Below are 57,671 nucleotides of genomic sequence, written 5' to 3'. Positions count from 1 at the left end.
CGGTATGTGCGGGAGATCGGCGATCCCGACGGGCGCGACCACGCCCTCGTATTCGAGGCGCGGATCGGCGACAAGCGCATCACCGGATGCGACTTCCTGCACTCCGGCGAAGACGGCAGGATCGATGAGTTCATGGTCATGGTGCGTCCGCTGTCAGGCGTCGAGGCGTTCGCCCGTGCCATGGGCGCCGAGTTCGACCGCATCGCCCGCGAGGCCGGCGCTCAGGAAGGGGCCGGGCAATGAGCCGCTACACGTTCGCGCGGGTCACGGTGTGAATACGAGCTTCGTGTACTCGTGGCCGAGTAGGGCCTCGATCGCGTCGGCGAAGGACACGACGCGGGTCGTCACCGGTGCGGGGTCGAAGCGTCCGGAAGCGAGGAGTTCGAGCAGTCGGGGCGCGTCCCGGCGAGCGTGGATACGCCCGGTGACGAACGTCGAGTTCATGGTGTACATCGACAGCAGCGGAAACGCCGGTCGCACGGCGGGATCGAAGTAGATCGACGTCGAGGTGCAGACGCCGTCTCGGCCCATCGATTCCAGGGCGAGCGTCAAACCCCTTGCCTCATTGGATGAATCGACGGTGATCGGGAACCGGCTGTCGAGTCGGTCCGGGATGTGGTCGAGCGTTTCGACGCCGTACGACTCCGCGATCCCGCGTCGCCGCACATCGTGGTCGATGTACAACACCCGTTCGCTGCGCAGGGCTTTCGCCTGTGCCGCGGCGTACAACCCGATCGATCCGGGGCCCGCGCCGCCCACGACGAGTACCGGCGCTCCGGGACGCTCGGCGAGATACGGCCCCACGGCGCGGAATCCGTCGGTGAGGTTGTCGGAGGCCCCGGCCGCGGTCTCGCTCGCCAGCCCGGCCGGCACCGGGATCAACATCGCATCGGCATACGGCACGTGAATCAGATCCGCGAGGAACCCGCCCCACCGAGTGCCCTGTGCCCCGAACCCGAATCCGTACGTCGACATCAGCGGCACCGTCAGGCAATTGCCCGTCCTCCCCGCCAGGCAGGCGGCGCAGACCCCGCAGTTGATCTGGAACGGCACCACCACGCGGTCACCCGGCGTGACACCGCGCACGCCGTCCCCCACCTCGACGACCTCGGCGACACACTCGTGCCCCAGCACGAACGGCGGCTGGAACGGCGAGCCGCCGAGCACGATCACGTCGTCGAGATCGCACGTCGCCACCGCCAGCGGCCGGACGATCGCCTCGCCGTCGCTCGCCAGCACGGGGTCGGCGACCTCGCGCCACTCCAGCCGATCCGGCCCCAGGAAGGTCACTGCGCGCATGACGAGACCATACCGTTCTGTATCCGTCTGTCGACGGATTGTGTCCGGGCTTTTGCCGCCGCCGGGACCCGTTGTGCGACAAGATGACAGATTCGGCGTGAAAGTGAACAACAGCTGAAATGACTTCTCGGGAGGGGGCCCGGTCGCGCAGGATAACGTCGGGAGATACGGAATCTTGACGGGGCGGCGCAGTGAACAATCTGATCGGCGGTCTCAATACCTTCGCGGCGGTCGTTGCGATCCTGACGTTCATCTGGCAATTCGCGGTCATCGGGCGTAAGAGCATCGGCTATCGGACGCAGATGGACACGCCGGTCACCGGCGAGGCGCCCACGATCATGAGCGCCTCGGGCGCCTCACCGGCCGCGATCCCGCTGGGTGAGCAGTTTCCCGATCTGAAGGTGCTCGCTCAGCTGGTCCCGAAGCCGGAGCCGGGGGAGACGGCGCTGGAGCTAGAGGACATCTCGATCGTGCTGATGCGTATCGAGAACAGCGGTATCACCTCGATAGACGAGGGTGACTACGCGACGCCCCAGAACCAGAAAGCCGGTCTGCACCTGCGATTTCCGGGACGCCGGGTGATCGGCATGGCGGTCACCGAGGTCAGCTCGGCGGGTGTGAAGGACAGCCTGGAATCCGATTCGGGCCTGGGGCCCGGCGAGGCGACCGAGCAGAACGGCGCCATCGGCATCATCGACCTGCCCAAGGTCAAGATGAACCGATCCGATCACTACAAGGTGCTGGCAGTGCTGGCGCGGGCCGGTTCGCGGGACTGGCCCTATGTCCGCAGGCGGGATCCGGTGCCGCGGTGGCTGCGCTGGGTGCCCGGCATCGACTGGTTGTACGCCCGCCTGCAACGTCCGCTGGGCGAGTCCGGGCCGTACTACCCGCCCGAGCTGAGCGGCGCGCTGCTGCGCGGCACCGTGCGCCATACCTACAGCCGCTCCCCGTCGCGGGCCGCGATCATCATGATCACGGCCCTGGTGGTACTGGCGCTCGGCGAGTTCTATGTGCTGTCCAACCAGAACATTCCCCGATTGGACTGCGAGGCAGGGCATCTCGCGGTAGTGGGGTCCACGGCATTCGGCCCGGTGGTGTCAGACGCGGCATCGTCGTACATGAAACTGTGCCCGGGAGCGAACATCTCGGCCGGATTCACCAGCACGCAGCAGGGGCTGCAAACGCTCAACGACGAGGGTGAGCGGGGCGGCGAGCGGCCGGTGTCGGACACGCTGGCGCTGGCCGACGGCGATCAGCTCTCCCGCGGACTGCCGGAGTTGGTCGCCCGCCCGATCGCGCTGGGATTGTTCGCGGTCGTGGTGAACGACAAGGCCGGCGTCGCCAATCTGGACACCGACCAGATACGGGATCTGTTCTCCGGGAAGATCACCAACTGGAATCAGATCGGCGGACACGATCTGACCGTCCATCTCGTCGGGCGTAATTCCGACTCCGGCAGCCGGGCCACGTTCGAGCAGCGCTTCCTGCCGGCAACCGGTGAGCGACAGGATAATTCGCACGACTGCCGGACCTCGGAGCGAGCGGGCGACACCAGCACCACACTGTGCCTGCGCGCGTCCACCGCGGACCTGCTCGACGAGGTGGCCGGTATCGACGGTGCGGTCGGCTATGCCGAACTGGGCATGTCTCTCGCCCGTACCGGCCTGACGGCCGTCAACATCGACAATTTCCCGCCGTCCACCGATATCGCCGTGCACCAAGGCTATCCGTTCTGGCAGACCGAATTCGCCTACACCTTCAAGGATCCGGGCGCCGACTCGCTGGCCGCCGGATTCCTGCGTTATCTCACCAACCAGACCGGCGCCGACATCATCCGCTCGCACCGCGACCTGCCCTGTTCCGCGCTGCCGAACCCCGTGCTGTGCCAGCCCGCGCGCTAGACGGTACGGATCAGGGTGCGGTGAGGGCGTTGTTGACGGCGGTGCCGAAGGCCAGGTCGTCCGAGGAGGCGAGTTTGGTGTAGGTGCCGCCGGTCTGTTTGGCGACGGTCTGCAAGGCGGTGGCGCCCTGGTTCCCCAGGACGATGACGTTGATGCGGACGGGGTGGGCCGGGTCGGTGGCGGCGGTGATGTTGGTGAGCAGCTGGTTACCGGCGCCGGCGGAGCTGTCGCCGGGGCCCGCGGTGATCAGCAGCACGGAATTGGTTCGGGCCGTGGCGAATCCGTTCACCGCGCTCTTGTAGGCGGCCTCCAGGGCCGGATAGGTGCTGTCGGAGCTGAAATTGGTGGGTGAGATATTGCCGAGGGCGCTGGAGAGTTCCGCGCGGTGCGCCTGGGACAGCGGCGCGGTCTTGGACACGATGTGATACGGGTCGCCGCCGAGCAGATTCTCGGAGCAGGTCCAGACGCCGACGCCGAAGCCCGGGGGCATGGTGTCCAGCGTGGAGCTGATCGCGCCGACCGCGTTGGTCAGTCGCGTCGTCGAGCCGTCGCTGGTGCCCATCGCCCCGGAGGTGTCGATCAGCACCGTCGACTGCACCCCGAGCACCGGATTGGCGAGTACCGAATGCACCTGTTCGAGAACGGTTTTGGCCGGGATCTGCACGGGCTGCGGCGGCGCGGCGCTGAAACCGGCGGCGGTGAACAGCTGCTGTTGCGCGGGGGTGCGCAGAAAGTCGGCGAACATGCCCGCCACGGTCTGCTGGGTCTGGTCGACCCACGTGCCGCTCAGCAGCGCGGCCGGATGGTCGGCGACCGGATTGGATCCGGTGGGCGCGTATTCGGCCAGTCCGCCCTTGGCGCCCAGTTGCTGCTCGGTGACGGCCACCGCGTGGATGGGCGCGCTCGCGGCGCCGGAGGTCGACGCGAGGGTGGTCAGTGCGGTGGTGGTGTCGGTGGCTTTCGGCGCGTTCTGCGCCAGCGTCGAGATCGCCGAGACGACCTGTCCGGAGTGTGCGGACTGATCGGTGAGCGGGTCGGAGCCGGAGACCGCCGAGCCGACCGCGGCGGCCGCGGCGAGGGTGTCGTCGCCGGTGGGCATGGCCATGCGCAGGCTGCCCCAGCTGCCCAGTCCGAGCTTGCTCAGCGAACCCTGTTGCAGGGTAGGCAGATCCGACCAGCCGACCTTGGCCGTCTGGAGCGCTTGGCGCAGCTGGGTGGGTACGGCCAGCACGATCGGGGTGACCGCGATCGGCATAGGGGTGCCCTGGATCACCCCGGGCACCCGCATCGCCTGGACCGAGCGCGAGGAATCGGGAATCCACAGCGCGGGCGGCGGCCCCAGGCGGGTGTCCCAGCTCTTCGCGGTGAACCCGGCGACCATCGCCGTCGAGGGCTGTACTGTCACCGCGATACTCACGCAGTGGTCGAGCACATGCTGTTTGGTGGCGTTGAAGCGATCGGCGGCCGCGCGTACCTCGGTGGCGACATCGGGATCGACGGTGACCGGCACGCTCGCCGGGCCCTCGACGCATTCGGCGGCGGCGGTACGGCTCTGCGCGGCCGAATGCCTGCCCAACCAGAACCAGCCGCCGACGGCCACTATGAGTAACAGCACGGCGACCACGGTGAAGATCAATCCCTTGCTGACGCCCCGTGAACCGCCATTGCCTCGATGTGTACCCACGACGGACAGTGTATGAGTACGCGATATCGGCCGCGCTTCGTCACCTGATCATTCGCGGTGCGAGACATCGGCCCAGGTCGCGGCGCTTCCATCCCGGCGGACCCCGCAGGCCGCCGGGACGGAAGCCGATTCAGTCTCGGATCAGCTTGCCGCGGTCGTACTCGTGGCCGCCCCAGACACCGGACTGGCCGGTGCGTGCCGCGAACTCGCCACACTGACGCCGGATGGGACACCCGGCGCAGATGCCGCGCGCGTAGTCGAAGTCCTGGGACGGGTACGGGAACCAGGCATCGTGATTCGCGTCACCACGGCAGGCGGCGGCCTGCCAGTCCTGGGCGTCCGAGAGCGGAAACAGATCCATCAGGGTCTGCTCCGCCACGGGAGTCTTCAGTGCGTTGGTCATATCGGATCCTTCCTTTCTCGGATCGTCAGGGTGCGGGGGTCAGGTCCTTCCAGACCCTCCGCTGGGCTCGGGCCATATCGGTGGGGGCCTTGGGCTCCCAGAGCAGCCGCATACCGGCCTCCTCGGGCGTGCGGTCCGCCTTGCGGGTGTTGCACGGCGCGCACGCGGCGATCAGGTTGGCCCAGGTGTTGGGTCCGCCCCGGCTGCGCGGGCGGATGTGGTCCACGGTGCGCGCCCAGCCGGCGCAGTATCCGCACCGGTTGTCGTCGCGCCGCAGCACGGCGGCGAGCGTGGCGCGGGACTCGTCGTGCACCAGCACGCGGTGCTCGAGGTACACGTACCGCAGCAGCCGAATCGTTTCGGGCAGTGCGATTTCCAGGTGCTTCGAGCGGATCGGGAAGTGCGGTTCACGCGCGGCGACGGTCTCCGCGGCGCCGGTGATGAGCAGCACCACGGCCCGTTCGGCGTCGATCTCGGTCAGCGCCTCGTAGGAGGCGTTGAGGACCAGCACGTCGGTGCGTATCCAGTTGTCGGAGTTGGGGGCAGCGTGGCGGAATGGCATGGGCGTCACCATGTTTTTCGTGAGGCGGGTCTGAGATAGGAAGCGGAGGAGGGAATCGGGCCGGGTTGCGGTGGTCGGGTGTGAACCGACGTCAGGCGAGCAACTCGACCTGTCCTGGTGACGCGAGGCGACCGGTCGCCGGACTCGCGTGCTCGCCGGACAGTCGCCGTGCGCCGCGGCAAAGCCGTTGTGATGTCGACATCGGTCACCTCCTTCCGGTACTCGCAGAACATCCGCCCGCGCCGAAACGCGGACGGTTACTTCATCGTTTTCATGGTGACACACCGTTACCGCGGTTGTCGGCTTATTTTTCGGCCATAGCGGGCGACGGATGTGCCAGGAGATGCAGCGTTGCCACGGGCGAATATATTCCCGGATATTTTCGGGACAAATCGGTTACAAGTGGAAAACCATGCGGATTCCCAGGCGTGGGGGCCTATACGATCGAACATACATACTCGCAATGGTGGCTCGGGGTTGGAGCTGGTGCCGCCATTGCGTCGTCGGTCCGTGGATTGGGGTGGCCCGTGTGGGCTCGGTGTGCTGTCGTCCTGGCTGTAATAGTTTCTTGCGGATCGCTGGCCGCCGCCGCGCAGGCGCAGCCGCCGAATCCGCCTCCGCCGAATCTCCCGGCGCTACCGTCGATCCCGTTGCCGCATGGTGTGGACGTGCCGGATCTGCAGCAGTGGATCGACGCCGTGGTACCGCGCCCGGCGCTGCCGGAATCGCAGGCCGCCGCGTCGTCCACGGCCGGCCACGCGGCGACAGATCCGGTGGCACTGCGTGATGCGGTGCTGCCCAGCCCTATCGGCGATCCGATGTTCGATCTGCGGCCGCCGAATCTGGCACAGCTCTCGCCCGGTGACATCGTCACCACGCGGGATATCACCGCGACGGCCGCCCCCCTGCTGACCGTGCCGGTGCAGCGGGTGGTGCAGTTCAAATACCGCACCACCGGAGCACACGGCGAGCCGTCCTACACCTCCGCCGCGCTGGTGCTGCCCGCCACGCCGTGGACGGGCACGGGCGAGCGGCCGATCCTGGTGAACAATCTGGCCATCGACGGGCTCGGCCGCCAGTGCAATCCGGGATATACGCTGTCGCACGGTCTTCAGCCCACGACGAATTCCGCGGATTATTTCCCGCCGCTGACCCAGCTGGCGACGCTGCGCGGCTACGCGGTGCTGATTCCGGACCACGAGGGTCCCGATATGGCCTATGCCGAGCCGTATGTGGCCGGTCATGCGGTGCTGGACTCGATTCGCGCCGTGCGCAAGCTGATGCCGGATCAGTTCGCCGCGAGCCGATTCGCGATGACCGGATATTCCGGCGGTGCGATCGCCACGCGCGCGGCGGCGGTGCTGATGAGTTCGTACGCACCGGAATTGGCGCCCTCGGCCCTCGGCGCGGCCATGGGCGGCGTGCCGGCCGACTACCAGATGCTCGCCAGGACGATGAACGCCAACCTGGCCAGCGGCGTGTTCATGGCCGCGATCTTCGGGATCGGCCGCGAACATCCCGAAATCCTGTCCAGCATGAACAATCTCGCGCTCCAGGTGGCGACCTCGTCGCTGCGCAACTCGTGCATGAACATCACCTCCCTGCCGGGTGTGGCCCAGCCGCCGCTGGATCTGGTCGCGAACGTCGTCGATCCGCTGCGCAGCCCGGCGGCACAGCGGGTGTTCCGTGAAACGGATATGTCCGGCCTGAAATCCGCTGTGCCGGTGATGATCTACAACGGCGCCCAGGATTTCTGGATCCCGGCCGCCGGTGCGCGGGAGCTGTACCGGCAGCAGTGCGCGATGGGCGTGCGGGGTATCTACCGGGACGAACTCGGCGAGCACTTCCTGGCCGGGGATACCGGCTGGCCGGATCTGGTCTACTGGCTCGACCAACGGTTGCAAGGGGTGCCCGCGCCCACCGAGTGCTGATGGCCGCGTTATCCGAGTGCTGACCTCGCCCCGTCATCCCGGCGTGCCGCGACTGGAGCAGCATCGTCAGCACGTCTCGCGCTCGCTCAGGCCGGGATCGGTTGCGGCACGGTCGATCAAGTCGGTCTCCACCACCGCGCGGTCGCATTCGATCGCCACCCGCAGTGAGGCGGTCGTCATCGACACCATGGCCCAGTCGCGCAGGGTTGCAACGGTCCTGGCTCGAGGACTTCGACCGCTGACTCGACGACAACAGTGGCCCGTACTTCGGCGACGGCCTGCCCGGCTGCGATGTGTCGCAGTGGCGGGCTCGGTCACGAGGGCGGCTACCGGCTGCTGGGCGGGTTCCGCGACCCTATCGGCTACTGGCGGAAATATTTGTCGGAATTCGACGAGCGGCGACTGAGTGAGACGGCGACGCTGCGCGTCTCACCACTCGTATTCGAAGGGCTGCCACGGTATTTCGAGCCCGCCCTCGTCGGGGCGGTTCAGGACTCGGCGGGGGAGCCCGATGCCGAGGGCTGGCGTGAGATCGCCCTGCCGATAGGGTCCGCGGAGTGGTCGTTACCGGAGATCCTGAGACTGGGATCGGGTGCGGAAGTGATGGGCCCCAAGGAGCTTCGCGATCGTATCGCCGGGCATACGGCCGAGATGGCGAGTAGATACCGGCGTTGATGCGCAGGTGTTGCGGGTTGTTCGAACGGGTAGTCGAACACGCGGGTGAAGGTCCCGGTAGCGAGCACATTACGGTTGTGGATACCGCAGGCTAACTGCTGGTGGGTGGTCTGCTGAACGGCGGATGAATTGCTCGTCCTCCGGTGGTAGGGGGGTGGCGGGAGGTCGAGACTGCAAGAGTGAGCGTAGAACTCATCGTCCTAGTCATAGTTATCGTCACCGCCCTGGGGTTCGATTTCACCAACGGCTTCCACGACACCGCGAACGCGATGGCAACATCCATCGCCACAGGGGCTCTGGGCCCCCGCACCGCCGTGGCCATGTCGGGTGTGCTGAACCTGGTGGGCGCATTCCTGTCGGTGCAGGTCGCCAAGACCGTCTCCGGAGGTTTGCTCAATATCAACAATGTGCACCACATGGCGTTACTACAGATCGTGTTCGCCGGCCTGATCGGCGCCATCGTCTGGAACCTGCTCACGTGGCTCTTCGGCATCCCGTCGAGCTCTACGCACGCGCTGTTCGGTGGTCTGATCGGCGCCGCGATGGCCGCACTCGGGGCCAGCGGGGTGATCTGGACCGGCAATCAGAGCACCGGTCTGATCAACAAGATCATCGTTCCCGCCCTGCTGTCGCCCTTCGTCGCGGCGATCGTCGCCGGTCTGGGCACCTATGTGATCTATCGGCTGAACCGCGCATCCGATGAAACGAAGATGCGCAAGGCCTTCCGGATCGGTCAGATCGGTTCGGCCGCCCTGGTCTCGCTGGCGCACGGCACCAACGACGCGCAGAAGACGATGGGCGTGATCTTCATGGCCCTCGTCGCGTACGGCACGTACAACAACCACGACGACATCCCGCTGTGGGTCAAGCTCTGCTGTGCGCTCGCCATCGCCCTGGGCACCTACCTCGGTGGCTGGCGAATCATCCGCACCCTGGGCAAGGGGCTGGTGGAGATCGACGCGCCGCAGGGCTTCGCCGCCGAGACGTCCTCGGCCGCGATCATTCTGACCTCGGCGCAGTTCGGGCTCCCGCTGTCGACCACACACGTCGCGACGGGCTCGATCCTGGGCACGGGCCTGGGCAAGCCGGGCGGGGAGGTGCGCTGGGGAGTGTTCGGCCGCATGTGCACCGCGTGGCTGATCACCCTGCCGGCGGCCGCGATCGTGGGCGCGATCTGCTGGGGGATCACCGATCTGGCCGGCGGCTTCCCGGGCGTGCTGATCGACCTGGTGATCCTGATCGCGCTGTCGAGCTACATCTACCTGCGCTCGCGCAAGAACACGATCGACACCAGCAATGTCAACGAGGAATGGGAGGACGGGCTCACCCCGCCGTCCGAACTCGATGAGAAGACCAGCGCGGCGGTCTGAGGAGCATAAGCATGCATACATTCGATGCCATTGTGAAATCGCTCGGCGAGGTCGTGCTGATTTCGGTGATCCTCGGGGCGGGCCTGCCCCTGATCTACGCGATCGGGGTACGGTTCTGGTCGATGGAGACGGCGACCGTGTCGGCGGATGGGACCGCCACGGCCGGCGGGCGCAATCCGATCGCGCAGGCGGTCGCTTACTTGTGCTTCGCGATCGTCATCCTGGCGGTGGTCGTCGGAATCCTGTACATCGCCAAGGATTTCATCAGCCACTCGTTCGACATCCAGTTGTTCGGCGCCAAGAAGAGCTAGGCGCCGCGAATCGGTGAACAGCGCTCCCGGACGTGATGAACGTCCGGGAGCGTTCGCGTGTAATTTCGTGGATGTCCGATTCACTCGGCTTGCGCATAATCCGTTGGCGCACAACGATGACAGCAAGGTTGCCGTGCGGCCCTCGGCCGCGCCATAGCGCTCCGGTACGCATCGGCGCCCCTTCCGTGTCGACCGACAGAACTGGTAAACGATGGCTTTATCCGAGGTACTGACCAAGATCGTCGAGTGGTTGCGGGAGGGATACCCGCACGGCGTGCCCGAGCACGACTACATCCCCCTGCTGGCGCTGCTGACCCGCCGTCTCGGCCACGGCGAAGTGATTCAGGTGATCGAGTCGCTCATCGAACACGGCGCCCTCCCCGCGGACCGCGTCGACGTCGGCGTGGCCATCACCAAGCTCACGCACGAGATGCCGCTGGAATCCGACATGGAGCGCGTCCGTAGGCATCTGGTCGCCAATGGGTGGCCGATCGATGACGACTGGGCGCAGAAGTAGGTCCAGCGCTTTTCGAGGGCCCTCGAAGGTGAATCCCCGTCGACCGCGACCGGGGATTCGGCATTCGTGCCGGAGAGGGATCAGCCCGATCCCTGCGCGTCCGCGGCCGAGCGTGCCCTGCGCGGAGGCATCGGCGGGCCGAGCACTCCCGTGGCGAGGTGTGAGCCGCGGCGGAGTCGGCCCGCGCCCAGGCCATCAGCTTGTGTTGGATCCGCGATATGCGGGCGCTCAGTGCTCGACCGGCTCCGATGTGCCGGCAACGGCCCTGAGTCGGTCGGCCCTCGCCGGGCAGGGCAGGCCGGTGAGCATATTCGTTGTGGCGCCGGTGATGACGGAGTCGAGTCGATTGCGGGTGTCGACCAGTTCGGTGATCTGGGTGTCGATGCGGTCCCGGTGTTCCGACAGCCGGTGGAGGAGTTCGGGTGTGGCATTGCCGTCGACGATGCACGGCGTGAGGTCGACGATCGCCTTGCTGGACAGACCGGCGGCGTAGAGCTGCTGGATCAGCAGGACATGATCGACCGTGCTGTCCGGGTAATGCCGCTGACCGCTGGGGCTGCGTTCCGGAGTGAGCAGGTGTTGCTCTTCGTAGTACCGCAGCGCGCGGACGCTGACACCCGTCCTGGCGGCGACCTCCCCGATGCGCATCGTGCCTCCCCGTGTGAAGCGGGTCACTAAACCTTGCCTCTGACGTCAACGTCAGATTCTAGCCTGATTGTACAGGCCCCTCCGGCACTTCCCGCCGGAGGCGAAGGAAGGAGCAAGGCATGTCCGATAGCGGTCAGACAGTGCGGCGAATCGTCGGCGTCGAGGAATACGCCCGGACGCCAGAACCGCGTAAGCCCACGCCCACCCCCGTCGTCTCGGTCAAGCCGGTCGTGCTGCCGGCGCCGCAGCGCGGTGCGGACCTGCGTATCCGTGTGTCCGCACCGGTGACCGGGGGTGATCTGCCGATCATCCTGTTCGCACACGGCTTCGGATCGTCGCTGGACGGCTATGGTCCCCTGGCCGATTACTGGGCTGCCCACGGCTTCGTGGTCATTCAGCCGACCCATCTGGACTCCAGGACACTGGGCCTGCCCGCAGACGATCCCCGCAAGCCCCGGATGTGGCGATACCGCGTCGAGGATATGAAGCGCGTCCTGGACGACCTCGACGTGCTGGAAGCGGCCGTCCCCGGTCTGTCCGGCCGCCTGGATCGCAGCCGCATCGCCGCGGCCGGACACTCCTTCGGCGGCCAGACGGCGGGCGTCCTGCTGGGCCTGCGCGTCACCGATCCGGAAATCGGCGAGGCAGAGGACCTCTCCGACGCCAGGATCACGGCGGGCGTACTGCTCGCCACCGCGGGCACGGGCGGTGACGATCTGACCCCCTTCGCGGCCGAAAACCTCCCCTGGCTGCGAAACCCGGACTTCGCGCCCATGACCACCCCGGCTCTCGTGGTCGCGGGGGATCACGACGACCTTCCGCTGACGGTCCGGGGAGCGGACTGGACGATCGACCCTTACACCCTGAGTTCGGGCGACAAAAGCCTGCTCACCCTGTTCGGCGCGGAACACTTCCTGGGCGGCGTCTCCGGCTACGAAGCCGCCGAGACCACCGACGAGAACCCTGCCCACGTCAGCCTGGTCCAGCAGGTCACGTTGGCCTACCTTCGTCACGCGCTCGGCATCGACAGTTCCGGCTGGATCGAGGCGCAGAGGATCCTGTCCGACACGCTTCACCCCCTGGGACGACTGCAATCCAAGATGGACGTCTCCACCTCAGCGGCGTTGCGGCACTGACCAAATCGGCCAGGTGCGCGGTGCCGGGCCGGCACCGGAGAACCGGCTTCCAGCTACATTTTGCGGCCCGAATTATCCGAAAGCGGCGTCCCGAGCCGCCAAAATGTAGCGATAGGCCGGGTGCTATTCCCGCAATGGTGTGCGGTCGGCCGGCAGAGCACGGTTCAGTGCGAGGGCCGTGCGCTGACACCCGGTGGGTCGTGGGTGCGGTGGCGGGTCGGCATCGGAGAACCGGCCTCCCGCTGCATTTTCCGGGTCGAATTGTCGGGAACCAGAGTTTCGAGGCGGAAAAATGCAGCGGGAGGCCGGGTCGTCGCGTGGAGTCGGCTTGCGGCTTGCGGCTCGCGGATCGGTGTGGTGGCCGTGCGCTGATGGCTGGCGGGTCGCGGGGTGCGGGAGAACCGGCCTCCGGCTGCATTCTTCGGGCGGAATCCTCGGGAACCAGAGTTTCGAGGCGGGAAAATGCAGCGATAGGCCGGGTTGTCCTGCATCGCTTACGTATCAGTTCAGTCAGCGTCGACCGCTGTGCCGTCCGACGGCAGCGCACCGGTGAGGCGACAACTGTCGCCCAGCAGCGTCCGGATGTGGTCCCGGCCCGCAGGTCCAAGCCGTGCTGTGTGGCGTGATCAGAGGACGAGATGGGCGTCGAGTGTTTATCATCGAGCCCCGGGGTACCCTCGCGTCCGACCGTCGAGTGGTCGCGCACCTAGCGGCCGACGGCTGTCCGATCGAAGACGATTCGGCTGAAAAGTATTCGCCCCCAGTCCTTTCCGAGGCTGCACGCGGCACCACCGGTCAAATACGACGAGTCCCCGGGGCGCTCGCGACCGGGGGACTCGTCGTATGCGGCATGCCGGCTCAGCCCTTGGCGGCCAACGCCTTCGCCTCGCGGCGGCGGCGGTGCAGGATGGGTTCGGTGTAGCCGTTGGGCTGTGCCGTGCCCTCGAGGATCAGCTCCTTGGCGGCCTGGAAAGCGACGCTGGAGGCGAAATCCGGGGCCATGGGGCGGTAACTCGCGTCGCCGGCGTTCTGGCGGTCGACGACCGGGGCCATGCGCTCGAGGCTGGCGACGACCTGGTCGGCGCTGATGATGCCGTGGCGCAGCCAGTTCGCCATCAGCTGGCTCGAGATGCGCAGGGTGGCACGGTCTTCCATGAGGGCGACGTCATTGATGTCGGGGACCTTGGAACAGCCGACGCCCTGGTCGATCCAGCGGACCACGTAGCCCAGGATGGACTGGGAGTTGTTGTCCAACTCGTTGGCGATCTCCTCTGCCGACCAGGTCGTGGTGGGCGACAGGGGGATCTCGAGGATCTGGTCGACCGTCGCGCGCTTGCCGCCACGGGCGATCTCGGCCTGCCGCTTGAACACGTCCACCAGGTGATAGTGGGTGGCGTGCAGGGTCGCGGCGGTGGGGGAGGGCACCCAGGCGGTGGTGGCGCCGGCGCGCGGGTGGCCGATCTTCTGCTCGAGCATGTCGTGCATGAGGTCCGGCATGGCCCACATGCCCTTGCCGATCTGCGCCTTGTGCGGCAGGGCGGTGGCCAGGCCGGTGTCGACGTTCCAGTCCTCGTAGGAGGCGATCCACTGCTGGGACTTCATATCGGCCTTGCGGACCATCGGCCCGGCCTCCATGGAGGTGTGGATCTCGTCGCCGGTGCGGTCCAGGAAGCCGGTGTTGATGAACACCACGCGGTCGCGGGCGGCGTCGATGCACGCCTTGAGATTGACCGTGGTGCGGCGCTCCTCGTCCATGATGCCGACCTTGAGTGTGTTGACCGGCAGGCCCAGCACGCCCTCGACCCGGGCGAACAGGTCGTTGGCGAAGGCGACCTCGTCGGGGCCGTGCATCTTCGGCTTCACGATGTACACCGAACCGGTGCGCGAGTTGGAGACCCTGGCGTCGCCGCGCAGGCTGTGCACCGCGGTCAGCGAGGTGAACAGGGCGTCCAGGATGCCCTCGGGCACCTCGTTACCCTGCGCGTCCAGGATCGCGTCGCTGGTCATCAGATGGCCGACGTTGCGCACGAACAGCAGCGAACGGCCGTGCAGCACAACGTCGTTACCGTTGAGACCGGTGTAGACCCGGTCCGGGTTCATGGTGCGGGTGAAGGTCTTGCCGCCCTTGCTGACCTCCTCGGCCAGATCGCCCTTCATCAGGCCCAGCCAGTTGCGGTAGCCCAGAACCTTGTCCTCGGCGTCGACCGCGGCCACCGAATCCTCGAAGTCCATGATCGTGGTGACGGCGGACTCCAGCACGACATCCTTCACGCCCGCGGTGTCGGTGCTGCCGATCGGCGAGGACGGGTCGATCTGGATGTCGATGTGCAGGCCGTTGTGCCGCAGCAGCACAGACGATGGCGCGGCTGGATCTCCCAAGTAGCCGGCCAGCGCGGAGGCGTCGGCCAGGCCGATGTCGGTGCCGTCCTCGAGGGTGACCTCCAGCTCGCCGTCGACGATCTTGTAGGCCTTCGACCCGACGTGCGAGCCGGTGATCAGCGGCACCGCGTCGTCCAGGAAGTTGCGGGCCCATTCGATGACCTTGTCGCCGCGGACCCGGTTGTAGCTCGTGCCCTTCTCCGCGCCGCCGGTCTCCGGGATGGCGTCGGTGCCGTACAGCGCGTCGTACAGCGAGCCCCAGCGGGCGTTGGCGGCGTTGATCGCGAACCGGGCGTTCATCACCGGCACCACCAGCTGCGGTCCGGCGGTGGTGGCGATCTCGTCGTCCACGCCCGCGGTGCCGATGGCGAAGTCGGCGGGCTCGGGGCGCAGGTAGCCGATCTCGGTGAGGAACCGCTTATAGGCGGCCTTGTCGTAGCCGGTGCCCGGATTTTCGGCGTGCCAGGCGTCGAGCTTTCCCTGGATCTCGTCGCGTTCGGCCAGCAGGGCGCGGTTACGCGGGGCGAGCTCGTCGATGATCGCCTCGGCACCGGACCAGAACGCGGCGGAATCTACGCCGGTGCCGGGGAGCGCCTCGTTCTGCACGAACTCGTGGAGAATGCGCGCGACCTGAAGCCCGCCGACCTGGATCCGCTCTGTCATCTACTGCCTCATTTCGAGAAGCCGGATAAAGTACGGATGTCATGTTACTCGGCGGTACGACGGGCCGTTCGGAGGTCCCGGGCCGTCGGTTGTGTCGCTGGTGTGATGTGTGTGCTCGCTGCGGGCCCGCCCGAAGGCTCTTCTGCGGCCCCGGGGGCCGCGCGTCGCTGTGGGCCGCTCGCAGAGTGGAGTCGACTCGGTCTGCTTACGCGAGTGGTGTGGAGTGGTGCGTGCTGCCGGTCAGGCGATCGAGCATGCTCCGGCCGCGGATGGCGTTTGCCGACGGATGTTTGTTCGTCCTGCTCGCCGGGCGCGGCGTGGTGTTGGTTCGGTCTGCTTGCGGCAGTGGCGCGGCGTGGTGTTGGTTCGGTCCGCTTACGGCAGTGGCGCGGCGCCGAGCTGGCTCAGCAAGGCGAGGATCAGCCCGATATCCTCGCTCTGTTCGGTGATCATCGCCCTGGCCTCCTGCTTTACCGCGCCGGAGGTGATTTGCTGGTCCGCGGCCCGGGCCATGGCGATGCCGCCCAGGTGATGGCGGTACATCAGTTGCAGGAACAGCACCGACGCGGCTTGACCGCGGGCCGCGGCGAGGCCGTCCAGTTCGGCCTGGGAAGCCATACCGGGCATGGTGGTCGCCGACGGAACCATGGTCATGGAACCCTCTGGTGAGGTCGCGGGTGCGCCGTGCATCCAGGCCATCGGATGCTCGGTCATGGGGGAAGCATCCGCCAGGCGCAACCAGCCCAGCATGACGCCGATCTCCATGCGCTGGGACTGATCGATCTGCTGAGCCAGCCGCAGCACCATCGGGTCGGCCCCGGGGTCCAAGCGCTGCACCATGATCAGCGCCTGCTGGTGATGGGCCGTCATATCCTGGGCGAAGCCGATCTCGGTGTCGGTGAGAATCGGTGCGGCGGTGTGCTGTTCGGGCAATATCACCGGCCGCAGCGCGGCGCCGATCACCAGCAGGATCAGCGCCGAGGCGGCATAGGCGGCCAGGCGGTACCAGCGGCCCATCTACGAGCCCACGATCGAATGCTGGTTCGTCGGTGGGGAATACACCTGGTTGCGCAGTTGCAGGACCATGAATCCGTCGTCGCTGCAGGTGGTCCACAGCTGGCTGCCGTGCCACTCGGGCGGGGAGAAACACCAGTCGGTGGACAGATCGCCGAGCGCGAGCATTCCCGAGCGCGGCGAGATCGCCTTGGCCGGATCGAATTTCCCGTTCAGGATGGCCCGCGCCATCGAGAAGCCCTCCAGCGCGGGTGGTCCGATCAGCGAGGCCATCGCGTGCGGGGAGTTCCACCGCTGCAGGTTCTGCCCGGTTCGCGCGGGTGGGTTGAAGTACGCGATCTCGCGGGCGTGGAACGGATCTCGCACGTCGAACACCCGGATGCCGGAGGATTCCCAGCCGCACGCCAGGGCCGTCGGATTATCCGGGCGGTCCGCCGCGCAGTAGTGCGGGTCGTAGGAGAACACCGAGCCGCCCATCGAGGAGGCCAGCTGGCTGTCCAGGTGGCCGGGCAGATCGATCTGCAGCTTGATCTTGTTCACGACCCTCGGGTTGTGCTCGTCGGAGATGTCGATGAGCTTCACCCCGCCCGCGCCGGCCTCGTCGACGGTGAACAGATACGGTTTGCCGCCGTAGGTGACCGGAATGCTGTGCTGCGTGGCCCAGCCGTCGGTCCAGAACACGCGGCCGATGTGATAGACCTGCGGATTCGGATCGCGGCGCTGGACGGCGCTGATGTCGAGCACGGTGAATCCGGCCAGTGCCGACAGGTACATCCGGTTACCGTCCGGGCTGATACCGAAGCCGTGCGACTCGATTCCGGTCAGGCCCTGCCAGATCACGTGCGGGTTGGCCGGATCGGTGAGGTCGATGGCGCTGACGAAGCCGGGCGCGATCCCCGAGGCCCAATAGGTCCGGCCGTCGGGGGAGAAGCCGCCCTCGTGCGTCGTGATCGGCAGCGGCATCCGCAGATCGGTCCCCGGGCCCGGATTCAGCAGCCGCGGGTGCGCGCAGTCGGAGATGTCGTAGACCGACATGTAGCCGGCGCCCTCGAGGAACGGAACCCCGGTGCCCACCAGCAGCTTTCGCGCCCTGTTGACCTTCAGGCTCTCCCAGGTCCCGGCCATCATGGCCGGTGCGGTGAGCGTCGCGGACAACACCGGATGCGCCGGATCGGCGACGTCGAGCACCTGGACGCCCTGCGCCTGGCCCAGCAGGTCGCCCGGGAAGAAGGTTCCGGTATACGAGCAATGGTCGTAGGTGGTGGAGGTGATGCCTCCCCCGCGCCCCGCGTATCCGCCGACCATCGACATATTGCAGCTGTAACCCTGTGCGCTGCGGCCGTTGTCGCGTTCGGCCGCCGGAACATCGCCCTGCAGACCGGTTTCCGGCATAGATCCGGCTCCGCAGTCCGCCCGCGGCACGGATGCCGTCCCCACATCCAGGAATTCCTGCACCTGACCGGCGAGGTCGGACTGCGGATCGGCCGCCGCCCCACCCAACGGCAGCAGCGCCGCCCCGAGCAGTGCGGCCATCACGACCAGCACCGGCTTCGATCGGCGGATCCTCATCGACCATGCCATCGCGGTACCCAACTCCCGAGCAGATAATGCCGTCGACGCGCGGGACGCCGTCCCTAGTTGCACCGACAGTGCAGAACGGTAACTCACCTGACTCACCAGTAGGGTTGATTCGAGCGAAACAGTTTCCTGCCTCTGGACCACACTTCACACCGAATCCAGCTGTATTCATGTCGGAATGACTAGCAACTTGGGCGACCGGAAGACAGTGGGTGGTGCCCGACCAAAACATGGTTAGATCCCCGACCAAAATGTGGTTAGAGTGTCGACTATTCTATGGTTAGATTTCCGGCCAAAGTGCTGCTTCAATGATATGGGACCACAGAGGAGAGGAAGATAACAGGGTGGACCGAGGCGATGACGGCCTGATCACACGGCATCTGCAGGATGTCCTCGCTGAACTTCTCCGCGAAGAACCAGTGGTCATCCTCACCGGCGCCAGAACCGTCGGAAAGAGCACCTTCCTGTCCGCGTGTGCCGCGCTGAAAGAGGTGACTGTCCTGGACCTCGACGACCTGGAAACCAGACGAGCTGTCGCGGCAGATCCCGGACTGTTCGTCGCTGCGGATCGCCCCACCCCGGTCTGCATCGACGAGTTCCAGCATGTGCCGCTGCTACTCGACGCAATCAAATCCGAACTCAACCGCGATCTACGGGCGGGGCGGTACTTGCTGACCGGGTCCACGAGATACAACTCTCTCCCCAGTGCCAGCCAATCACTGACCGGCCGAGCACATGTCGTGACGATGTGGCCGCTGTCCCAAGGTGAGTTGTCGCGTCACCGCGAAGGGGCGCTGGACGCGCTGACCAGCGACCCGTCCAGTCTGGTTACCGGCGAGCCGTCGGCGGCCACTCGCGCCGACTACGAGCGGGTTGTGCTGGCCGGAGGATTCCCGCTCGCCCTGGCGCGTGAGCCGGGCAGATCTCGTGACCGCTGGTTCAGTGATTTCGTCACGATGGTCGTGGAACGGGACGTGCTGGAAATCCGAAAGATTCGACAACGTCAGGTCTTACCGCAGGTGCTACGACGCTTGGCGGGACAGACGGGGCAAGTTGTGAATGCCGCCAACGTTGCCGACGCGGTCGGGCTCGATGCCACCACGGTCAGGGAATACCTCGGACTTCTCGAGGCGGTCTTCATGATCCATCGGCTCGAGCCCTTCACCCGCGCGGTAGCCTCCCGAACCGTTCGGAGCGCGAAAGTACACCTCGTTGACACCGGCCTCGCCGCCCACCTCACCGGCTTGACTCAGCAAAAGCTGTCTGCGCGGATGCCCGCGACGCTGACCCAGTTCGGTCACCTCGTCGAGACATTCGTCGTCAACGAGCTGATGAAACAAGCGGGATGGGCACAACAGCAGGTCAGCTTCTCGCACTTCCGGACGAAGGACCAGCAAGAGGTCGATCTTGTGATCGAGACCCCCGCCGGGGCTGTTACCGCGATCGAAGTCAAGGCGGCGAACACGGTCTCTGACAACGATTTCGCCGGAATGCGTCTCTTGCGGGACAAGCTTGGTGACGGGTTTACCGGGGGCGTAGTCGTCAACCTCGGCCAGCGCTCGTACACCTACGAAGATCGCCTGCACGTGATACCGATGGACCGATTGTGGACACCGATCGGTAGCTCGGCGCGGCAGGGCTGATTGTCTGCTGTTCGGACGGCAGCCATGGACTAGTGGCCGCGAAGCCCAGAGACACATCGAGCCGCCGTGTCGACAAGGGGGAGTGATGCTTTCCGGTGATGGGTGGTGGGTGCGGCGATAGCATGGGGCCGCCAACCTGATACGCGTTGTTGGGAACTCTGATGAGCAGTACGGTGATCGACTTGGCCGATGTGCTTATTGCGCATGTTGCGGCATTGTGGAATTGGGCCTCCACGGGGTCGTCGGGGTTTCCGCCGTTGTAGGGGCCGTTCGTTGCTTGTGCGCCCGTCGGGATGATCCCCGGCGGGCGCATCCGTATTCGGGGGTGTTGTTGGCCCGCAACCTGTTTGGTGAGGTCAAAGGCGGGTCTGGCCGAGCGGCTCGAGCGCGCGCGGAATCGGACGCGCTGTCCCTGGTGAATTCGGCGGGGCTGGTCCGCCGGACCTCGTGCCGATCCTCGCCGAACCGCTGGCCTCGGGCGCGTTCCCGGCCCTGGCCGATCGGATCCGAAATATCCGGCTTTCGGCGACAACTGTTCACATCGTTCGCGCGCCTATTGCCGCTCGTTCACCGAGGTAAAGTTGTCCGGACAACTTTGCCGGGAAAGGTAGCTACCTGTGAATGGCGTGCGATATTTGGAAACGGCCGAGGTGCTGGCCGGTGAGTTGGCGGGGTTGCCGTCCGGCACGAAGATCGCCAGTGAGAACGAGATCGCGGAGCGGTTCGGGGTGAGCCGGGCCGCTGCCCGGGCCGCGGTGCAGGAGCTGGAGCGGCGGCTGCTGGTCCGGCGGGTTCGGGGGTCCGGCACCTACGTCAGCTGGCGCATGGACTACGTCTTGTCACCCGATCGGACGCCGTCCTGGCACCAGACCGTCCGGGATGCCGGCGGTGAGCCTCGCTCGGTCGTGCGGGAGTTGCGGACCGTGCCGCTGCCGCGGGAACTGGCCGCGCGGCTCGAGCGCGAGCCGGGCGAACCGGCGCACTTCCTGGTTCGGCAGTACTTCGTGGATGGGCTGGTGGTCTCCTGGACCAACGAGTGGATTCCGCTGGACGTGCTGGCCGAGCTCGAGGTCGCGGCGCGAACGGTGGAGTCTCTCGACGAGATCCTGCGCCAGCTGGCTCGGGTGCTGCCCACCCGCGCGTGGTGCCGGGTCGGTATCGCGGTGCCGGACGCGGCCCTGAGCGAGGCGCTGGATATCGAGGGCACCCGTCCGGTGTACCTGGTGGAGAGCATGAGCCGGGACGGTGAGGGCGGGCGTCCGGTCATGTGCAGCAAGACCTGGACGCGTACCGACTCCGTGAGCATCGTCGTCGAGATGGGCGACGGAAAGCATCCCGGCGCTGACGTGTCGTGACCGTGTGCCGAGGCCATGAGCGCACAGTCGATCGCGCCAGGCCCCTCGCCATGGCGCGAAGATCTACCGAGAACGGAGGACGGATGTCAGAAAATACTGTCCCGGAACAGATTCCGCTGTCCCGGGAGCGCCGCACCGAATTGCTGGCCTACGCCGAGCCCGCGGAACTGATCGAACTGGCTGATACGTGCCTGAGTATCGATCCGGATCCGGTGGTGATCGTCGCCCCGGAGCTGGGCACTATCACCGCGCAGGTGCGTGAACCCATTGTGGGACAACGATTCCTGCTGGGCGATGTGCTCGTCTGCCGGGCCGAGGTGGAATGGTCCGGATATCGCGGGTGGGCGATGCGGACCGACGAGGATCGTCCCGCGGTGCTGGCGGCGGCCATCCTGGATGCCGCCGCTCAGTCCGACGCGACTCGTGCCGAGCAGGTCGACGCGCTCTGCGTGCGGGTCGCCGAGCGCATCCGCGACGACGAGGCGGCCGAATGGGCCGAGCTGGAACCGACCATTGTTCGTTTCGAGGAGCTGCGGTGAGCGGACCGAAGCAATCAGCACAGGGCACTGTACGCATGACGGTGCCGAACGTGAGCGAGGTGGAGTCGTGAGTACGACGGAAGTGTCGGACGAGCGCACGGCCCTCGCGGAGCTGTCGCCGTCGTTGAGCCAGAAGGTATTTCGCGGTCTTCTCGACGCGATGGCCCGGCCCGGAGAGATCGGCCGCATACCGGTCTCCGGATCGACGCCCGCCGCGCTGCTGCCGGTACTGGCCCTGGCCGATCTGATGACACCGGTGCACGTGATTTCCGGCGATTCCCGGTGGGCCGCAATGGTATCCACCGCGACCGGCGCGCCGATCGCCGAGCTATCGGTGGCCAGGCTGGTCGCGGCGCTGGACCGGCCGCACCCGGACGAACTGCGCGCACTGAGCCCCGCGAGCGCCGCCGAGCCGCAGGCGGCGGCTCAGATCTTCGTCGCGGTCTCCGAACTGACCGACGACGGCCCGCTGCGGCTGTCGGGTCCGGGCGTGCCCGGGTCCCGGGCGCTGGGCGTCATCGGCCTGCCGGACGAATTCTGGTCCGTGCGTGACGAATTGATCGAGTTTCCGGCGGGAATCGACGTCGTGCTGCTGACGGCGGACGGACGGCTGGCCGGAATTCCGCGCAGCACCGTGATCGAGGAGTACTGATGGGATATTCGGGAGTGCGCGGCGGCATGGAGGCGATCCTGGCCGCCGAGCGACTGGTACACGGTAAGCGCGATCACGCGCGGTCGCCGTGGGTTTCGGGCGCGCAGATCATCCAGCGGTTCCGCATGGCCGTCGACCGGATCCTGGGCGAGGCGGGGTTGTACGCGGAAGCTCTCGCGGCCGATGCGTTTCGGCAGGCCGAGGGCGATACGCTGGAGGCCGCGCATCTGGTGCGGGCCTATCGTTCCGGGCTGCCGCGGTTCGCGATCACCGAGCCGATCGATCCGGACGAGATGACAGCACTGCGCCGGATCGTGCCCGCGAACCGAACGCCGGGTGGTCCGCAATTACTCGGCCGGACAACCGATTACACGGGTCGAATCCTGAACAGGCAGTCGTCGGCGCCGACCGGGCGGCCCGAGCCCGCACCGGCGGCGAGCACCCCGGACGTGCGGCGCGAACTGCCGCGCTTCTCCGAGGTGCTGCGCAAACAAGACCTGATGGCCGCGCAGCCGGCCGAGCCGGATACCGAGCCGTTCGATGTGACCCGCGAGGCTCCCCGCCCGCCGGCCCACCGCTCGGCGGTGCTGGCCAGTATGGCGCGCGGAGAGACCGGGGCGCTGGTATCCCTGTGGTACCGCTCGATTCTCGGCCCCGACGGACACATTCACGAGGTCACGCTCGGCGAGGTGCGGCACGGCCGGGTGCCGTTGCGAATCCGGCACCCGCACACCGGAAATCCGGTCGCCGTGGGTGAAATCCGGGTAACCGAGGCGGAAGCCATCGAGGACCTGAACGGATCCGGCGAGGACCGGACCAAATTCGACGTCGGCTACGGACTGTGCTTCGGCCACAACGAGCGCAAGGCCATCGCCATGGCCAACCTGGACATCGCGTGCCGCCGCTCGGACACCACCGGCACATTGCAGCAACTGCTCCTGCTCACCGTCGACGGCCTGGATTCCGGTGGGTTCCTGGAACATCTGAAACTTCCGCACTACGTCACCTTCCGATCCATGGTCGACCGCAAGCTGGCCAATCGGTCGGAGGTCTCGCGCCCCAGCTCACCCTTCGGAGAGGACTGCCGATGACCGTACTCGAACTACTCGCCGAAACCGATGAAGCGCAAGCCGATTCGGGCCTGCTCGACGAGGGCACCAAGCGCGAGATCCGCCGCGCCACCTTGGTCGCGGTGTGCGTGCCGGGATATCAGGTCCCGTTCGGCTCCCGCGAGATGCCGGTGGCCCGCGGCTGGGGCTCGGGCGGACTGCAGGTCACCCTCGGCGTGGTCGGCCCGGACGATACGCTCAAGGTGATCGACCAGGGCGACGACGGCGGGGTGAACGCGACCAACCTGCGCCGCCTGGTCACCGCGTCGGAGGGCTGCGCGTCCACCACGGACGCCCGCGCGGCCAGCGTGATCCAGACCCGCCACCGGGTGCCGGAGGAGGCGCTGAGTCGCGACCAGGTTCTGGTCTATCAGGTTCCGGTGCCCGAACCGCTGCGCGGCGTGCAGAAGTCGGTCGCCGAATGCGCACGGATGCACGCCCAGGCCGACTATTCCGCGATGTGGGTCAGCCTCTACGAGGATCTGGTGCGCAACGGGGTGATCACCAGGTCCACCGGCTACCCCGTGCTGGTGAACAACCGCTACGTGATGTCGACGACCCCCGTCCCGCGCTGGGACGTGCCCCGCCTGCACCAGTGCGAGCACCTCAACCTCTACGGCGCCGGCCGGGAGAAGCGCATCTACGCCATCCCGCCACACACCGACGTCACCCCGCTCGCGTTCGACGACGTCCCGTTCGAGGTCGAACACGTCCCGGACGCCCGCTGCGCCCTCTGCGGCAGCACCGACACCTTCCTGGTCGAAGCCGGCGACGACTACGCATGCAGCGACACCGAATGGTGCGCAAGGGTTTCCGATAACGACGCCGACACCGAGAAACACCGGAACACCGCACCCCTGGCCTGGCTGCCCGACCCGACCCGCCGCGCGCTGGCACAGTCTGAGCGGGTCGCCGGTGCAGATGCTCGCGCCAGGATCGCCGTCGCCCCTGATAGCAGGTCGAATCCGGAGGCTGCTGAATCGGCCTCAGCCCCAACCACACTCGACCGACCGGCAGCCACGGGCAGGTCGAAGGGCGAACCTGGCGCAGATGCAATCGATCGCGACGGTATTTCTGCGGAGGCGGTTTCGGGCTCGGGTGAGGTCGTCTTCGGCCAGGCAGCGATCGAGGGCAGGTCGAAGGGCGAATACGGCGCAGGTGCAACCGATCGCGACGACAGTTCTGTGGAGGTTGTTTCGGGCTCGGGCGCGCCGGTATTCGGCCGAGCAGTGATTGCGGGTACGGCGCACGGCGAATCTGTCGAAGGTGCAACCGATCGCGACGGTATTCCTGGGGAGGCCGATTCGGGCGTGATCGTGTTCGCCCCAGCGGCGACGGCCACCTCGGATCGTGCGGCCGGTGTGCTTGTACGGAACCCGGGGTCCGGCTTCGGCGGGGGTGCAACCGCTCTCGGCCGGGCAGGTGCCAGCGGCACCGTGGGCGCATCCGATCAGGAATGGATCCTGCGTGTGGACGGTCTCGGCAAGCTGTACGGCCGTGGCGGCCGGGCGGATGTCGCGGGCACCGGTCCGGACTTCGGCACCGCTGTCAGCCCGAGTACCGGTGCGGTCGTGGCTGCCTGGGATGTGGGCTTCGATATCGCTCCCGGTGAGGCGCTGGGGCTGATCGGTGAGTCGGGTTCGGGCAAGTCGACCGTGTTGCGCTGCATCATCGGGGACGAGACGCCGACTGAGGGGTCGGTGCGGCTGTCGGTCCTGGACGGCGGTCGTACCGATCTGGTCGGGCTGGATCCGGCCGCGCGGCGGCTGCTGCGGATCGGCACGATGGCCGTGGTGCACCAGGATCCGGCCGCGGGGCTGGATCTGCGGATCACCGCCGGCGGGAATATCGCCGAGCGGCTGACCGCCGCGGGGTGGCGCGGCTATCACGCGATTCGCCGCCGGGCGGCGGAACTGCTGGAGCGGGTGGAGGTTCCGGCGCAGCGTATGGACGATCCCGTCAGCACCTTCTCCGGCGGTATGCGCCAGCGCGTGCAGATCGCCAAGGCGCTGGCCATCGAGCCCCCGGTGCTGCTGTTGGACGAGCCGACCACCGGCCTGGACGCGTCGGTCGCGGCGGGGGTGCTGGATCTGTTGCGCGGCTTGCTGTCCGAGCGCGATATCGCCGCGGTCGTGGTCAGTCACGATTTCGCGGTGATCGAGGCGCTCTCGGATCGAACCCTGGTCATGCAGACCGGTCGCGTGGTCGAGCGCGGCCTGACCGACCAACTGCTGAACGACCCCCACCACCCCTACACCCAGCGGCTGGTCGCCGCGGCCAGGAGATAGGCCATGCACCCCACCCTTCGAGTTCGCCGATTACGCAAAACCTTTGTCCTGCACACGATCGACGGCCGCACCGTGCAGTCGCTGCACGGCGTGGATCTGGACGTCGCAGCGGGAGAGCACGTGGCCCTCGTCGGGCCCAGCGGTGCGGGCAAATCGAGCCTGCTGCGCTGTGTCTACCGTACCTATCTGCCGGACTCCGGATCGGTTGTCCTGCACATCGATTCGGATCCCATCGAGCTGACCACCCTGCCCGACCGGACGCTGGCCCGGCTGCGTGGACGCCAGATAGGCTATGTCGCACAGTTTCTCACCGCGCCACCGCGTACCAGTGCGCTGGCCGTCGTCGCGGCGGCCGCCCGGCGCAGAGGTGTGCCCGCCGACCAGGCCCGCGACGCCGCCGCGACCGCGCTGCGGGCGCTCGGCCTGGACGAGGTCCTGTGGGATGTCGACTGCGGCGTCCTGTCCGGCGGCGAACGCCAGCGGATCAACCTGGCCGCCGCCACGGTCGCACCGCCCCGGCTACTACTGCTGGACGAGCCTGTATCGGCCCTGGACCCCGCCAACCGCGACCTCGCACTGGACCTGATCGCGGACCTGACGAACCGCGGTGTCGCGGTTCTCTCGGTATTCCACGACATGGCCGCAGTCCGGCGCCTGGCCACCCGCGCCCTGCGCATGGCCGATGGTCGCGTCGTAGCGCAGGGGCCGGGCGCATCGGCCGAAAGCCTTGGTGCCTCGTCGGAAAGCGTTGGTACACCGCCGGATAGCGCGCTCGCGGGCGGGTCCGACGCCCAGGCCGAGGGTGATGCCGTTGCGCGCGACCCCGGCGCGTCGGCCGCAAGCCCCGGCGGAGCCGTGCCGCAAGCCCCGGCCGGTCCCGCCGGTGAACGCGGTCCTGGTTCCAGGGCTCAGGTATCAGGCCTCGATTCCCAGACCATGGAGGTGGCGAAGTGACCGTCGCTCAACCTGTTCAACCGTCCGCTCAGGCATGGCCGCTGGCCGCCCCGCCGGACGATTATGTGCTCGGCCACGTTCGCGCGGTGCTGCCGGAGCGCGTCCTCGACGACGCTCGGATCGTGGTGCGGGACGGGCTGATTCAAGAGGTCTCGCCCCACCCGGCCGGAACCGGATCCGATGTCGATGGCGGTGGACTGCTGTGTCTGCCCGGACTGGTCGACGTGCACAGCGACGCACTCGAGCGCGAACGCCTGCCCCGCCCGTCCGCGCCGCTGCCGTGGGAGTTCGCGATCGTGTCGCTGGAGGGAAAGCTCACCGCGGCGGGTGTGACCACGGTGTTCCACGGCGCGAGTTTCCAGCACAAGACCAGCCGGGGCACCGCGCGCACGGTGGCGACCGCGTCCGAACTCTGCGCCTGCGTGCGGGCCAGAAGGCAAGGCGCGGTGGATCATCGCATCCTGTACCGCCTGGACATCCGTTCTCCCGAGGGAGCCCAGGTGTTGCGCGCCGAACTGCCGGGCGCGGGGGAGCGGGCGCTGGTCTCCCATGAGGACCACACTCCCGGCCAGGGCCAGTACGTCGATCGCAGCTACATGGAAAAGTACGTGATGAGCACCGACGGGCTGTCCGCGGAGGAGGCCCGCACGCACGTCGACGAGCTGATCACCGAGCGCACCGGACGCGAACAGGCGCGCACCGAGATCCTGGGCTGGCTCGGTGACTTGGCGCGCGGGGACCGGATCCGGCTGCTCGGGCACGACCCCGACTCCGCGGAGGCCATCGCGGAGCTGGCCGAACGCGGCGGGGCCGTGGCGGAATTCCCCACCACGATCGAGGCCGCGACGGCCGCCCGGGACCGGGGTATGCCGGTGGTGATGGGCGCGCCCAACGTGCTGCGCGGCTCGTCCCACTCGGGCAACGTGTCGGCCGTCGAGCTGATTTCGCGGGGTCTGGTCACCGGTCTGGCCTCGGACTACCTGCCGTCGGCGCTGCTGGCGGCATGTTTCGGGCTGGCCGGTGACGGGGCGGTCGGGCTGCCCGAGGCGGTGCGGCTGATAACCGCCGGACCCGCGGCCGTGGCCGGGCTCACCGATCGGGGCAGTCTGGTTCCAGGTAGCCGTGCGGATCTGGCGATCGTGGACGTCGACGCGGGACCCGCGGTCCGCGCGGTGTTGTCGGCGGTGCCGCGATGAGCGAGCGACCGATGGACGCCGCCGACAGCGCGCGGCAGCGTCCGCGCATGATCGGCTGGCCGGTCCCGGACCCGGTTGTGCCCGACGACGTAAGCCCGATCCTCGCCGAGGCCGCGCGTGCCGCGGTCACCGCGTTCCGCTTGGCCCGCAGGCGTTTCGACCGTGAAGAACTCGCGGAGAAGGTACAGATGGGCGCGGACGGCACCCCGACGATGCGGCTGGATCTCGCGGTCGACACCGCCATCGCCGAGGTGATCCAGAAACACCGGATCAACCTGCTCAGCGAGGAGATCGGCGTCATCGACAACGGTTCCGCGACAACGCTGGTCGTCGACCCGGTCGACGGCACGGCCAACGCGGCCGCCGGCGTGCCGCTGTCCGCCTTCGCCGCGGCGGTCAGCCGTGACGGCGTGCTCACCGAATCGCTCACCTGCTGGCTGGACACCGGCCGCTGCTGGCACGCGGTCGCGGGCCGCCCCACCCCGTTTCGTACTACCGGCCGCACCGCGCTCGACGGCGGCGCGATCAGCCTGCTGCGCCCGCATCCGCACGGCAACCGCGACGCGTGGTGGCGCGTGACCGAACGCGCCGCTCGGGTTCGCATCCTGTCCACCAGCTGTCTGGAGGCGGCGTTGGTGGCCGAGGGGTCCACCGACGCGTTCGCGGACGCCGGAACCGATACGCACCGCATCGTCGACCTGGCGGCGGCGATGGTATTGGTGCCCGCCGCCGGTGGTGCGGTGCTGGATGCCTACGGCCGACCGCTGGTCGTGGACAACGATCTGACCAGGCGCTGGTCGGGGGTGGTGGCGGCGACCCCGCAGCTGGCCGAGGAGATCGCGGCGGCGATCAGGGGCTGATCCACGCGAACCCGGTACTGCGACGGCTCGCCTTCATCCGGGGGTAGCCGTCGCAGTACCGCGTTGCCGGGAGGTGTTTCGACCGGCGACAACCTGCTGGCGGCTTCCCGGGCGCTTTCGATTTCGTCCCACGGGCATTCGGCTGGCATTCACCGAACGAGAGGAGCGTGAGCCGTCGAGCAGGGGAAATCGTGAAGGAGTACATCGCGTGACTACGACCCTGGAACATCCGCCGCAGACCGACCAGGTGAACCGGGCATTGGACGAGGCGCCGCCGAGCATCTTCCATCTGAAGGCGGCGGTGGTGTCCGGGATGGGCTTCTTCACCGACGCCTACGACCTGAACGTCATCTCCACCGCGCTGCTGCTGTTGAAGCCCGAATACCACCTGTCCGCCGGACAGGTCGGGCTGATCGGCAGTACCTCGCTGATCGCGTCCTTCGTGGGCGCCGTGCTGTTCGGACGGCTCGGAGATCTGGTGGGGCGCAAGCGGATCTACGGCCTGGAGGCGGCGATCATGGTGATCGGCGCGGTGGGCAGCGCGCTGTCGCCGAACTTCACCTGGCTGCTTATCGCCCGGTTCGTCCTGGGTATCGGCATCGGCGGGGATTACCCGATCTCGGCGACCATCATGACCGAGTACGCCAACCGGCGCAGTCGCGGCAAACAGGTCGCGATGATGTTCTCCACGTACACCTTCGGCCAGATCGGCGCGTTCATGGTCGGCCTGACCCTGCTGGCGGCCGGAGTGAACCACGACCTCGCGTGGCGGCTGATGCTCGGGTTGGGCGCGCTGCCCGCGCTCGGGGTGCTCTACAGCCGTCGCCGTATGCCGGAGTCGCCGCGGTTCACCGCGTTCTCGGGCGACCGGCCGCAGGCGGTCCGCGACCTGAACAGCCTGCTGCCGGGCGCGGTGGACAAGGCCGGCGAGCAGATCGCCGGGCCGAGCGCGCGCGGTTCCTGGCGCACCCTGTTCACCAGCCGGACGCTGCTGCTGACGCTGCTCGGCACCGCCGGGGCGTGGTTCGCCTACGACGTTGCGGTGTACGGGAACAGTATCTCGCAGCCGGCGATCATCAACAGCGTCATATCGCACCCTTCGCCGGTCGAGGTGACCGCGATCAACCTGATCCTGGCCGTCGTCTTCGCGCTCACCGGCCTGTGCGCGGGCATCTGGCTGATGGACCGCATCCCGCGTCGCGTCCAGCAGATCATCGGCCTGGCGGTATCCGGCGTTGCGCTGCTGGCCATCGGCCTGCTCCCCGGCGTCACCACCCATATCGCGATGTTCGTGATCCTGTTCGGCATGTCGTCGTTCGGATCGACCTTCGGTCCCTGCCTGACCACCATGGTCCTGGGCGCCGAAATGTTCCCCATCGGCGTCCGAGCCACCGCCCACGGCCTGTCCGCGGGCATCGGCAAGATCGGCGCATACGTAGGCGCTCTGGTCGCTCCTGTCCTCCTGGCCGACATCGGCCTTCCGCACACCGAACTCCTTGCCGGAGTGGTCTTTCTGATCGGCATCCCTCTGACCCTGGTGCTCCGGGAACCCTCGGGGCGAGCGCTGAACTGAGGCGCTCCGGTAGGTCGAGAGGCGGCCGGCCGAGCGGTTGTTGTCGGTCCATCGCAGTAGGTTCACGGTATGTCCGCGATCTTCGATTGGGCCACTGCCGACAACCTTCAGCCCGAGCCGATCACGGTCGAGATCTGGCGGCGGCTCCCGGAGGAGTTCAGCCGACGCGTCGAGGTCGTCAACGGTAATGCGGTCCGCTGCGAGCCGGCGACCAGGGCGCATCAGAAGGCCGCCCGTCAGATCACGAACATGATCGAGGAAGCGGCGCGCGACTATATGCGGGCCAACCCGGAGGACTGTCTCGATACCGATGCCGGCTTAGAGGTAGTCCTCTGGGAGGTCCCCAGGGCGACGATCCGCAGACCCGATGCCGCCCTGTTCGAATGTGCGCCGAATGAGGCGCGTCCCCTCCCGGCCCGGCATATCAAGGTCATCATCGAGGTCATCTCGTACGACAACGCGAAATCCGACCGGATTGAGAAGATGGCGGAGTACGCGGCGGCCGGGATCCCCTGGTACTGGATCGTCACCCTCGAGGACAACTCCGTCCACGGCATCGAGGTGCACGTACTGGACCATCAGACCCGGGCGTACAAATTCGTCCGGGAACTGCGGCCCGATTTGGGAGCCGCCGTCGATGTGCCGATCCGGATTCGTATCGATTGGGATCGGCTCACCGACCTGGTTCTGTGATCCTGTCGCAGCGCGATATCCGGCGGCAATGCGCTGGGGAACCGAAGACCGCCGCATTTCCGGGGTATACGGCGGCCTTCGGCTTTACGCGTCGATATAATCGGCGCGAGTCTCGAATTCCTCCGTGATTCGAATTCGCTCGGCGACTCGCCGGGCCAGCAGGATTATCGCCTGCTCGCTCAGGATTCCGAGCAGGCCGGCTCGCTCGTCGACCTCGGAGATCTGCAGACGATCGAATACGTAGCCGGGATCGCTGAGCAGTTCATCGAGTTCCATGCCGACGATCGCTTGATCGCGGGTGAGCATCCGGCCGGCGAGCCAACTCAGCTGCCATGTGTTGGCGCGGTCGGTCGACACCCGGAAGGCTCGCTCCGGGGTGATGTCGCTGCTGATCGACCATGCGGTGGAGTATAAAGTCACCTTGTGCCCTCTTCGTGAGAGATATTTGTCGGATGACGTCGTCAGTATGATCCGGAAATACTGGTATGTGAATACGGATCAATTCAATCGGCGCCTGCCGGAGCGGTAATGCACGCAAATCGTGCAGACCGAAAGCCGGGATCGACATCCCGCGCAGTGCGGAATACGCTTGATTTCCAGCGATCCCGGTAAGGAACGGGTGGTCCGCATGACAGGTGCCCCACACACCACCAGGTGTGCGCGTCGCGTCGCCCGGGAGACCAAGATCGCGGGCGGCTCCGATTACGAGGTCGCGCTGGCGGTGCACCGGCACTGCGGCCTGTCGTTGCTGCGGGCGCATCGAATAGCCTGCGGCTACACCCTGGTCGAGGCGATCGAGGCACTCAAGGAGATCCTCGCGTCGCGGGGGACCCCGAGCGAGGGCCTGAGCCATCAGCGGCTGTCCCGATGGGAGCACGAACAGGACATGCCGTCCCCGCGATACCTCGACGCGCTGTGTTATCTGTACCGAACCAGACCCGACCGGCTCGGTTTCGGGCACGACTATTCGGATCCGGATCCGGTCTCAGAGAACGGAGTCCAGGACATCATGGATAGGCGTCGATTCGTGGGCCTTGCCGCGACAGGTGCGATGTTCATCTCGGCATCACCGACTGCCGGACTGTTCGGCGAGCAATTCGATCCACCCGGCGGCCGACGCGCGACGACGTCCTATGTCGAGTTGCTCGAGGAACTCACCGAGCAGAGCGGATATGAGCTCTACACCTCGCCGAGACAGTTCATTCCCGCACGGATGGTCGACCTGGCTCGCGTGCAGGCGTGCCTGTTGAGTACGACGACCGAAGACATCCGGCGCCGGCTGTATCGGGTATTCGCCAAGAACGCCGGGCTCATCGCCTCGCGGCTCACCGATGTCGCCAGCGCCGGCGACACATTCGAGTGGTATGGCATCGCCCGCCGCGCTGCCAGACTGTCCGAGGACACGATGGTGCAGGCATGGATCGCCAGCGGGACAAGTGACGCATGCGGCTTCCACCACCAGTTCAGACCGGGTCTGGCGGCCGCACACGCCGCCCAATCGGCCGGACCGGGCCGGGCCAGCTCGTCGGCGGTCCTGGGCTTTCTCGCCGAGGCTGCCATCCAGGCACGCATGGGGCGTCGCCGCGAGAGTTTCGACGCGGTTCGCAATGCCGACCGGATGTTCGCCATGCTTCCGGACGGTGATTGCGTGGCCGACGGGTTCCATATCAGCGAGTATCTGCTGCGCTGGGGTCAGGCCAGCTCCCTGACTCTGGTCGGGGCGCACACCGAGGCAATACCGCTGCGCGGTCAGGTGCTGAATTCTCCACTGGCCGAGCATGATCAGGTCGGTAAGGCGCTGATGCACCTCGACGAGGCCGCCGCCCGGATCGACGCGGGCGAACTGGAATGGGGCTGTCACACGATCACGACGACGTGGCGACATCTGCCGAGCGAATTCCACTCCGGGCTCGTTCCGCAACGGGCCGTGGAGATCCTCGATGTCCTGGGGGCCGACCGCGCCTCCCTCCGTCACGTCGCGGAGGTCCGCGAACTGGTCGAGTCCTCGGCCGCGGACTCGACCATCGGCCGGGACATGCTCACATGATCGGCTCGCCGCGCGGCCCGGATCCATCCGCGGGCACCGGGTGCCGCGCCGGGCTGGAGTCCCGGCGCAGATCGAGTGTGACGCAATGAAATCCGCCGCCCATAACGCGCGCGTGTCGCAGGGTGTGCGGGACGACGTCGACGCCTCGGCGTCGCAGTGCGGCGATGAGGTCGTGCTGTGCGGCGTCGACGACGGCGAGGTCGGGCCGGACCATCAGCAGGTTCATCCCGATCCATATGGAGGACAACGGATATCGGGACGAGCATGGTTGAGTGGCCATGGGCGGACACCAGAGGTGGTCCCAGGACCGCAGCGGTTCCGGCAGCTGTTCGAGGTCCTGGATGCGTTCGGGGTTGAGCAGGACCAAGCCCTCGTGCAGCAGGCTGATGGTGGAGTCGATATGGGTGTACGGGTAGACGCCCCTGATCGGGTGCACGCGGTAGTCGCCCAGGGCGCGCAGCGTGGTCTGCAACCAGCGATGGCCGAGTTCGTTGCCGCTGGCCGAGACCAGATAGAACAGGTCGCGACCGCAGCGCAGGACGTTCGCGGCGTCGAAGGCCGGCTCGATCTCTCCCAGGGCGACGCGGCCGTCGCCGTCGTCCGGGAACAGCTCGTCCCGCAATTGTGGTGGGGGAGCGGCGATCCAGGCGGATCCGGCGAGCATGCGCTGCTGGAACAGCTCCCGCAGGCCCGCGAGCTCGAACATGCGCGCCCGCATGGGACTCGGCGTACCGATGATGGTCGAGCCGACGATCAGGGCGAGATCGCGCGGGCAGTAGGAGTAGAAGCCGCTGGTGCGCCAGTGCGGTGTGCCGAATTCACGGGCGTGGTCGACCGGAGCGGGACGATGCACCGTGATCCCCAGGCCCGCGAGGAGGTTCGCCAGCCCGTCGAGGTCGTCGGCGGCCTCGGCGAGGATCCGGGGTGGGAATGCGCCGACCGGGATCCGCGCCAGCTCATCCGCGTCGAGATCGGGGTAGAGGTTCAGCCGCGCGGATCGGTCCAGCGGCGGGATCCGAGCGCTGTCCGCCCGGCCGACCACCACCTCCGCCAACGGGCTGAATTCGTCGTCCGAGCCGACCGGCCCGGGTACAGGACATGCCCGGGCCGGAGCAAGCTCTGTCGTGATCGGGTGCGGCGATGCGATGAGATGCGGCGGCTTGACGGGGGGCCGCGGCGTGATGAGCGGCCGCGGGGTGAGTGGGTACGGCGACACGAGCGAGTGCTGGGGCGCGGGTTTCTGCTGGGGCGTGCGTGGGTAGAACATGGCGCTGTCCTTTCGAACACAGGGGGTCGGATATTCGGGGGAAGGCGTTCAGTTGAGCGCGCGTATTGCCCCGCGGCGGCGGTGCGCCCGGATCGATGCGCACGTCATGGTGCGCAGCAGCCAGCGGTCGGTGCCGTCGTATCGAGGGTGGAATACGGTGCGGCCGTGGACCGTTCGCCGGTTATCGGCGAGCAGTACATCACCGGGTTGCAGTTCGAGACCGATCGCGGCGCGGTCCAGAGCGGCCCGCAGGGCCTTCAGTGCTGCGGCCGCGTGGTGGTCCGACGGGTCGGCAGGATGCTGGTAGATCGCGTCGAAGCAGATCTCCGGGTCGGCGGCGGGGCCGGTCAGTACGGGGATCACCATCGGCTCGGTATGGTCGGGGAGATCGTGCGCGGTGTCCGGGTGGATTGTGAACCGCGCTTGGCGCAGTATCGCGACGACATCATCGGACAGGTCGAGACACCTGGCCGGCGCCAGGACCGTGACGGCTCCGGGATGGCCACGCAGACACAGCAGTCCGAAGTGGTCGCACCGGTCGTCGGTGAAAGCGTCCTCGACATGCCACTGCAACGCCGCCATGCTGCTGCCACCGGTCTGCGTGTTCTCACGACCTGGGACCGGGGTGACATGCTGCACCAGCTGCCCCTCGTACAGCGACCGGAACGTGAACGGTTCACCCAGCGCCAGCGATATGGTCAGCAACACCAGCGCGGCAGCCTCGACCACCGGCAGCGCGTCGGCCGGTGTCGAGGTGGCCGGAGTGACCGGCAAATCCGTGAGATCCGCGCACATTCCTCGCAGCAACAAGGCGTTGTGCATCGTGCCGACCGTGCGGAAGCGATGCAGGGCGACAGTCACTCTCGATGGAAGACCGCTGATCAGACCTGCGGCGACCTCGACGGGATCATTGCCGGCGTGCCGCGCGGCGACCGCCTGCAACGCAGAAGCCCATACCTGAGCCGCCTCCCGTTCCGACAGCGTCACGACCTCATCGTGAGCGAGCCGATCGAACGCACCGGCGAAGAATTTCACACCCGAGGCGGCACATTCGCCGCTCGAAGCTCGTGGGGCCATATTCGGATTCATGGTGGTGGTCCTTCGTGTCCGATTGCGGCGCATCGGCCGCTGTGCACAGCACATCCGAATCACCTCGGCGTCCGACATCGGATCGGACAAATCGGCAGTGGCTCGTCGCGTTTTACAGGTGTCCGGCGGACAGGAAGCCGACGGTGCCGGACAATTGTTGACATGCGGCGACCGCGGTCGCCGATGAGTGGGGAGGCAGGCAGTGATCATGAATCCGAATCGGTCGGTGACTCGCGAATATCTCGATACGCTGACGACGCCGTTCGAACTCGGTGGCGCCCTGCGTATAATTCGGGAAGCGGCCGACCTCTCGATTCGTGAACTCGGGAAAAAGGCAACCGATCCAAACAATGGTGGTGTCCCCAGATTCGTCGATCTGACGAAAAATCTCATCGAGGATATGGAGAAGGGCAGACGGCTCGAAGGCAACCGGATCGGCTCTGGGCAGGACAACAGGCTGGAGATCTACCTGTGGTGCTGTGGTGTCGCGAAGGAGGATCTGCCGGCCTGGCTGGAAACACGCCGTCGAGTGCTCAGGGAGCCCGCGCACGTGCCACCGGATCCAATGCCGGAGGGAGACCCGCCGTCACGTCCGGCTGTGAACGCGCTGCGCCGGGATATCCGCACGTTCATCGGCCGTGAGGTCGAACTGGAGCGCATCGTGACCGCGGCCGATGCGGGAGCGCCGATCTACATCATCGACGGCATGCCGGGTGTCGGTAAGACCGCGCTGGCCACGCGCGCCGCGCATCTATTGGCCGATCGGTATCCGGACGGCCGGTACTTCGTCGAGTTGCACGCGCACACCCCCGGCCGCGCCGTGGCCGATCCGGCGGATGTGCTGGGAGGCTTACTGATCGGCCTCGGTGTGGATATCCGGTACCTGCCCTCCACCCTTGAGGGACGGCGCGATCTGTGGCGAGACCGGTTGACCGGCAAGCGAGTGCTGTTGGTGCTCGACGACGTCCGCGACGCTGTTCAGATCGAACCGCTGCTTCCTGCCACCCCCGAATGTCTGACCCTGGTCACCAGTCGCCGCCGGCTTCTCATCCTGGACAACGCGGTGCCGCTGGCGCTGGAGATCTTCGATCCCGGCTCAGCAGCCGAGCTCTTCACCACACTGGCCGGTCGCACCGTCGAGAATCCGGAGAATAGGGCAGCGGTGGCCCGGATCGTGCAGATGTGCGGGTACCTGCCGCTGGCGATCACGTTGCTGGCCGGTCGCCTGGGACACCATCCGAGCTGGACGATCAGCGCGCTCGCCGACGAATTCGGCGCCGCGAGGGACCGGCTCGGTGAGCTCGATGCGGGGAGCCGGGTCGTGCGTGCCGCGTTCGATCTGTCCTATCGAGAGCTGCCGTCCGAGCGTCAGCTGCTGTTCCGCCGATTGGGGCTGCATCCGGGACCTGACCTGGACGCATATGCCGCGGCGGCGCTCGCCGGCATCGATGTCGAGGCGGCGCGATGGGAACTGGAATCGCTGTATACCGACCATCTTCTGGACGAGCCCGTCCATGGTCGCTATCGGCTGCACGATCTGTTGCGTGAGTACGCCCATGCGCTGGCGGGCGCCGAACCCGGCTCCGATCACGCACGAGCACAACTGCTCGACTACTTCCAGCACGTCGCTACCGCAGCGGATTGCTGGCTGGCTCGGTCGACTCGTCCTGGCCGCGAATCCGGTGCCGTCCCGGCAGGGGGAGTGCCCGCCCGCGAGTTCGGCGACGAGATTCAGGCACTGGAGTGGATGCGCCTCGAGCGAGACAACCTGCTGGCCTGCCTCGACCACACCATGAATCGTCATCGCGACCGGGTTGCCGCCCTGACCGGAGTGCTCGGGGGGCTACTGGACCGGGACGGACCGTGGCCATTGGCCTGCCAGCTACACCAGCGGGCGGTCGATGTCGCCTGGGATCTCGGTGACCGCCTTGGTGAGGCCGGTGCGCTCAACAACCTCGGCGCCGTGCACCGGCGAGCCGGAGATTACGACGCGGCTGTCGGCCGGCTCGACGCGGCACTCGTACTGTATCGCCGACTCGGTAACAGGCTCGGTGAGGCAAACGTTCTGGATAATCTCGGCAACGTGCACGAGGAGACCGGTGATTACGTCGAGTCCGCGGATCTGCATCAGCGGGCATTGGCGCTCTATGACACGCTGGGTAATCGGTTGGGTGAGGCGAATGCCTTGAACAATCTCGGTATCGTGCACGAGGAGACCGGTGATTACGTCGAGTCCGCGGATCTGCATCAGCGGGCATTGGCGCTTTATCATACGTTGGGTAATCGGTTGGGTGAGGCGAATGCGTTGAACAATCTTGGTATCGTGCGGACGCGGACGGGTTTGCATGCGGAGGCGGTTGATTTGCATGGGCAGGCGTTGGAGTTTTATCGCAAGTTGGGTAATCGGTTGGGTGAGGCGAATGCGTTGAACAATCTTGGTATCGTGCGGACGCGGACGGGTTTGCATGCGGAGGCGGTTGATTTGCATGGGCAGGCGTTGGAGTTTTATCGCAAGTTGGGTAATCGGTTGGGTGAGGCGAATGCGTTGAACAATCTTGGTATCGTGCAGACCCGGACCGGTCTGTACGCCGAGGCTGTTGACGCGCATACGCAGGCGCGGGCACTGTTCCATCAGCTCGGTAATCGGCGCGGTGAGGTGGAAGTGCTGATCGATATCGGGACGCTGCTGCTGGAAACTGGTATGCCGGACGCCGGAATGGAGAATTTCACCGAGGCTCTCGGTTTCGCCCGCGAGGTCGGCAGCCAACTCGAACAGGCACGTGCGCTGGAGGGCATCGCCCGGTGCCGAGTGAGTATCGGTGATATCAGCGGTATCGAGCAACTGCGAGAGGCGGTCGCAGTGTACCGGCGAATCGATGCACCGGAAGCCATTGCGGCCGAGGCTTATCTCTCGGAATTGGGTCTGTCCTGACGGTGCGAACGATCACTTGTTACCGGGGATCAGTCGGTTGTGGTCGCCTTGTCGGCCGCTGTCGACACAGTGAGCCCGGTGACCTCATCGAAGAGATACTGATCTACGGCATTCCGAATTGCCCGGGCCCTGCTCAGCCCGGCGGCATCACAGAACTCGATGAGCCGCTGGGAGGTATGCGCATCAATGCAGATGTCGGTCGGTTCTATGAAGCGCCGCCGGATTCCCTGGTGGACTACCATGCCGGATAGTGCGTCGAAATCAGCGGATCGGGCGCACGGTACGCAGGAAATGTGGTGGACGTCGACCTCGGACGCTCCCACGATCGGGTTGATATCACCGACGACATCGAAGGAATCGAGCATCTTGACAATGGCAGACCGGATGAGCTCCTGTTCGGATGTGGCCGTTTCATGGGCTAAGCTGCCCAGCCGCGACACGATGGCTGCCAAGAACCCGACTGTGAGCCGCGTTTCGGCGGCGTTGCGAGTCATGAACTGCACACCTGCCTTTGGGCCGTGAACGAAAGAGGCTTCAGCACCATCGAAACACGACCATGACGAGCCACCTACAGCACATATTAGCAGTCGTGCACCGCCGCAACGGTCCGAACGCCCGTCCCGTGCTGCGGCTGGGCGCGGGCGGTGCGCTGGGCAGGCAGGGCGGCCGAGCCCGCAGTGTCCGACTTCTTCGCGGTGATCCGGCGATGTGCTACGAGGAGTGTGCCGGTGTGGGCCTGCCGAGATGGGATTCGAAGTGGGTCTCGATGCCCTGTGTCGGTCTGCGAATATTCATGCCATCCGTGACGAATGCGGGTGTCAGCGTGAACCCGGATCCACCCAGCCCGCCGAGATGAAGTACGCCGAGGTTTCCGGTTCTGCTCCACGGAACCCACTCCGCGATCGCACGTTCCGCAGCAGGGCGCAGGCCATACCAGGATAGATAGTCGCCGGCGGCTAGGGCGGGGCCGAAGACGGGAAGTCGTTCGAGCACCCGGTCTCGGATCTCGTGGATCGCGTCGACTACATACCGGGGCACGCGGGCCGGATCGTCGAGTCCGCGGGCGAGTTCCTCGTATTCCTCTGGCTCGGTAACCAGTCTGCCGGAGACACCGCCCAGGCATACGTGCCCGCATGCCCGGTGCGGAACGCTGTAGGTCAGCTCGTGCTCCCGGTCCTGGTCCATCAGCACCATCCGATCGAACGGCTCAGGCACCTTGTGTAGATCGATCAGCAGCAGTGCGCCAAAGTCTCCCTCGATCCGCCGCTCGCCGAGCAGGAACTGGGCTCGATCACCGGCGGCGACGCAGGCGAGTTCCGCGCCGAATTCCACGGTCATGGTCAGCAGATCACCGATGTCGCTCAGATGACGCGGGAGTGCGGTCACACCGGGCAGGTCGCTGACCGCGCGGAACAGGCGGGGCATGAGTGCGCAAGCTGATACCACCGATCCGCTGTCCAGGACGGCCGCTCGATGGTAGAAGGGCGAAAAGTCAGCCGGGGCAGCCATTCTCGCGGTCCCTGGATGTCCGGGCGGGAGTTCGACCCGATCTTCCCGGGTGAGAAATACGGTCTCTGCGTGCCCGAGCAAGTCGCCGAACCCCAACTCGTACAGCATATCCCAGCGCTGGAACGATCGTCGCGCCCACTCTGCGGCCCGGGGATCCCGATTCAGGAACGGCATGTGACAGCCGCTGGCGCCGAAGCTCGCGATCCGCCGATCGTGCCGATCCGCGACCCACAGAATCTCGATCGGCCTGGACGCACGCCGCCCGGCCGAGAACAACTCGTAGACGACTTGATGGCCCACAATCCCGTGGCCCACAACAACTGCCCGTCCAGTACGCAACGCGGTCTCGCGGAAGGTCTCCGGCCGAATTGCCTTGCTGCTACCGTAGGAACGCTTGTACATCGTCAGGCACCTCTTCCGCTGGATCGGGGGCCTCGAGCCCTACGGTCCCGGATGCCTGATAATTACCCATTTCAAGCTGTACTAATCACTTTGGAATTGTCGGCGAGTCCGACTTGACAAGGTGTCCTGCTAACGGCAGTCTACGTCGGAGGGCTGCCTCGGGGCCCCCTGCAGCGGGCCCACCAGGTCCCCGCAGCGTAGCGGTGGACCTTAGGAGAGGGATACAGGCGTGCGTGAGGTGAAGCTGGCCGCGACACTCAGGCGTCTCATCGACGAGAGTGACTATCGAGGTAACCGAAAGCGAATTAGCGCCGAACTCGGCATCACGCCAGCCGCTTTGTCTCAATACATAAACGGTCAGACAACACCCAGCGTGGACAAGCTGGTAGCGATCGCCGACCTGTTCGGGGTCTCGTTGGACTACCTGATGTTCGGCGAAGACATTGTCGCCGACGCGAGCGGTACGTTGGACTATGGTCCGCTCGCCCGGTACATGGAAACCCGCCTCAACTCCATGCGAGCCGAGTTCGCCGCACAGTCGGCGTTCGTCGCGAAGATCGGGACGATAGTCACCGACCACATCGCGGCGGCGGCACAGGTCGCCGCCAAGCGCCCGGCAACTCTTTATGGCATGGTCGACCAGGATCAGGCCCTCGAACTGGAACGATTCAGCGAGGTCAGTACGATCGCGGCCATGGATCTGAACGCGGATCTCATCAGGGTGAAGAGCGATGTCGAACAGGGGGTGGCTGCGGGGCGCTTCCTCACGGTCGTAGCGGAGAATCTCGCCAGGGAGCGCAGCTATCATTTCGTACTCTCGCCGAAAATGCGGAATCGTGATTCACTCATCCAGCAGTTTCGTACACTGCTCCTGCGGCAAGAGTTGAGCCCCAGTGATCTCGATCGCTGTACATTCAGTGTTGCCTCGGATATTTTTTATGTTGGCTTCTGCCTCTTCAAGTTGGATGTACCGGGGCTGCGCAGCCAAAGTCCGGTATTATATCAATATGTCGAGTCGTATATCGGAGAAGATGGTCGGATAGGATTTATCGAATCGGGGTCGTCGAGCCACTTCGAGCACTCTCTGATGGATCGAGAACACAGACTGCTTGCTTCGCAAGTGTTGGAGCGTTTGCTTCCGGAACCTGGTCGTGATACCAGCTCAGCGCCGGGTGCCGCGAAAGGTACTCGTGCATGAGCCAATTCCGCGAGATGTCATTGGATGCGGACTGCCCGCCACAATACTCTCGGCAATTTAAGAGTATGTGTGTTGTGTGGGGGAGCCTTTTCGGGCGCACTCAGGGTGTGGTTATCGCACGAGTCATAGAGGTCGCGCCGCATCCGAACGCGGAACGTATCAGACTGGCCATCATCGACCTCGGCGACGGGTTCAAGAGGCAAGTTGTCTACGGCGGTGCCCGCGAACTCTGTCCGGGTGATCTGGTGCCTGCCGCGCCGCCGGGAGCGCGGGTCCCCGGCAAGAAGAAGATGCGCAAGCGAAACTATCGCGGCCAGTCCTCTCACGGTATGTTGTGCAGCTCGGACGAGTTGGGATGGACCAGCTGTGGCCCGGATGAAGTGGCCCTTCTCGACCAGAACCTCCAAATCGGCCAAACCCTGGACCACGTTTTCGACCTACTGTCCCTGCGGTCGGATGTTCTGATGGCATACCGCTGCAAGGGTGTAGGTTGCGCAACCGAGCGCCTGGAGACTTGCTCCGGGGTACTCGGATCAGGACCAGATCCTCGAGTTCGAGCGGTACAGTGAAATAAGCACTGTTGCTATCGCCGAATATGCGAAATTATGATCCGTACCTTCCAGGCCATTTCCGTATATCTCGAGCGGTAGCTTGGTATTATGAAAGGTACACGCGTGGGCCCTTTACCTCGAACCATAGACGCCGCAGATTTCCTGTATACGCCATGCTCGCGGCCTTTCCCGGCGCAAAACTTTCGCAGCAGCAGATCCCTGGACTCTCAGGTCGGTCCATCCTCCGGGACAGTGCGTTCGTACTACTCCTTCCCGAGAGACTATCTGGCTCAGTTCTACGAGGGTGATGTCGATCCCGGTAATCAGGCATTGTTGCGCTTCTATGCCACGGTTTATCTGGATCTGGCCGGGAGAAGCCTACTCGAATTCGGTGGCGGTCCGACGATTTATTCTATCATCACGGCGGCCCGTACGGCTGGTTGGATACATTTTTGCGACTATAATTCGGCATGCCTGCACGAGGTGGATTTATGGTGGCGTAACGGCGATGACGCGTTCGACTGGAGTAGATTTATTGATTACGCATTGCAGTGTGAAAAGGATGGTGCGGGAAGCGGAGCTGCAGGGGATGTACTACAGCGGGCTGGCCTGCTGCGCCGACGTATTCGTCAGATTTCGTATTGTGATATCCTCGCCGATGATCCATTACTGGGATGCTCGCTCGGCCCGTACGGTGTGGTCGCCAATACGTTCTGTCTCGACTCTATGATCGAAGACAAGGCGCAATGGGAAGGCCTCAATCGAAAGCTTGCCGGACTGGTGGACAGAAAAGGTCTGTATGTCACTGTTTCACTTTTGAACGCATCGCATTGGACTGCCGGCGGCGTAAGGTATCCTGCGGTGACGCTCACGCCGGGGGATGTGCTCGATCTGTATGCAGACCTAGGGTTCCATGTGACATATAGCGAGGTCGTAGAAAATTTGGAAGGGAAGATAGGTTACGATGGTTTTATTATGGTGTGCGGTCAAAGGTAGGAGCCCTATTCAGAGCGGGGAGCTATTTTTCCATAAATATTCGAAGAGCTTTCTGGAATTATCTAGATGTACTCGATCGTGAAGTGCATGTGCAGTGAAGTGTCCTGACGGTGGGAGTGTGAAGCTTATCCAGCCATCTTCGTCGACGAAGTCTCGGATCGTTTCGAAGAACGAAGGCTTCTGCATTATCAGAGACGCAGTGTCGAGTCTGCAGATACCGAGGCCCGAGAAAATCGGAGCGTCTGTGACGCGGAATTGACAGCATTTGTTGATAGAATCGGCCGAGCATTGTTGAATCAGCATATTACGCATGCGGATTACAAGCTCTTTCCAATCGGTGTCGAGCCATCCCGGAAGCAAAAACCGATATCGCCGCTGCGCATTGATATTCTGTGCAACGATTGTCAAGTAACGGCCGGCGGCATCCTGTCCGGAATCCGGTAGGACGATAATGTCTGCAGCGAGGTCCATGGTGATAATGGAGATCTGTTCCGCGCACATCTCGAGGATGGTGGTGTCATCATCCGGTAGCAAGCCAGCGAATATGGGGCGATCTCCTTCCACTGCACTCATCACCGCTGCGTCGATCTGTTCGGCGAGCACACGCCCTACCCGTGAGACGACAGCCGAGTGTTGGCGTGTCACCTCCTGGGCACGTGAAACGGAGACATCGACGTATCGGACCAGCGGGCCGAGGTCCGGTGGAGCGGAACTGCGGATTTGGTCGCCGTACACCAGATAGTCCAGGCTCACGCCGAAGAAGTCCGCGAGCCTCACGAGCACCTCGAAACTGGGGCGCGTGCGTGAGGTGAGGTACTGGGACAGGGCGGCGGGGCTGATCCTCACGGCTTGACAGATTTTTCCGCGATTTCTCCTGTAGCCACCTTGGTCGATGAGGTCCGACAGAATTTCGCCCAGCTTCACTTCACGACTCATCGGCGCGAGCCTACCTGCCTGTACTTCGAGTGCATGCGTACTCCGAGCACCCATGCGATAGTTGAACTGAATTTTATCGCAAGCTACGCTTCACGGCGGGTTGCGATATCGCAACCATTTAAACCACACTTGCAGTGTCTGCGGCGGCACACCGAGTAAGTGAACGCTACCCGGCGGGATTGCGCCCCACCGGGTAGCAACGTAAGTCATCTTTGTTCTGCGACAACTCACAGGAGGGGTCTGAATGAGCCCCGAATACCATCATAGTCCGGCATGCCGAAACAAGGAATTATTATCCTCGAATTCAGATCCGGCAGGTACTGGGCCGGAGACCGTTCGGCATTGGCGGCTGGATCGGCTGCTCCGGAGATTCAACAACCGTCTCGCGGTAGTAGGGACGAAGCTGTTCGGCACCATGTGGGCATGCTATGGATTTACCGTATTCGGACTCTGTCCACTTCTCGACCCGCACCACCTGGGTATCTACTTGTACTGGTCCAATGTTGTCCAGCTCGTCGCTATGCCGATGCTGATGGTAGGCACCGCCCGTATCGGCGCCGAGGCCGAACGTCGTGCCGAGAACAACCACGACAGAATGATGAGAGAGCTTGCACGTAGGTCGGATGTCCCTTCTCGTAGGATCATCTCCGCGTGCCGACTGGTCAGAGAGCCTGGAGGCGGTGCGGTCGAGAGCGGTCGACCGGCGGGTGACTCAACCGAAGAAGCCTGCATATGGACAGCGTCGCTGTGTACACCGACATACTGTCCAGCTGCTATGTGAACCTACTGCGCGGACACGAATCGGGGTCGAGCACCACAAGTGCTCGACCCCGATCCTGGCGCCGAGGTGGCACCTGGATTCTCGATCCTCAGTAGTTCGGCTGTTGCAGCGTTGTCTTCTCGTTGGTGGTGCCGTCCGGCATGGGCCGGCCGGTGGTGTCGAGTTGGGTCATGACGATGTTGACCTGGTCGCCGACCTTCCAGGCTCCGCCCTTGTTCGAATTGACGGTGATCGGTACGGCGTGGGGGGTGCCGTCGCAGGTGATGTACTGGTCTGTGATCGTGACTGCGCCGACCGACCCGTCGGCGGGGTGGGATACCTTCACGTCCAGGCTGTAGACGGTGTCGGCCGCGTAGCAGGTCATGTAGTAGTTGAATACGGCACCGGGGGCGTGGTTGATGCTGCCGGCCGTGACCACGCTGACTGTTCCGGCGGCCGCGTCCGCGGCGGGGGCCAGTGCGATGGGCGCGGACAGGGCTGCGATGCCCAGTAGCAATGCGCTGGAGGTTTTGAACACGGCGCGGCGGGCGCGTCGATCGGTCACCATCGGGAGGTCCCTTCTCTCCGGGCGACGCTCTGGATCGTGTCGTGCCCGTCTATCCGCGGCTCAGGCTACCGGCTCCCGCCGGAATCCACTCGCCGAGCCTCCTCGAAGCGAATCGAGGGATGACCTTCCCGGGCGGTGTCGGCGGGTATGAGGGCGAGCAGGTCCTGGCAGGCGGTGTGTAGCCGGGTGCGCAGGTCTGCGGCACGGTCGGCGAGGTCGGCTTGGTTGCGGACATACTCGGCGCGGCCGGCGGGGGTTTCGATGCGAACGGGGGTGTAACCGTACTCGGTGAGGTCGTAGGGGCTGGCGCGCATGTCGAGTTCGCGTGCGGCGCAGGCCAGTTCGAAGCAGTCGAGCAGGAGGGCCGAGTCGACGAGGGGGACCAGTTTGAAGGCCCACTTGTACAGGTCCATGTTGGCGTGCAGGCAGGCCGGTTGTTCGCGCTGGAGCTGGGATTCGCGGGTGAGGGGTTCGGCGTTGCGGGGGACCGCGTCCGGGGTGAAGAAGCGGAAGGCGTCGAAGTGGGTGCAGCGCAATGACATCGACTCGACCACCGAATCGGTGCCCTCGTGGCCGAGGCGTAGCGGGACCTGTTGGTGGCGTACCTCTTCGCTGCGGTACACCATCGCCCACTCGTGCAGTCCGAAACAGGATAGCTGGGCGGGGCGGGATGCGGTGGCGCGCAAGAGATCCGCCACGTATCCGACGGTGTCGGCGCGGCGGGCGAGGTAGGCGGGATCCGCGGTCCAGGTGCGAATATCCGGCGCGGCCGCCTCGGCGTGGGCCTCCGTCATTCCGGCGTGACTATGGCCGGAACCCGCTAGTTCGGGGGCCGAGGCGGTGGAATCCCGCCACCAGCGCTCCGGCATGACGGCCGGGGGTCGCACCGAGGCGACGGAATGGCGGTGGTATCCGCGCGCGCCGTCGTACTCGCGCGCGTTCTCCAGCGCCACGCCGTACCCCGGATGCCAGCGGCGCAGCTGCGCGGGTTTGTGCCCGTAATAGGTGAACAGGAAATCGATCACCGGATGCTTCGAACCCGCCGCCCGGTGTTCGAGATAGGGCCCGATGAGGCCGTCGACCCGCGCACAGTGGGCTGCGGCCAGGGCGCGCCACTCGTGCTCAGGCAGTAGCCGAATTCGCCGTTGCGCCAGGTCGGAGCGAGGCACGTCGCCGGAGTGCACCGGTGCCCGATCGGCTCCGGCTCGCTCCCGATCCTGCCCGCTCATTCCGCGATGCGGTGGGTGGCGTCGCGCACGGTGCCGACGAACTCCTCCACCAAGTCTTCCAGGGCGACGATGCCGACGGTATTGCCCCGGCTGTCGACGACGCGGCCCAGATGTGAGCTGGTCCGGCGCAGGCGGGACAGCGCCTCGTACAGGGTGGTGCCCATGCTCACAGTCGGCAGCGGGCGGATATCGGCCCGGGGGATGGGGGTGGCCGGGCCCGCCGCGTCGTCGGCGACCTTGTCCAGCACATCCTTGACGTGCAGGTAGCCGACCAGTGTGCCGTCGTCGGTGCGGACCGGGTAACGGGAGAATCCGGTCTCGGTGACCGCGGACTCGATATCGCCGAGCGTGGTCCCGTCCCCGCGCAGCGGCACCGAGCGGGCCTTCTCCAGGGGCACCATCACATCGGCGACGATGCGGTCGGTGGTGCCCAGCGCCTGGGTGAGGCGGCGGTGCTCCTCCTCGTCGATCAGGCCCTCCGAACGGGATTCGCCGATCATCTCGGCCAGTTCGACCGAGGAGACGGTGACGTCGAGCTCGTCCTTGGGCTCGATCCGCAGTGCGCGCAGCGACAGATTCGCCGCCAGGTTGTACAGCATGATCACCGGCCGGGCCAGCCGCAGCCAGATCAGCATCACCGGAACCAGCAGCAGCGCAACGCGTTCCGGACCGGCCAGGGCGATGTTCTTCGGGATCATCTCGCCCAGCAGCATATGCAGCACGACCACCACGCACAGCGACACCGCGAGGGCGATGGGGTGCACCAGCTGCTGGGGCACGTGGGCCAGTGCGAACGGCTCGTGCAGCAGGTGTGCGATGGCCGGTTCGGCGATGCGGCCCAGCAGCAGCGAGCAGATGGTGATGCCCAACTGTGCGGCGGCCAGCATCATCGACAGGTGCTCACCGGCCCGGATCACCGTCACCGCACCGCGTTTGCCCTGTGCGTCCAGGGCCTCGAGCCGATCGCGGCGGGCGGAGATGAGGGCGAATTCGGCGCCGACGAAAAATGCGTTGCAGCACAACAGGATCAGCGTCAGCAGCATTCCGAACAGGTCATGCATGGTGCACCTCCCATTCGACCATCGTGTCCGCGTCGACCGGTCGCAGCAGGATCCGGTCGATCCGCCGCCCGTCCATGCGCTCGACCCGTGCCAGCCAGCCGCCGGCCGAATTCGGCTGCATCGAATTATGTTGCCCGGAACCGGGCTCGGGCAGCAGTACCTCGTCGCCGGGTTCCGGCATGCGGCCCAGGATGGTCAGCACCAGACCGCCCAGGGTTTCGTATTCCCCTTCGGGCGCATCGTATCCGGTGGTGCGGGCGACCTCGTCGATGCGCAGCAGGCCCGAGCAGTCCCAGCCGCCGGAGGTGCGGCGCACGTCGAGCTCCTCCTCGTCGTGCTCGTCGCGCACATCGCCGAGGATCTCCTCGATGATGTCCTCCATCGTGACGATGCCCGCGGTGCCGCCGTACTCGTCGACCACGAGCGCGACCTGCATGCCATCCGCGCGCACTCGCTCCAGGACCTCGTCGCCGTCGAGACTGGCGGGCACGATCGGCACCCGGCGGGCGATGGTGCGCAGCCGGATGCTGCCGCGATCGGGGCCCGGATGCGCGAACGCCTGTTTGACGTGCACGACGCCGAGGGTGTCGTCCAGGTCGCCGTCGATCACCGGAAACCGGGAGAATCCGGTGCGGCTCGCGGCGGCGATGAGGTCGGCGATGGTGTCGTCCTGATCGAGGGACTCGATCTTCACACGCGGGGTCATCAGATCCTCGGCGCTGCGCTCGCCGAATTGCAGCGAGCGGTCCACCACCAGGGCGGTGCGCTGGTCCAACACGCCGCGCTGCGCCGAGGTTCGCACCAGCGAGCCCAGTTCCTCCGGGGAGCGCGCCGAGCGCAGCTCCTCGGCCGGTTCGATGCCCAGACGCCGCACCGCCCAGTTCGCGGTGCCGTTGAGCAGCCGGATCAGCCAGGTGAAGGTGGTCGAGAACACGATCATCGGGATGGCGGTCAGGCGTGCGGCGCGCAGGGGCGCGGCGATGGCCATATTCTTGGGCACCAGCTCTCCGTAGACCATGGACAGCGAGGTGGCGAGCACCAGCGCTACGACAATGGAAATACCTTGCGCCGCACCCGGACTCGCGCCCAGAGCGGTGCACAGCGGGGCGATCAGCCGAGCCAGGACGGGCTGGGCGATATAGCCGGTGATCAGGGTGGTGAGGGTGATGCCGAGTTGAGCGCCCGAGAGCTGGAACGACAGGGTTCGGTGGGCGCGACGCACCTGCCGGGCGCGACGGTCGCCATCGCGCGCATGCGCCTCGACGGTGCTGCGTTCGAGTGCGGTGAGCGAGAATTCGGCTGCGACGAACAGGGCGGTGCCCGCGGTGAGCGCGATGAAACCCGCCAGGCTGAGAATCGTTGGCACGACCGACACGTCAGCACCGTCCCCAATGTCCGATTGGGCTCGACTGCCGGGCTGGAGTATGTCGATGAACTGCTGTGTGGACGGAGGCGCCGGGTATGTCACCCGGCTCGGTAGAGTCGCCCTCCGAGGTAGCGCCGCCGGACGCGGGTGACAAAGGGTTCCTTTCGCAGGTGGAGGCAGATTTCGTCTGACGATCCGGGCGTAAGAGAGCACCCCCACGTCCGACACTCGCCATAATACCGGCAGCCGCCGACGAATCGCCTACCGCGGTGCGCGGCGACGCTCACATCCGGTTCCCGATCAATCCATCGCGGTAATGCAGCGGTCCGCCGGAGTGTTGTTCGGAGTCGGCACGCAGGGTGCTCTGTGTTGCGACGGTGCATCGGGTCGCGGGTGCGATGTCGGGGCGGCATGGGAGAACCGGCCTCCCGCTGCATTCTTCGGGCGGAATCGTCCGAAACCAGAGTTTCGAGGCGGGAAAATGCAGCTGGAGGCCGGTTCTCGCCAGACGGATTCTCGTTATCTCGGACAGTTGCGCCCGAGTCGGCGAATCCGCCTCGGGTCGCTGGGATGATTCAACTCGCACAGCGCGCCATGCGGGCCGCGCACGACGAACAGCGTGCGCGGCACTGCATGGCCGTGAATGCGAGCCCGGCCGATGTGGACTCCAACGGTGAGTGTCCTACCAGCCTGACGGCAGCGGGCGGCCCTCGTTGAATCCCGCGGTGGATTGCACGCCGAGTACCGCCTTCTCGTGAAGTTCGGTGAGCGAGCGGGCGCCGGCGTAGGTGCAGGCGCTGCGGACGCCTGAGCAGATGTGGTCGATCAGGTCCTCGACGCCGGGGCGCTCGGGGTCCAGACGCATGCGGGAGGAGGAGATGCCCTCCTCGAACAGCGCCTTGCGGGCACGGTCGAAGGCGCCGTCGGTGGCGGTGCGAGCGGCGACCGCCCGCTTGGAGGCCATGCCGAAGCTCTCCTTGTAGGCGTTGCCGTCGCGATCGACACGCAGGTCACCGGGCGATTCGTAGGTACCCGCGAACCAGGAGCCGATCATCACGTTGGACGCGCCCGCCGCGATGGCCAGGGCGACGTCGCGCGGATGCCGCACACCGCCGTCGGCCCAGATGTGCGCGCCGAGATCCTGTGCCGCGGCGGCGCATTCGGCCACGGCGGAGAATTGCGGGCGGCCGACGCCGGTCATCATGCGGGTGGTGCACATCGCGCCCGGACCGACGCCGACCTTGATGATGTCGGCTCCGGCCTCGACCAGATCGCGGGTGCCTGCGGCGGAGACCACGTTGCCCGCCACCAGCGGTGTACCCAGGCGCAGATCCGCGATCGAGCGCAGCGCCTCGAGCATCTTGATCTGGTGGCCGTGCGCGGTATCCATGACCAGCACGTCCGCGCCCGCGTCGACCAGCGCCTTGGCCTTGGCGGGGACGTCGCCGTTGATGCCGACCGCCGCGGCGATGCGCAGGTTGCCCCGCGCGTCGACCGCCGGGTCGTAGATGCCGGTGCGGACCGCGCCGGTGCGGGTGAGTACGCCGGCGAGGGTGCCGTCGGCGGCCAGCAGCACCGCGACCGGCGCGTGCCGGGACTCGAGCAGTTCGAAGATCTCGCGCGGCGAGGTGTCGGCCGGGGCGGAGACGAATCCGGCGTCCGCGATCGTGCGTAGGCGCGCGAAGCGGTCGACATCGGCGCAGGACGACTCGGTGACCACGCCGATCGGCCGATCGTTCTCCACGACGACGACCGCGCCGTGTGCCCGCTTGTGGATCAGCGCCAGCGCCTCGGACACCGAATGGTCCGGGCCGAGCACGACCGGGGTGTCGGCGACGAGCGAACGGCTCTTGACGAACGAGATCGTGTCGGCGGCCGCCTCGAGCGGCAGATCCTGCGGCAGCACCACGATGCCACCGCGCCGGGCGACCGTCTCGGCCATCCGGCGGCCCGCGACGGCGGTCATATTCGCCACCACGATCGGGATCGTCGTGCCGGTTCCGTCGTTGGTCGACAGGTCCACGTCGAAGCGGGACGCCACATCCGTCCGGTTCGGCACCAGGAAGATGTCGTCGTACGTCAGGTCATAGGGCGGCTGATGGCCGGGAAGGAACTGCACTTCCATGATTGTAGAGGAGTGCCCGGTGTGTGCGGAAAAGCCGGGCGAATTCGGCCCGGCCCTGGTCACGAGCCGACCACGCGATCGCTACGAATACGCCTGCCAGGACGTCTCGGTGACCGGCCGGGACGAGGTCCGAATGGCTCGAGTTACGCGCGACGACGGAGGCGCCGCCACCATGAGGTTTCAGGTGGGCGTGCGCCTGTGGGTGGTGCGGATGGGGGTGCGGGCCTGCGGTGTGCGCGCCACTGGCTCACGGTCTCCTCGACGTCGACCACGGTGACGTTGACGTGGGGGCCGTGGGGCATGCGGAGCCACTTGGTGATTCGGGTGTTGAGGTCGGCGACGTGGTCGCGGACACGCTGTTCGGAGTTCATCGTGCGTACCACGGTGGGGAGGCGTTCGAGATCGCGCCGCAGCAGCAGGGATTCGGGCAGGATGCCGTCGCCGGTGACGCCCTCGCGGCGCAGATAGTCCTTCAGCCACCAGTCTTCGTCGTAGCGCCGACCCGCGTCGGGCAGGGGTTTGCCCTTGCCCGGCAGGTTCTCGAAATCGCCGCGCTCGTTCGCCGCGCGGATCTGTTTGTCCAGCCAGGATTCGAAGCTCACGCCCGGACGTTTGCGTTCGGTCATCGTCGCCCTCCCTGATCGACACTGTATCTCCAGGATAACCGGTATCTACGACGATCGGTAGTATAAAGACCTCCGATGACGACCCGAGTCCACGCCGGGGCGATCTACAGCACGATGTCTGCCAGGCGCTCGATATCGTCGGGGTCGTCGGTGCCCGGATTGAAGATGAGCTCGTCGATGCCGAGATCGCCGTAGGAGGTCGTCATCTCCCGCACGGCCTGCGGCGAATCGCAGAGCGCGGACGTGGCCACCTTCGCGTAATCCCCTGCGACGCTGTAGTAGTCGTACACATTGCGGCGACCCGCCTCGCCGTCGCCGAGGGCGTAATACACCAGGCCGATCATCCGCGGAGAGCCCTCGCGGCCCCCGTCCTTCCAGGCCGCGCGCGCCGCCTCGAAGGCCGGCGCCGCCATCGCGGCGGGCACCGATCCGGCTACGTAGCCGACACCCCAGCGTGCCATCCGTCTGAGCGCGGCCGGTGCGAATCCGCCGAATACCAGCGGGATCTGCCGTGCGTCGGGAGTTACGGCCGGATTCATTGCGCCACCGACGTTCTCGCCCGCCCAGACCGCGCGGTAGGTCTCCAGATCCCGGTCGAACCGCGCCCCGCGGCCCGCCTCGCCGAAGCCCTCGGCGACGAAATCGTCCGGGCGCACGCCGACGCCGAATCCGGCCGTCAACCGTCCGCCCGCGATGCCGTCGATGCCCGCCAACTCCTTGGCCAGCAGCTGGGCGGGCCAGGTCGGGGCCAGCAGCACACCGCTGAACAGGCCGATCCTGCTGGTCACGGCCGCGGCGGCGGCCAGTGCGACGGTATCGGACACGCCAGGGTAGGCGTGGCGTCCGACGGTCGCCAACGATGAGAACCCGGCCTCTTCGGCGCGTCTGGCGAACTCCGGGATCAGTTCGGGCCGAATGTTCCGTATCTGGTTGGCGATTCCTGTACCGATCTGCACTGCCTGATCTCCTCGGATGCGCGAGCGTAAACGGTTGGGGCGCAACCGCGGTGCGGGACGGCATCCCGAGTACGTCGGAATGCCGGTTCCGCGTGGAGAACTGGTCTCATCGAGCGGCGCAGGCTCAGCCTACAGCTACATTCCACGCGGCGGATCGACCGCGGGTTCCGGCAGATCGGCCGCGCGGAGTGTGGCGATCGGTGAGGTGCGACCGACCGGACCGAGAATCGATCGTCTATTCAATCGGGCGCTACGGTGCTCACCCGCTGACGACCCTGTAGGCGTCTTTCGTTGGCCACCTTGCTCTTTCGCAGGTCGTTCTGCCGCGCGGCGACCTTGGCCTGCTGGGCCTTCTGTTTTGCGGTGCGGATTGCCTTCTGGTCCTTGATACCCATTGGAATTCACTCCTGGGGGGAGGGACTGTGCTGGACTTGAACACCTTCCACGATAAGCCCCTCCCGCGATGAACGAAAGAGCCTGCTGCCCTGGTGAATCCGCGACCGAGGCTGGATGTGGACGGTGGGTCGCCAGGTTACGAGACGTTCGTCAGCGACCCGATCGACGGTGGCCACGCGGGGACGACGGTCGTCCGGCGCCGGGGCGAGGACGCACGCGAGGATCCACGCGTGCGGGGGGCGGGGGAGTGGCCGGATCGGGCACGGGGCGGCCCGAGGGCCTGCGCGCGCCGGTGAGGGTGGTGAGGACGCTGTCGCCCGGACGGACCCGGGCCGTCGTCGCCCGGATTCCGGCGCGCCGCAGCAGGTCCTCGAATTCGGTGTGTTCGTCCTCGGTGAGCATGGTGACGACGGTGCCGCTCTCGCCCGCGCGGGCGGTGCGTCCGGCGCGGTGCAGGTAGTCCTTCGGGTCGGCGGGTGGGTCGACGTGCACCACCAGGGAGACGTCGTCGACGTGGATGCCGCGCGCGGCCACATCGGTGGCGACCAGCACCGGGGCCGAACCGTCGGCGAAGGCGGCCAGGGTGCGGGTGCGCTGAGTCTGGGACCGGCCGCCGTGCAGCGCGTCGGCGGCGACGCCTGATTCGCGCAGCCTGCGGGCCAGTTTGTCCGCGCCGTACTGGGTGCGCACGAACAGCAGCGTGCGGCCCTGTCGCGCGGCGATCTCGCTCACCACCGAATATTTGTCGGCCTTGCGCACCTGCAGCAGATGATGCGCGATGGCCGGGCCGGATCCGACGTCGAGACTCGCGGCGTCCGGGGCGTTCACCGGCAAGTCGGCATCCGTCACCGCCGACACGACCGTATGTGTTCGCGGATCGCGCAGATATCGCTGAACCAGCGAATCCACCGAGTCGTCGAGGGTGGCGGAGAACAGCAGATGCTGGGCGTCGGCGGGAAGCCGGTCCAGCAGAACGGTGATCTGTTCGAGGAAACCCAGCTGGGCCATATGGTCGGCCTCGTCGAGCGTGACCACCCGAACCGCATCGAGCGCCGCCGCGCCCTGCTGGATCAGGTCGTCCAGGCGGCCCGGAGTGGCGATGAGCAGATCCACACCCCGAACCAGCCGCTCGGCCTGCCGCTTGATCGGAACGCCGCCGACCGCCGTGCCCAACCGCAAACCCAGCGCGAGCGCCGCCTCGTCCAGCGCACGCTCGATCTGCAGAGCCAACTCTCGGGTCGGAGCGAGGATCAGACCGCGCGGCTGCCGTGGGGCCGAGACACCTTTGGTCAGACGGGCCAGCATCGGCAGTCCGAATGCGAGGGTCTTACCGGATCCGGTCGCTGCCCGGCCGAGAAGGTCGTGCCCGGCGAGAATGTCGGGGATTGTCGCGGCTTGAATCGGAAACGCGGTCTCGAGCCCAGCCCGCCGCAACGCATGCACCAGCGGTATCGGCAGGCCCAGCTCCGCGAACCCGGCCGCCCGCACCGCGTCCGGCTCTGCGCCGGTTACGACACCCGGCTCGCCCGTAGTGTCCAGCCCTGGCACCGTGCCCGGCTCGGCCATGCCGCGCGGCTCAGGCACTGAACAATCGGTCCAGCTCGACCAGCCAGGGGATCGCGACCGCCAGGGTCGGCACCACCAGAATCGCCGCGGCCACGAGATAGGCCGCGGCCGCGATGCGCGGGTCGGCCAGGGGGCCGGACAGGCGCTGGATACGGATCAGGGTGGTCGGGCCGCCGACTGCCATCGCGCCCTGTGGCGCGGTCGAATTCGAGCAGGCGACCAGCGCGCGGGCCAGGGGGGTCGGGCCGGTGACCTTGATCGCGGAATCGTCGGCGAGCAATTCGATCAGCAGTTTCACCGAATCCAGTGCGGACTTGCTGCGCACGAATCGGGGGAACGCCTCGTGCGCGGCGGTGAACGCCTCGAGCACCAGATCGTGCCGGGCGCGCAGGTGCGAACGCTCGTGACTGACGATCGCGGTGAGTTCGGATTCGGACAGGCTCGCGAACGTGCCCTGGCTCAGCACGACCCGGCGGCGCAGGCCGGGCAGGCAGTAGGCGATCGGCTCGGCCGCGGCCAGCACCCGAATGTCGGCGGCGCGCTGACCGCTGAATTCACCGCCCTGATCGAGCAGATCGACCAGCAGGCGGTGCCGCGCGCGACGACGGCGGGTGTGGATGCCCACGCGGACCACCATGTAGATGAGCCGGGCGCCGACGAGCAGGGTGAGCGCGAAAACGACCACGTATGCCACCCACAACGGCAGGCCCAGCGCGTGGATCTCGCCGGTTAGGGAGGTGGTGGGGCGGCCGCGCGGGTCGGGCACCAGCAGCAGGCTGGCGATCGCGAGGCCGGAACCGAACGCACTGAGCACCGCGGCCAGGGCCACGGACTGCCAGAGCACCAGTGCCGCCCGGGGCGTCCGGTACGGCCATCTGGCTCGGCTGAGCAGGGCTGGGACCGGTCCCGCGAGTAGCAAGGCGAGACCGGCGAATATCGGCGCGGTTGCGTTCATGCTCAGCTCACTGCGTTGTGGGGCCAGGGCCCGAGATCGCGGCGCGGGAGACGCCGCAACCCGTGAAACTAGTGCGGCGGGGCGACTCCCTTGTCGTCGGACGCAGTGCGCTTGTCGTCTTTCGGATGGGCACGCGCGGCCTCGGTTGCTTCGAGCTTAGCGAGTGCCTCCCGCAGAGCGGCAGCCCCGTCGTTACCGACCTGTTCGACGAAGTGCACCAGCGCCGCGCGGCGGCTGCCGACCTCGTCGGCCTGCTGCAACGCATCGACCATCAGGCTGGCGACCAACTCGTCCCGCGTGTGCACCGGCGCATAGCGGTGGGCGCGGTCGTCGCGCTGCTGCACGACCAGATTCTTCTTGGCCAGACGCTGCAGAACCGTCATCACCGTGGTGTACGCGAGTTCGCGATGTGCCGCGAGCGCCTCATGGACCTGCCGGACCGTCTGGGGTTGATCGGCCGACCACAACTGGTCCATGACCGCCTTCTCGAGTTCACCAAGACCTGCCATCCCTCGAGTCTACGGAGTCAACGACATCCACGCGTACTACAGGTCGTCGTAACCTGCCGATAGCTGTGTGGGATTTTTCATAGTGACCAGGTCGGCTCGCACGTTCCTACCCCCGATCGGCACGATCATCGGCCGCCCGGATACCGGATCCTCGTGCACCTGGGCGCGCAGCCCGAACACCCGGGCCAGCAGATCCGCGTCGATGATCTCCATGGGCGAACCCTGGGCGACGATTCGCCCGTCGCGCATCACCACGAGCTGGTCGCTGTAGCGGATGGCCATGTTCAGATCGTGCAGCACCATCACCACGGTGCGGCCCAGTTCGGCCCGCAGCAGGTCGACCAGGTCCAGCACCTCGAGTGAGTGGGCGAGATCCAGGTAGGTGGTCGGCTCGTCCAGCAGCAGCACATCGGTGCCCTGCGCCAAGGCCATCGAGATCCAGGCTCGCTGACGCTGCCCACCGGACAACTCGTCCAGGGTTCGCCCGGCCAGCTCGGCGATGCCGGTCCGTTCGAGTGCGGCGTCGACTTCGGCCTCGTCGTCGGGCGACCACTGCCGCAGCCAGGATTGACGCGGATGCCGCCCGCGCGCAACCAGATCCGCGACGGTCAGCCCCTCGGGCGCCACCGGTGTCTGCGGCAGCACGCCGAGCAGCCTGGCCACATCGCGTGACTTCATGCCGGAAATGGCCTTGCCGTCCAACAGGACTCGGCCCGACTTCGGGCGAAGTAGGCGACCCAGGGCGCGCAGCAGTGTGGACTTGCCGCAGCCGTTGGGGCCGATGATCGTGGTGACCAGTCCGGATTCGATTGTGAGGGAGAGGCGTTCGATGATAGCGCGGCTTCCGTAGCCGAGTGTCAGATTGTCCGCGACCAGCCGATGCGAAACGGAATCCCGTGTGAACCGCGTTTCGGCATGCACATGCGAGGTTGGGTCCGGCACGGATGACGCTCGGCCCCGCGCGAGCGATTCCTGTTCGGGTGCCGACGGAGCGGCCGGGGTCCGATCGTTCGACGTCAGGGGCTGTGGTGGTGATGTCGAGGTCTGCTGATCGGACGTCGGTGTCCGCGATGCGGAGGCTGGTCGTGACGAGTCCCAGGTCGGCGACGATGAAGTGGTCATGCGAGGGTGGCCTTCCGATTCACGCGCACGAGCAGGAACAAGAGCACGGGTCCGCCGAGTGCGGCGGTGACCAGCCCCACCGGCAGGCCAACGGGCAGCGCGGTATGCACGATCACATCGGCGGCCAGGACCATCAGCGCGCCGGTCAGGGCCGAGCAGAGCACCGGTTCGCCGGGGGAGCGCATCAGCCGGCGGGCGATCTGGGGCGCCGCCAGTGCGACGAAGGAGAGCGGGCCGACCGCAGCGGTGGCCAGAGCCGCCGCCGCTGCCGCGATGAGCAGTAGGCCGTGTCCCGATCGTGGTCGGACGCCCAGTGCCAGTGCGGTATCCGTGCTGAAGCGCAGCACGGCGAGGGTGCGGGTCGAGGCGATGCTCACCACCAGCACGAGTACGAGTCCGATCGCGGCCGGCGCGGCGCGGGTCCAGTCGGCCTCGTCCAGGGATCCGGTGAGCCACATCTCGGCGCGGGCGGCGTCCGGTAAGCCGATCTGCCCGACGAGCCAGCTGATCCCCGCCGTCAGCACGGTGTTCACCCCGATCCCGATGAGCACCAACCGCATTCCGCCCACCCC

Annotated in this window: 52 protein-coding genes (1 of these 52 running past the window's edge); 24 read left to right on the top strand and 28 right to left on the bottom strand. The window is 66.4% G+C overall.

The genetic code is table 11. The features are described from left to right. On the top strand, positions 1–243 hold the 3' portion of the coding sequence (locus JZ791_RS10760) for a nuclear transport factor 2 family protein (protein WP_216894081.1). Its footprint begins 165 nt before the window's first position; only the last 243 of its 408 coding nucleotides appear in the window; the start codon falls outside the window, past its left edge; it ends in the stop codon at positions 241–243. Between the two features lie 21 nt (positions 244–264). On the opposite strand, the gene JZ791_RS10755 is transcribed toward JZ791_RS10760, so the two are convergent. Then, on the bottom strand, positions 265–1,299 hold the full coding sequence (locus tag JZ791_RS10755) for a zinc-dependent alcohol dehydrogenase (RefSeq protein ID WP_254205512.1): 1,035 nt from the start codon (positions 1,297–1,299) through the stop codon (positions 265–267). Between the two features lie 191 nt (positions 1,300–1,490). Here JZ791_RS10755 and JZ791_RS10750 point away from each other — a divergent pair, with 191 nt between their 5' ends. Beyond that, a complete protein-coding gene (locus JZ791_RS10750; RefSeq protein WP_216894080.1) occupies positions 1,491–3,200 on the top strand; it encodes a PstS family phosphate ABC transporter substrate-binding protein in 1,710 nt (569 codons plus the stop codon). Positions 3,201–3,210: 10 nt separating this feature from the next. Here JZ791_RS10750 and JZ791_RS10745 read toward each other — a convergent pair whose 3' ends face one another. From JZ791_RS10745 to JZ791_RS10735, 3 genes are all read right to left on the bottom strand, one after another. Then, positions 3,211–4,884 (bottom strand): substrate-binding domain-containing protein, encoded by a 1,674-nt coding sequence (locus JZ791_RS10745; RefSeq protein ID WP_216894079.1) that lies wholly within the window; start codon positions 4,882–4,884, stop codon positions 3,211–3,213. A gap of 130 nt (positions 4,885–5,014) precedes the next feature. Beyond that, positions 5,015–5,287, bottom strand: a complete 273-nt coding sequence (locus JZ791_RS10740; RefSeq protein ID WP_216894078.1) for a WhiB family transcriptional regulator — start codon at positions 5,285–5,287, stop codon at positions 5,015–5,017. Positions 5,288–5,312: 25 nt separating this feature from the next. Further along, the gene (locus JZ791_RS10735; RefSeq protein WP_216894077.1) at positions 5,313–5,849 is read right to left on the bottom strand and encodes an HNH endonuclease; all 537 of its coding nucleotides are present in this window, start codon (positions 5,847–5,849) and stop codon (positions 5,313–5,315) included. 650 nt (positions 5,850–6,499) lie between these two features. On the opposite strand from JZ791_RS10735, the gene JZ791_RS10730 reads away from it, so the two are divergent. The 5 genes from JZ791_RS10730 (at position 6,500) to JZ791_RS10710 (ending at position 10,653) form a co-directional block, all read left to right on the top strand. Continuing rightward, positions 6,500–7,780, top strand: coding sequence for a lipase family protein (locus JZ791_RS10730; RefSeq protein ID WP_254205511.1), 1,281 nt, complete (start codon positions 6,500–6,502; stop codon positions 7,778–7,780). Between the two features lie 291 nt (positions 7,781–8,071). Then, positions 8,072–8,455: a WYL domain-containing protein gene (locus tag JZ791_RS10725; protein ID WP_216894076.1), complete on the top strand. Its 384-nt coding sequence runs from the start codon at positions 8,072–8,074 to the stop codon at positions 8,453–8,455. 179 nt (positions 8,456–8,634) lie between these two features. Continuing rightward, on the top strand, positions 8,635–9,825 hold the full coding sequence (locus tag JZ791_RS10720; RefSeq protein WP_216894075.1) for an inorganic phosphate transporter: 1,191 nt from the start codon (positions 8,635–8,637) through the stop codon (positions 9,823–9,825). Between the two features lie 11 nt (positions 9,826–9,836). Next, a complete protein-coding gene (locus tag JZ791_RS10715; protein ID WP_216894074.1) occupies positions 9,837–10,136 on the top strand; it encodes a hypothetical protein in 300 nt (99 codons plus the stop codon). A gap of 211 nt (positions 10,137–10,347) precedes the next feature. Continuing rightward, positions 10,348–10,653 (top strand): DUF3349 domain-containing protein, encoded by a 306-nt coding sequence (locus JZ791_RS10710; RefSeq protein WP_216894073.1) that lies wholly within the window; start codon positions 10,348–10,350, stop codon positions 10,651–10,653. A gap of 228 nt (positions 10,654–10,881) precedes the next feature. On the opposite strand, the gene JZ791_RS10705 is transcribed toward JZ791_RS10710, so the two are convergent. Continuing rightward, complete coding sequence (locus JZ791_RS10705; RefSeq protein WP_216894072.1) at positions 10,882–11,301, bottom strand: MerR family transcriptional regulator; 420 nt, start codon at positions 11,299–11,301, stop codon at positions 10,882–10,884. A 119-nt stretch (positions 11,302–11,420) separates the two neighbouring features. On the opposite strand from JZ791_RS10705, the gene JZ791_RS10700 reads away from it, so the two are divergent. Continuing rightward, entirely contained in the window at positions 11,421–12,437 is a 1,017-nt protein-coding gene (locus tag JZ791_RS10700; RefSeq protein WP_216894071.1) for an alpha/beta hydrolase family protein, read from the top strand. A gap of 858 nt (positions 12,438–13,295) precedes the next feature. Here the strand turns inward: JZ791_RS10700 and JZ791_RS10695 are convergent. From JZ791_RS10695 to JZ791_RS10685, 3 genes are all read right to left on the bottom strand, one after another. Next, entirely contained in the window at positions 13,296–15,479 is a 2,184-nt protein-coding gene (locus JZ791_RS10695; RefSeq protein WP_216894070.1) for a malate synthase G, read from the bottom strand. A gap of 375 nt (positions 15,480–15,854) precedes the next feature. Further along, positions 15,855–16,496, bottom strand: coding sequence for a DUF305 domain-containing protein (locus tag JZ791_RS10690; protein WP_216894069.1), 642 nt, complete (start codon positions 16,494–16,496; stop codon positions 15,855–15,857). Continuing rightward, the gene (locus JZ791_RS10685) at positions 16,497–18,062 is read right to left on the bottom strand and encodes an LVIVD repeat-containing protein (protein WP_216894101.1); all 1,566 of its coding nucleotides are present in this window, start codon (positions 18,060–18,062) and stop codon (positions 16,497–16,499) included. 353 nt (positions 18,063–18,415) lie between these two features. On the opposite strand from JZ791_RS10685, the gene JZ791_RS10680 reads away from it, so the two are divergent. The 11 genes from JZ791_RS10680 (at position 18,416) to JZ791_RS10625 (ending at position 30,933) form a co-directional block, all read left to right on the top strand. Beyond that, positions 18,416–19,714 carry an ATP-binding protein gene (locus JZ791_RS10680; RefSeq protein ID WP_216894068.1) on the top strand — a complete coding sequence of 433 codons (1,299 nt, stop codon included), beginning with the start codon at positions 18,416–18,418 and terminating at the stop codon, positions 19,712–19,714. A 617-nt stretch (positions 19,715–20,331) separates the two neighbouring features. Continuing rightward, positions 20,332–21,069 carry a GntR family transcriptional regulator gene (locus JZ791_RS10675; RefSeq protein WP_216894067.1) on the top strand — a complete coding sequence of 246 codons (738 nt, stop codon included), beginning with the start codon at positions 20,332–20,334 and terminating at the stop codon, positions 21,067–21,069. A gap of 83 nt (positions 21,070–21,152) precedes the next feature. Next, positions 21,153–21,608 (top strand): phosphonate C-P lyase system protein PhnG, encoded by a 456-nt coding sequence (locus JZ791_RS10670; protein ID WP_216894066.1) that lies wholly within the window; start codon positions 21,153–21,155, stop codon positions 21,606–21,608. A gap of 67 nt (positions 21,609–21,675) precedes the next feature. Continuing rightward, positions 21,676–22,260 carry a phosphonate C-P lyase system protein PhnH gene (gene phnH / locus JZ791_RS10665; RefSeq protein ID WP_216894065.1) on the top strand — a complete coding sequence of 195 codons (585 nt, stop codon included), beginning with the start codon at positions 21,676–21,678 and terminating at the stop codon, positions 22,258–22,260. Next, positions 22,260–23,351, top strand: coding sequence for a carbon-phosphorus lyase complex subunit PhnI (locus tag JZ791_RS10660; RefSeq protein WP_216894064.1), 1,092 nt, complete (start codon positions 22,260–22,262; stop codon positions 23,349–23,351). Before phnH ends, JZ791_RS10660 begins: the two co-directional genes overlap by 1 nt. Continuing rightward, entirely contained in the window at positions 23,348–25,657 is a 2,310-nt protein-coding gene (locus tag JZ791_RS44910) for an alpha-D-ribose 1-methylphosphonate 5-phosphate C-P-lyase PhnJ (RefSeq protein ID WP_254205509.1), read from the top strand. The genes JZ791_RS10660 and JZ791_RS44910 overlap by 4 nt, the downstream gene beginning before the upstream one ends. A 3-nt stretch (positions 25,658–25,660) precedes the next feature. Next, on the top strand, positions 25,661–26,611 hold the full coding sequence (locus JZ791_RS10645) for an ATP-binding cassette domain-containing protein (protein ID WP_216894063.1): 951 nt from the start codon (positions 25,661–25,663) through the stop codon (positions 26,609–26,611). Beyond that, positions 26,608–27,807 carry an alpha-D-ribose 1-methylphosphonate 5-triphosphate diphosphatase gene (locus JZ791_RS10640; RefSeq protein WP_216894062.1) on the top strand — a complete coding sequence of 400 codons (1,200 nt, stop codon included), beginning with the start codon at positions 26,608–26,610 and terminating at the stop codon, positions 27,805–27,807. Before JZ791_RS10645 ends, JZ791_RS10640 begins: the two co-directional genes overlap by 4 nt. Beyond that, on the top strand, positions 27,804–28,667 hold the full coding sequence (locus JZ791_RS10635) for an inositol monophosphatase family protein (RefSeq protein WP_254205508.1): 864 nt from the start codon (positions 27,804–27,806) through the stop codon (positions 28,665–28,667). Before JZ791_RS10640 ends, JZ791_RS10635 begins: the two co-directional genes overlap by 4 nt. 208 nt (positions 28,668–28,875) lie before the next feature. Then, entirely contained in the window at positions 28,876–30,240 is a 1,365-nt protein-coding gene (locus JZ791_RS10630) for an MFS transporter (protein ID WP_216894061.1), read from the top strand. A gap of 69 nt (positions 30,241–30,309) precedes the next feature. Next, positions 30,310–30,933 carry a Uma2 family endonuclease gene (locus JZ791_RS10625; RefSeq protein ID WP_216894060.1) on the top strand — a complete coding sequence of 208 codons (624 nt, stop codon included), beginning with the start codon at positions 30,310–30,312 and terminating at the stop codon, positions 30,931–30,933. An 84-nt stretch (positions 30,934–31,017) separates the two neighbouring features. Here the strand turns inward: JZ791_RS10625 and JZ791_RS10620 are convergent, their stop codons facing one another. Continuing rightward, positions 31,018–31,353, bottom strand: coding sequence for a hypothetical protein (locus JZ791_RS10620; RefSeq protein WP_216894059.1), 336 nt, complete (start codon positions 31,351–31,353; stop codon positions 31,018–31,020). A gap of 208 nt (positions 31,354–31,561) precedes the next feature. On the opposite strand from JZ791_RS10620, the gene JZ791_RS10615 reads away from it, so the two are divergent. Continuing rightward, a complete protein-coding gene (locus tag JZ791_RS10615; RefSeq protein ID WP_216894058.1) occupies positions 31,562–32,980 on the top strand; it encodes a helix-turn-helix domain-containing protein in 1,419 nt (472 codons plus the stop codon). On the opposite strand, the gene JZ791_RS10610 is transcribed toward JZ791_RS10615, so the two are convergent. Both JZ791_RS10610 and JZ791_RS10605 read right to left on the bottom strand, forming a co-directional pair. Next, positions 32,973–34,247, bottom strand: a complete 1,275-nt coding sequence (locus JZ791_RS10610) for a scyllo-inosamine-4-phosphate amidinotransferase (RefSeq protein WP_216894057.1) — start codon at positions 34,245–34,247, stop codon at positions 32,973–32,975. The two genes, JZ791_RS10615 and JZ791_RS10610, sit on opposite strands and share 8 nt — an antisense overlap. Before the next feature lie 48 nt (positions 34,248–34,295). Next, on the bottom strand, positions 34,296–35,336 hold the full coding sequence (locus JZ791_RS10605; protein WP_216894056.1) for a TauD/TfdA family dioxygenase: 1,041 nt from the start codon (positions 35,334–35,336) through the stop codon (positions 34,296–34,298). A gap of 208 nt (positions 35,337–35,544) precedes the next feature. On the opposite strand from JZ791_RS10605, the gene JZ791_RS10600 reads away from it, so the two are divergent. After that, complete coding sequence (locus JZ791_RS10600; protein ID WP_216894055.1) at positions 35,545–38,268, top strand: ATP-binding protein; 2,724 nt, start codon at positions 35,545–35,547, stop codon at positions 38,266–38,268. Positions 38,269–38,297: 29 nt separating this feature from the next. Here the strand turns inward: JZ791_RS10600 and JZ791_RS10595 are convergent, their stop codons facing one another. Both JZ791_RS10595 and JZ791_RS10590 read right to left on the bottom strand, forming a co-directional pair. Further along, positions 38,298–38,762 carry a hypothetical protein gene (locus JZ791_RS10595; RefSeq protein ID WP_216894054.1) on the bottom strand — a complete coding sequence of 155 codons (465 nt, stop codon included), beginning with the start codon at positions 38,760–38,762 and terminating at the stop codon, positions 38,298–38,300. 217 nt (positions 38,763–38,979) lie between these two features. After that, on the bottom strand, positions 38,980–40,179 hold the full coding sequence (locus tag JZ791_RS10590) for an FAD-dependent oxidoreductase (protein ID WP_216894053.1): 1,200 nt from the start codon (positions 40,177–40,179) through the stop codon (positions 38,980–38,982). Between the two features lie 229 nt (positions 40,180–40,408). On the opposite strand from JZ791_RS10590, the gene JZ791_RS10585 reads away from it, so the two are divergent. From JZ791_RS10585 to gntF, 3 genes are all read left to right on the top strand, one after another. After that, positions 40,409–41,377: a helix-turn-helix domain-containing protein gene (locus JZ791_RS10585; protein ID WP_216894052.1), complete on the top strand. Its 969-nt coding sequence runs from the start codon at positions 40,409–40,411 to the stop codon at positions 41,375–41,377. Beyond that, positions 41,374–41,946, top strand: a complete 573-nt coding sequence (locus tag JZ791_RS46790) for a hypothetical protein (protein WP_216894051.1) — start codon at positions 41,374–41,376, stop codon at positions 41,944–41,946. Before JZ791_RS10585 ends, JZ791_RS46790 begins: the two co-directional genes overlap by 4 nt. Before the next feature lie 234 nt (positions 41,947–42,180). Beyond that, positions 42,181–42,924, top strand: coding sequence for a guanitoxin biosynthesis pre-guanitoxin forming N-methyltransferase GntF (gene gntF / locus JZ791_RS10575; RefSeq protein ID WP_216894050.1), 744 nt, complete (start codon positions 42,181–42,183; stop codon positions 42,922–42,924). A 9-nt stretch (positions 42,925–42,933) separates the two neighbouring features. Here gntF and JZ791_RS10570 read toward each other — a convergent pair whose 3' ends face one another. From JZ791_RS10570 to JZ791_RS10495, 15 genes are all read right to left on the bottom strand, one after another. Then, the gene (locus JZ791_RS10570) at positions 42,934–43,860 is read right to left on the bottom strand and encodes a helix-turn-helix domain-containing protein (RefSeq protein WP_216894049.1); all 927 of its coding nucleotides are present in this window, start codon (positions 43,858–43,860) and stop codon (positions 42,934–42,936) included. A gap of 304 nt (positions 43,861–44,164) precedes the next feature. Further along, positions 44,165–44,449: a hypothetical protein gene (locus tag JZ791_RS10565; RefSeq protein WP_216894048.1), complete on the bottom strand. Its 285-nt coding sequence runs from the start codon at positions 44,447–44,449 to the stop codon at positions 44,165–44,167. Between the two features lie 280 nt (positions 44,450–44,729). Beyond that, the gene (locus tag JZ791_RS10560; RefSeq protein ID WP_216894047.1) at positions 44,730–45,188 is read right to left on the bottom strand and encodes a hypothetical protein; all 459 of its coding nucleotides are present in this window, start codon (positions 45,186–45,188) and stop codon (positions 44,730–44,732) included. 65 nt (positions 45,189–45,253) lie between these two features. Then, on the bottom strand, positions 45,254–46,327 hold the full coding sequence (locus JZ791_RS44905; protein ID WP_438804500.1) for a 3-methyladenine DNA glycosylase: 1,074 nt from the start codon (positions 46,325–46,327) through the stop codon (positions 45,254–45,256). An 86-nt stretch (positions 46,328–46,413) separates the two neighbouring features. Further along, positions 46,414–47,478 (bottom strand): hemolysin family protein, encoded by a 1,065-nt coding sequence (locus tag JZ791_RS10545; RefSeq protein WP_216894046.1) that lies wholly within the window; start codon positions 47,476–47,478, stop codon positions 46,414–46,416. Continuing rightward, entirely contained in the window at positions 47,471–48,853 is a 1,383-nt protein-coding gene (locus tag JZ791_RS10540) for a hemolysin family protein (RefSeq protein WP_216894045.1), read from the bottom strand. The genes JZ791_RS10545 and JZ791_RS10540 overlap by 8 nt, the downstream gene beginning before the upstream one ends. A 673-nt stretch (positions 48,854–49,526) precedes the next feature. Then, complete coding sequence (locus JZ791_RS10535) at positions 49,527–50,963, bottom strand: GuaB1 family IMP dehydrogenase-related protein (protein WP_216894044.1); 1,437 nt, start codon at positions 50,961–50,963, stop codon at positions 49,527–49,529. Between the two features lie 149 nt (positions 50,964–51,112). Further along, on the bottom strand, positions 51,113–51,595 hold the full coding sequence (locus JZ791_RS10530; protein WP_216894043.1) for a DnaJ family domain-containing protein: 483 nt from the start codon (positions 51,593–51,595) through the stop codon (positions 51,113–51,115). A gap of 104 nt (positions 51,596–51,699) precedes the next feature. Continuing rightward, the gene (locus tag JZ791_RS10525) at positions 51,700–52,551 is read right to left on the bottom strand and encodes an LLM class flavin-dependent oxidoreductase (protein ID WP_216894042.1); all 852 of its coding nucleotides are present in this window, start codon (positions 52,549–52,551) and stop codon (positions 51,700–51,702) included. 239 nt (positions 52,552–52,790) lie between these two features. Continuing rightward, positions 52,791–52,946 (bottom strand): hypothetical protein, encoded by a 156-nt coding sequence (locus JZ791_RS10520; RefSeq protein WP_216894041.1) that lies wholly within the window; start codon positions 52,944–52,946, stop codon positions 52,791–52,793. A 151-nt stretch (positions 52,947–53,097) separates the two neighbouring features. Beyond that, positions 53,098–54,531, bottom strand: a complete 1,434-nt coding sequence (locus JZ791_RS10515) for a DEAD/DEAH box helicase (RefSeq protein ID WP_308162878.1) — start codon at positions 54,529–54,531, stop codon at positions 53,098–53,100. Beyond that, positions 54,524–55,468: a M56 family metallopeptidase gene (locus JZ791_RS10510; RefSeq protein WP_216894040.1), complete on the bottom strand. Its 945-nt coding sequence runs from the start codon at positions 55,466–55,468 to the stop codon at positions 54,524–54,526. Before JZ791_RS10510 ends, JZ791_RS10515 begins: the two co-directional genes overlap by 8 nt. 68 nt (positions 55,469–55,536) lie before the next feature. Further along, positions 55,537–55,977: a BlaI/MecI/CopY family transcriptional regulator gene (locus JZ791_RS10505; RefSeq protein WP_216894039.1), complete on the bottom strand. Its 441-nt coding sequence runs from the start codon at positions 55,975–55,977 to the stop codon at positions 55,537–55,539. Positions 55,978–56,013: 36 nt separating this feature from the next. Further along, positions 56,014–56,898 (bottom strand): ABC transporter ATP-binding protein, encoded by an 885-nt coding sequence (locus tag JZ791_RS10500; RefSeq protein ID WP_308162880.1) that lies wholly within the window; start codon positions 56,896–56,898, stop codon positions 56,014–56,016. A gap of 197 nt (positions 56,899–57,095) precedes the next feature. Continuing rightward, a partial coding sequence (locus tag JZ791_RS10495) for an iron chelate uptake ABC transporter family permease subunit (protein WP_216894037.1) occupies positions 57,096–57,671 on the bottom strand: 576 nt, incomplete at its 5' end.

Source organism: Nocardia alni (assembly GCF_019038435.1).
Lineage (GTDB): Bacteria > Actinomycetota > Actinomycetes > Mycobacteriales > Mycobacteriaceae > Nocardia > Nocardia alni.
The sequence above is the reverse complement of the archived record's forward strand: the minus strand, read 5'-3'. Positions and strand labels throughout refer to the sequence as shown.

Excerpts from the sequence above, each read along its gene's own strand:
- JZ791_RS10755 (WP_254205512.1), bottom strand. The coding sequence starts at position 1,299 with ATGCGCGCAGTGACCTTCCTGGGGCCGGATCGGCTGGAGTGGCGCGAG.
- JZ791_RS10740 (WP_216894078.1), bottom strand. The coding sequence starts at position 5,287 with ATGACCAACGCACTGAAGACTCCCGTGGCGGAGCAGACCCTGATGGAT.
- JZ791_RS10735 (WP_216894077.1), bottom strand. The coding sequence starts at position 5,849 with ATGCCATTCCGCCACGCTGCCCCCAACTCCGACAACTGGATACGCACC.
- JZ791_RS10725 (WP_216894076.1), top strand. The coding sequence starts at position 8,072 with ATGTGTCGCAGTGGCGGGCTCGGTCACGAGGGCGGCTACCGGCTGCTG.
- JZ791_RS10715 (WP_216894074.1), top strand. The coding sequence starts at position 9,837 with ATGCATACATTCGATGCCATTGTGAAATCGCTCGGCGAGGTCGTGCTG.
- JZ791_RS10710 (WP_216894073.1), top strand. The coding sequence starts at position 10,348 with ATGGCTTTATCCGAGGTACTGACCAAGATCGTCGAGTGGTTGCGGGAG.
- JZ791_RS10705 (WP_216894072.1), bottom strand. The coding sequence starts at position 11,301 with ATGCGCATCGGGGAGGTCGCCGCCAGGACGGGTGTCAGCGTCCGCGCG.
- JZ791_RS10700 (WP_216894071.1), top strand. The coding sequence starts at position 11,421 with ATGTCCGATAGCGGTCAGACAGTGCGGCGAATCGTCGGCGTCGAGGAA.
- JZ791_RS10695 (WP_216894070.1), bottom strand. The coding sequence starts at position 15,479 with ATGACAGAGCGGATCCAGGTCGGCGGGCTTCAGGTCGCGCGCATTCTC.
- JZ791_RS10690 (WP_216894069.1), bottom strand. The coding sequence starts at position 16,496 with ATGGGCCGCTGGTACCGCCTGGCCGCCTATGCCGCCTCGGCGCTGATC.
- JZ791_RS10685 (WP_216894101.1), bottom strand. The coding sequence starts at position 18,062 with ATGAGGATCCGCCGATCGAAGCCGGTGCTGGTCGTGATGGCCGCACTG.
- JZ791_RS10670 (WP_216894066.1), top strand. The coding sequence starts at position 21,153 with ATGTCAGAAAATACTGTCCCGGAACAGATTCCGCTGTCCCGGGAGCGC.
- JZ791_RS10660 (WP_216894064.1), top strand. The coding sequence starts at position 22,260 with ATGGGATATTCGGGAGTGCGCGGCGGCATGGAGGCGATCCTGGCCGCC.
- JZ791_RS44910 (WP_254205509.1), top strand. The coding sequence starts at position 23,348 with ATGACCGTACTCGAACTACTCGCCGAAACCGATGAAGCGCAAGCCGAT.
- JZ791_RS10645 (WP_216894063.1), top strand. The coding sequence starts at position 25,661 with ATGCACCCCACCCTTCGAGTTCGCCGATTACGCAAAACCTTTGTCCTG.
- JZ791_RS10635 (WP_254205508.1), top strand. The coding sequence starts at position 27,804 with ATGAGCGAGCGACCGATGGACGCCGCCGACAGCGCGCGGCAGCGTCCG.
- JZ791_RS10625 (WP_216894060.1), top strand. The coding sequence starts at position 30,310 with ATGTCCGCGATCTTCGATTGGGCCACTGCCGACAACCTTCAGCCCGAG.
- JZ791_RS10615 (WP_216894058.1), top strand. The coding sequence starts at position 31,562 with ATGACAGGTGCCCCACACACCACCAGGTGTGCGCGTCGCGTCGCCCGG.
- JZ791_RS10610 (WP_216894057.1), bottom strand. The coding sequence starts at position 34,247 with ATGTTCTACCCACGCACGCCCCAGCAGAAACCCGCGCCCCAGCACTCG.
- JZ791_RS10605 (WP_216894056.1), bottom strand. The coding sequence starts at position 35,336 with ATGAATCCGAATATGGCCCCACGAGCTTCGAGCGGCGAATGTGCCGCC.
- JZ791_RS10600 (WP_216894055.1), top strand. The coding sequence starts at position 35,545 with ATGAATCCGAATCGGTCGGTGACTCGCGAATATCTCGATACGCTGACG.
- JZ791_RS10595 (WP_216894054.1), bottom strand. The coding sequence starts at position 38,762 with ATGACTCGCAACGCCGCCGAAACGCGGCTCACAGTCGGGTTCTTGGCA.
- JZ791_RS10590 (WP_216894053.1), bottom strand. The coding sequence starts at position 40,179 with ATGTACAAGCGTTCCTACGGTAGCAGCAAGGCAATTCGGCCGGAGACC.
- JZ791_RS46790 (WP_216894051.1), top strand. The coding sequence starts at position 41,374 with ATGAGCCAATTCCGCGAGATGTCATTGGATGCGGACTGCCCGCCACAA.
- JZ791_RS10570 (WP_216894049.1), bottom strand. The coding sequence starts at position 43,860 with ATGAGTCGTGAAGTGAAGCTGGGCGAAATTCTGTCGGACCTCATCGAC.
- JZ791_RS10560 (WP_216894047.1), bottom strand. The coding sequence starts at position 45,188 with ATGGTGACCGATCGACGCGCCCGCCGCGCCGTGTTCAAAACCTCCAGC.
- JZ791_RS10545 (WP_216894046.1), bottom strand. The coding sequence starts at position 47,478 with ATGCATGACCTGTTCGGAATGCTGCTGACGCTGATCCTGTTGTGCTGC.
- JZ791_RS10530 (WP_216894043.1), bottom strand. The coding sequence starts at position 51,595 with ATGACCGAACGCAAACGTCCGGGCGTGAGCTTCGAATCCTGGCTGGAC.
- JZ791_RS10520 (WP_216894041.1), bottom strand. The coding sequence starts at position 52,946 with ATGGGTATCAAGGACCAGAAGGCAATCCGCACCGCAAAACAGAAGGCC.
- JZ791_RS10510 (WP_216894040.1), bottom strand. The coding sequence starts at position 55,468 with ATGAACGCAACCGCGCCGATATTCGCCGGTCTCGCCTTGCTACTCGCG.
- JZ791_RS10505 (WP_216894039.1), bottom strand. The coding sequence starts at position 55,977 with ATGGCAGGTCTTGGTGAACTCGAGAAGGCGGTCATGGACCAGTTGTGG.